The sequence below is a fragment of the Micromonospora sp. WMMA1363 genome, from assembly GCF_030345795.1.
GTDB lineage: Bacteria > Actinomycetota > Actinomycetes > Mycobacteriales > Micromonosporaceae > Micromonospora.
On record NZ_JAUALB010000001.1, the window covers coordinates 1,642,413 to 1,700,083 of the forward strand.

The 57,671-nt window shown below is 71.0% G+C and carries 47 protein-coding genes and 2 pseudogenes (2 of these 49 cut by a window edge); 24 read left to right on the forward strand and 25 right to left on the reverse strand.

The window, feature by feature from the left end; translation table 11 throughout:
* The 6 genes from QTQ03_RS07560 to QTQ03_RS07585 all read left to right on the forward strand — a co-directional run.
* On the forward strand, positions 1-2,770 hold the final stretch of the coding sequence (locus QTQ03_RS07560) for a type I polyketide synthase (RefSeq protein ID WP_289277366.1). The gene continues 4,355 nt to the left of window position 1, outside the view; only the last 2,770 of its 7,125 coding nucleotides appear in the window; the start codon falls outside the window, past its left edge; the stop codon is at positions 2,768-2,770.
* Between the two features lie 647 nt (positions 2,771-3,417).
* Positions 3,418-5,091 (forward strand): choline dehydrogenase, encoded by a 1,674-nt coding sequence (gene betA, locus QTQ03_RS07565; RefSeq protein WP_289277367.1) that lies wholly within the window; start codon positions 3,418-3,420, stop codon positions 5,089-5,091.
* Between the two features lie 64 nt (positions 5,092-5,155).
* Positions 5,156-6,625, forward strand: coding sequence for an aldehyde dehydrogenase family protein (locus QTQ03_RS07570; protein ID WP_289280728.1), 1,470 nt, complete (start codon positions 5,156-5,158; stop codon positions 6,623-6,625).
* A gap of 164 nt (positions 6,626-6,789) precedes the next feature.
* Positions 6,790-7,869 carry a quaternary amine ABC transporter ATP-binding protein gene (locus QTQ03_RS07575; protein ID WP_289277368.1) on the forward strand — a complete coding sequence of 360 codons (1,080 nt, stop codon included), beginning with the start codon at positions 6,790-6,792 and terminating at the stop codon, positions 7,867-7,869.
* Entirely contained in the window at positions 7,869-9,869 is a 2,001-nt protein-coding gene (locus QTQ03_RS07580) for an ABC transporter permease (RefSeq protein WP_289277369.1), read from the forward strand. Before QTQ03_RS07575 ends, QTQ03_RS07580 begins: the two co-directional genes overlap by 1 nt.
* 77 nt (positions 9,870-9,946) lie before the next feature.
* Positions 9,947-10,921 carry an ABC transporter substrate-binding protein gene (locus QTQ03_RS07585; RefSeq protein WP_289277370.1) on the forward strand — a complete coding sequence of 325 codons (975 nt, stop codon included), beginning with the start codon at positions 9,947-9,949 and terminating at the stop codon, positions 10,919-10,921.
* Between the two features lie 114 nt (positions 10,922-11,035).
* On the opposite strand, the gene QTQ03_RS07590 is transcribed toward QTQ03_RS07585, so the two are convergent.
* The 4 genes and pseudogenes from QTQ03_RS07590 to QTQ03_RS07605 all read right to left on the reverse strand — a co-directional run.
* Positions 11,036-13,267 (reverse strand): esterase-like activity of phytase family protein, encoded by a 2,232-nt coding sequence (locus tag QTQ03_RS07590; RefSeq protein ID WP_289277371.1) that lies wholly within the window; start codon positions 13,265-13,267, stop codon positions 11,036-11,038.
* A gap of 472 nt (positions 13,268-13,739) precedes the next feature.
* Entirely contained in the window at positions 13,740-15,293 is a 1,554-nt protein-coding gene (locus QTQ03_RS07595; RefSeq protein WP_289277372.1) for a class I adenylate-forming enzyme family protein, read from the reverse strand.
* A 217-nt stretch (positions 15,294-15,510) separates the two neighbouring features.
* Positions 15,511-15,702 carry a DUF397 domain-containing protein gene (locus QTQ03_RS07600; protein WP_289277373.1) on the reverse strand — a complete coding sequence of 64 codons (192 nt, stop codon included), beginning with the start codon at positions 15,700-15,702 and terminating at the stop codon, positions 15,511-15,513.
* A pseudogene (locus QTQ03_RS07605) lies at positions 15,693-15,878 on the reverse strand (Scr1 family TA system antitoxin-like transcriptional regulator); the annotation flags it as partial. The gene QTQ03_RS07600 and the pseudogene QTQ03_RS07605, both read right to left, overlap by 10 nt.
* On the opposite strand from QTQ03_RS07605, the gene QTQ03_RS07610 reads away from it, so the two are divergent.
* Together QTQ03_RS07610 and QTQ03_RS07615 are read left to right on the forward strand one after the other, a co-directional pair.
* Complete coding sequence (locus tag QTQ03_RS07610) at positions 15,865-16,146, forward strand: hypothetical protein (protein ID WP_289281029.1); 282 nt, start codon at positions 15,865-15,867, stop codon at positions 16,144-16,146. The pseudogene QTQ03_RS07605 and the gene QTQ03_RS07610 overlap by 14 nt on opposite strands.
* Positions 16,143-16,391, forward strand: a complete 249-nt coding sequence (locus QTQ03_RS07615; protein ID WP_289277374.1) for a flavin reductase — start codon at positions 16,143-16,145, stop codon at positions 16,389-16,391. Before QTQ03_RS07610 ends, QTQ03_RS07615 begins: the two co-directional genes overlap by 4 nt.
* A gap of 137 nt (positions 16,392-16,528) precedes the next feature.
* On the opposite strand, the gene QTQ03_RS07620 is transcribed toward QTQ03_RS07615, so the two are convergent.
* From QTQ03_RS07620 to QTQ03_RS07645, 6 genes are all read right to left on the reverse strand, one after another.
* Positions 16,529-17,254: a DUF7158 domain-containing protein gene (locus QTQ03_RS07620; protein ID WP_289277375.1), complete on the reverse strand. Its 726-nt coding sequence runs from the start codon at positions 17,252-17,254 to the stop codon at positions 16,529-16,531.
* Complete coding sequence (locus tag QTQ03_RS07625) at positions 17,251-21,447, reverse strand: glycoside hydrolase family 38 N-terminal domain-containing protein (RefSeq protein ID WP_289277376.1); 4,197 nt, start codon at positions 21,445-21,447, stop codon at positions 17,251-17,253. The genes QTQ03_RS07620 and QTQ03_RS07625 overlap by 4 nt, the downstream gene beginning before the upstream one ends.
* A 78-nt stretch (positions 21,448-21,525) precedes the next feature.
* On the reverse strand, positions 21,526-23,946 hold the full coding sequence (locus QTQ03_RS07630; protein ID WP_289277377.1) for an endo-beta-N-acetylglucosaminidase: 2,421 nt from the start codon (positions 23,944-23,946) through the stop codon (positions 21,526-21,528).
* Positions 23,947-24,007: 61 nt separating this feature from the next.
* Positions 24,008-24,829 (reverse strand): carbohydrate ABC transporter permease, encoded by an 822-nt coding sequence (locus tag QTQ03_RS07635; protein WP_502889845.1) that lies wholly within the window; start codon positions 24,827-24,829, stop codon positions 24,008-24,010.
* Between the two features lie 95 nt (positions 24,830-24,924).
* Positions 24,925-25,797: a carbohydrate ABC transporter permease gene (locus tag QTQ03_RS07640; protein WP_289277379.1), complete on the reverse strand. Its 873-nt coding sequence runs from the start codon at positions 25,795-25,797 to the stop codon at positions 24,925-24,927.
* A 169-nt stretch (positions 25,798-25,966) separates the two neighbouring features.
* Entirely contained in the window at positions 25,967-27,247 is a 1,281-nt protein-coding gene (locus QTQ03_RS07645; RefSeq protein ID WP_289277380.1) for an ABC transporter substrate-binding protein, read from the reverse strand.
* Between the two features lie 194 nt (positions 27,248-27,441).
* Between QTQ03_RS07645 and QTQ03_RS07650 the strand changes: the two genes are divergently transcribed.
* The 8 genes from QTQ03_RS07650 (at position 27,442) to QTQ03_RS07685 (ending at position 32,810) form a co-directional block, all read left to right on the forward strand.
* The gene (locus QTQ03_RS07650) at positions 27,442-28,473 is read left to right on the forward strand and encodes a LacI family DNA-binding transcriptional regulator (RefSeq protein ID WP_289277381.1); all 1,032 of its coding nucleotides are present in this window, start codon (positions 27,442-27,444) and stop codon (positions 28,471-28,473) included.
* Positions 28,474-28,517: 44 nt separating this feature from the next.
* Positions 28,518-29,780, forward strand: coding sequence for a glycoside hydrolase 5 family protein (locus QTQ03_RS07655; RefSeq protein ID WP_289277382.1), 1,263 nt, complete (start codon positions 28,518-28,520; stop codon positions 29,778-29,780).
* Positions 29,781-29,848: 68 nt separating this feature from the next.
* Complete coding sequence (locus QTQ03_RS07660; protein WP_289277383.1) at positions 29,849-29,992, forward strand: hypothetical protein; 144 nt, start codon at positions 29,849-29,851, stop codon at positions 29,990-29,992.
* A 151-nt stretch (positions 29,993-30,143) separates the two neighbouring features.
* Positions 30,144-30,941 carry an SAP domain-containing protein gene (locus tag QTQ03_RS07665; RefSeq protein ID WP_289277384.1) on the forward strand — a complete coding sequence of 266 codons (798 nt, stop codon included), beginning with the start codon at positions 30,144-30,146 and terminating at the stop codon, positions 30,939-30,941.
* Between the two features lie 23 nt (positions 30,942-30,964).
* Positions 30,965-31,936 carry a helicase-associated domain-containing protein gene (locus tag QTQ03_RS07670; protein ID WP_289277385.1) on the forward strand — a complete coding sequence of 324 codons (972 nt, stop codon included), beginning with the start codon at positions 30,965-30,967 and terminating at the stop codon, positions 31,934-31,936.
* A gap of 220 nt (positions 31,937-32,156) precedes the next feature.
* Entirely contained in the window at positions 32,157-32,348 is a 192-nt protein-coding gene (locus QTQ03_RS07675; RefSeq protein WP_289277386.1) for a hypothetical protein, read from the forward strand.
* On the forward strand, positions 32,339-32,491 hold the full coding sequence (locus QTQ03_RS07680; RefSeq protein ID WP_289277387.1) for a hypothetical protein: 153 nt from the start codon (positions 32,339-32,341) through the stop codon (positions 32,489-32,491). The genes QTQ03_RS07675 and QTQ03_RS07680 overlap by 10 nt, the downstream gene beginning before the upstream one ends.
* The gene (locus QTQ03_RS07685) at positions 32,484-32,810 is read left to right on the forward strand and encodes a hypothetical protein (RefSeq protein WP_289277388.1); all 327 of its coding nucleotides are present in this window, start codon (positions 32,484-32,486) and stop codon (positions 32,808-32,810) included. Before QTQ03_RS07680 ends, QTQ03_RS07685 begins: the two co-directional genes overlap by 8 nt.
* Before the next feature lie 71 nt (positions 32,811-32,881).
* On the opposite strand, the gene QTQ03_RS07690 is transcribed toward QTQ03_RS07685, so the two are convergent.
* The 3 genes from QTQ03_RS07690 to QTQ03_RS07700 form a co-directional block, all read right to left on the reverse strand.
* A complete protein-coding gene (locus QTQ03_RS07690; RefSeq protein ID WP_289277389.1) occupies positions 32,882-33,787 on the reverse strand; it encodes a carbohydrate ABC transporter permease in 906 nt (301 codons plus the stop codon).
* Complete coding sequence (locus QTQ03_RS07695; RefSeq protein WP_289280729.1) at positions 33,784-34,668, reverse strand: carbohydrate ABC transporter permease; 885 nt, start codon at positions 34,666-34,668, stop codon at positions 33,784-33,786. The genes QTQ03_RS07690 and QTQ03_RS07695 overlap by 4 nt, the downstream gene beginning before the upstream one ends.
* A 138-nt stretch (positions 34,669-34,806) precedes the next feature.
* Positions 34,807-36,066 carry an ABC transporter substrate-binding protein gene (locus tag QTQ03_RS07700; RefSeq protein WP_289277390.1) on the reverse strand — a complete coding sequence of 420 codons (1,260 nt, stop codon included), beginning with the start codon at positions 36,064-36,066 and terminating at the stop codon, positions 34,807-34,809.
* A 202-nt stretch (positions 36,067-36,268) separates the two neighbouring features.
* Between QTQ03_RS07700 and QTQ03_RS07705 the strand changes: the two genes are divergently transcribed.
* Positions 36,269-37,462, forward strand: a complete 1,194-nt coding sequence (locus QTQ03_RS07705) for an ROK family transcriptional regulator (RefSeq protein WP_289277391.1) — start codon at positions 36,269-36,271, stop codon at positions 37,460-37,462.
* 289 nt (positions 37,463-37,751) lie between these two features.
* A complete protein-coding gene (locus QTQ03_RS07710) occupies positions 37,752-37,889 on the forward strand; it encodes a hypothetical protein (RefSeq protein ID WP_289281030.1) in 138 nt (45 codons plus the stop codon).
* On the opposite strand, the pseudogene QTQ03_RS07715 reads toward QTQ03_RS07710, so the two are convergent.
* Positions 37,880-38,182: pseudogene (locus QTQ03_RS07715) on the reverse strand (hypothetical protein); the annotation flags it as partial. The gene QTQ03_RS07710 and the pseudogene QTQ03_RS07715 sit on opposite strands and share 10 nt — an antisense overlap.
* Between QTQ03_RS07715 and QTQ03_RS07720 the strand changes: the two are divergent.
* A complete protein-coding gene (locus tag QTQ03_RS07720) occupies positions 38,082-38,306 on the forward strand; it encodes a hypothetical protein (protein ID WP_289281031.1) in 225 nt (74 codons plus the stop codon). The pseudogene QTQ03_RS07715 and the gene QTQ03_RS07720 overlap by 101 nt on opposite strands.
* A gap of 36 nt (positions 38,307-38,342) precedes the next feature.
* Here the strand turns inward: QTQ03_RS07720 and QTQ03_RS07725 are convergent, their stop codons facing one another.
* Positions 38,343-39,278 (reverse strand): hypothetical protein, encoded by a 936-nt coding sequence (locus QTQ03_RS07725; protein WP_289277392.1) that lies wholly within the window; start codon positions 39,276-39,278, stop codon positions 38,343-38,345.
* Between the two features lie 285 nt (positions 39,279-39,563).
* Between QTQ03_RS07725 and QTQ03_RS07730 the strand changes: the two genes are divergently transcribed.
* From QTQ03_RS07730 to QTQ03_RS07740, 3 genes are all read left to right on the forward strand, one after another.
* Entirely contained in the window at positions 39,564-40,685 is a 1,122-nt protein-coding gene (locus tag QTQ03_RS07730; RefSeq protein WP_502889846.1) for an MGDG synthase family glycosyltransferase, read from the forward strand.
* A complete protein-coding gene (locus QTQ03_RS07735; RefSeq protein WP_289277393.1) occupies positions 40,648-41,565 on the forward strand; it encodes a DMT family transporter in 918 nt (305 codons plus the stop codon). The genes QTQ03_RS07730 and QTQ03_RS07735 overlap by 38 nt, the downstream gene beginning before the upstream one ends.
* A 222-nt stretch (positions 41,566-41,787) precedes the next feature.
* Positions 41,788-42,408, forward strand: coding sequence for a DedA family protein (locus QTQ03_RS07740; RefSeq protein WP_289277394.1), 621 nt, complete (start codon positions 41,788-41,790; stop codon positions 42,406-42,408).
* A 118-nt stretch (positions 42,409-42,526) separates the two neighbouring features.
* Here QTQ03_RS07740 and QTQ03_RS07745 read toward each other — a convergent pair whose 3' ends face one another.
* Together QTQ03_RS07745 and QTQ03_RS07750 are read right to left on the reverse strand one after the other, a co-directional pair.
* Positions 42,527-42,691: a hypothetical protein gene (locus QTQ03_RS07745; protein WP_289281032.1), complete on the reverse strand. Its 165-nt coding sequence runs from the start codon at positions 42,689-42,691 to the stop codon at positions 42,527-42,529.
* A gap of 289 nt (positions 42,692-42,980) precedes the next feature.
* Positions 42,981-44,312: an IS1380 family transposase gene (locus QTQ03_RS07750; protein WP_289277395.1), complete on the reverse strand. Its 1,332-nt coding sequence runs from the start codon at positions 44,310-44,312 to the stop codon at positions 42,981-42,983.
* Positions 44,313-44,475: 163 nt separating this feature from the next.
* Here QTQ03_RS07750 and QTQ03_RS07755 point away from each other — a divergent pair, with 163 nt between their 5' ends.
* The gene (locus tag QTQ03_RS07755; protein ID WP_289276634.1) at positions 44,476-45,762 is read left to right on the forward strand and encodes an ISAs1 family transposase; all 1,287 of its coding nucleotides are present in this window, start codon (positions 44,476-44,478) and stop codon (positions 45,760-45,762) included.
* Positions 45,763-45,995: 233 nt separating this feature from the next.
* Here QTQ03_RS07755 and QTQ03_RS07760 read toward each other — a convergent pair whose 3' ends face one another.
* The 3 genes from QTQ03_RS07760 to QTQ03_RS07770 form a co-directional block, all read right to left on the reverse strand.
* Positions 45,996-47,132, reverse strand: coding sequence for a hypothetical protein (locus QTQ03_RS07760; RefSeq protein WP_353890577.1), 1,137 nt, complete (start codon positions 47,130-47,132; stop codon positions 45,996-45,998).
* A gap of 158 nt (positions 47,133-47,290) precedes the next feature.
* Entirely contained in the window at positions 47,291-49,660 is a 2,370-nt protein-coding gene (locus QTQ03_RS07765) for a helix-turn-helix transcriptional regulator (protein ID WP_289277396.1), read from the reverse strand.
* A 195-nt stretch (positions 49,661-49,855) separates the two neighbouring features.
* A complete protein-coding gene (locus tag QTQ03_RS07770; RefSeq protein ID WP_289277397.1) occupies positions 49,856-51,781 on the reverse strand; it encodes an Hsp70 family protein in 1,926 nt (641 codons plus the stop codon).
* 196 nt (positions 51,782-51,977) lie between these two features.
* Here QTQ03_RS07770 and QTQ03_RS07775 point away from each other — a divergent pair, with 196 nt between their 5' ends.
* On the forward strand, positions 51,978-52,631 hold the full coding sequence (locus tag QTQ03_RS07775; protein WP_289277398.1) for a hypothetical protein: 654 nt from the start codon (positions 51,978-51,980) through the stop codon (positions 52,629-52,631).
* Positions 52,632-52,636: 5 nt separating this feature from the next.
* On the opposite strand, the gene QTQ03_RS07780 is transcribed toward QTQ03_RS07775, so the two are convergent.
* The 5 genes from QTQ03_RS07780 to QTQ03_RS07800 form a co-directional block, all read right to left on the reverse strand.
* Positions 52,637-54,133, reverse strand: coding sequence for a dynamin family protein (locus QTQ03_RS07780; RefSeq protein ID WP_289277399.1), 1,497 nt, complete (start codon positions 54,131-54,133; stop codon positions 52,637-52,639).
* Positions 54,130-55,941 carry a dynamin family protein gene (locus QTQ03_RS07785; protein ID WP_289277400.1) on the reverse strand — a complete coding sequence of 604 codons (1,812 nt, stop codon included), beginning with the start codon at positions 55,939-55,941 and terminating at the stop codon, positions 54,130-54,132. Before QTQ03_RS07785 ends, QTQ03_RS07780 begins: the two co-directional genes overlap by 4 nt.
* Positions 55,942-56,045: 104 nt before the next feature.
* Complete coding sequence (locus tag QTQ03_RS07790) at positions 56,046-56,603, reverse strand: Rieske (2Fe-2S) protein (RefSeq protein ID WP_289280730.1); 558 nt, start codon at positions 56,601-56,603, stop codon at positions 56,046-56,048.
* A 23-nt stretch (positions 56,604-56,626) separates the two neighbouring features.
* On the reverse strand, positions 56,627-57,223 hold the full coding sequence (locus tag QTQ03_RS07795) for a DUF6529 family protein (protein WP_289277401.1): 597 nt from the start codon (positions 57,221-57,223) through the stop codon (positions 56,627-56,629).
* On the reverse strand, positions 57,220-57,671 hold the 3' portion of the coding sequence (locus QTQ03_RS07800) for a hypothetical protein (RefSeq protein WP_289277402.1). Its footprint extends 193 nt past the window's final position; 452 of the gene's 645 nt are visible here — the last part of the coding sequence; the start codon falls outside the window, past its right edge; its stop codon occupies positions 57,220-57,222. The genes QTQ03_RS07795 and QTQ03_RS07800 overlap by 4 nt, the downstream gene beginning before the upstream one ends.

Below are 57,671 nucleotides of genomic sequence, written 5' to 3' on the forward strand. Positions count from 1 at the left end.
CGACGGGGTCCTGACGGCCCTGGTGCGGGAGAACCTCGGCGACGACGGCCACCAGGCGTTGCCGGTCGCCCGTCGCGGGCGGCCGGGTGCCGAGACGGCGGTCGCCGTCCTGGGGGCGCTGCACACCCTCGGTGTCACCGTGGACTGGGAAGCGTTCTTCTCGGGAACCGGCACCCAGGAGGTCACGCTGCCGACGTACGCGTTCCAGCGCAAGCGCTACTGGTTGCCCCCGACCGCCGTCACGGCGTCCACCTCGGCGGCCGCCGGCCGCGACCCGGTCGACACCGCCGGATCGGCCCGGCACTCCGCGACCGCCCCCGCCGAGCGGTCGACCGTCACCGCCCTGGCCGCCCACCTCGCCGGTCTCGACGAGGAGAAGCAACTCCTGTACCTGGTGGAGCAGGTGGGGATCCGGGTCGCCGCGGTGCTCGGTCACACCGACGCGAACGAGATCGACCCGGACGCCCCGCTGACGGACCTGGGTTTCGACTCCCTCACCGCCGTGGAGCTACGAAACCAGATCGGCGATTTCAGCGGCGTCAGCCTGCGCGCCACGCTGGTCTTCGAGCACCCTACCGTGGCGGTCCTCGCCGACCACCTGCTGACGAGGGTGCTCCGCGAGGCGCGCGCCGGCGACGGCGCGGACGGCGCCGACGATCCGGTGGACTTCGCCGCCGAGGCGACGTTGGCCGCGGACATCGTCTGCGCGGACGAGGTCGTTCCCGTGGCCGTCGAACCCCGCGAGGTCCTCCTCACCGGCGCGACCGGCTTCCTCGGCGCCTTCCTCCTCCGCGACCTGATGCGGACGACCCACGCCGTCGTCCACTGCCTGGTGCGGGCCGCCGACGAGAAGGAGGCGCTCGGCCGGCTGCGGGACAACCTGCGGTGGTACGAGTTCCTCGACGAGATCGACCCGAGCCGGCTGTCCGTCGTGGTCGGCGATCTCGCCGCGCCCCGGTTCGGGCTGTCCGAGGAGCGGTTCGACGATTTGGCCCGCCGGGTCGACGTCGTCTACCACGCGGCCGCGACCGTCAACGGTCTCTATCCCTACTCGGCGTTGAAAGCGGCGAACGTCTCCGGCACCGAGGAGGTGCTGCGGCTGGCCGCGCGGTTCCGCACCGTTCCGGTCCACCACGTGTCGTCCACGGGTGTGTTCGCCGCCGAAGCCGTGCCGGGCGTCGCGTTGAAGCCGACCGATCCACTCGGACCGGCTGAGGCGCTCTCCTCCGGCTACCGGCAGACGAAACTGGTGGCGGAACAGGTCATCGACGTCGCCCGGGGCCGGGGACTGCCCGTGTCGGTCTACCGGGTGGACGAGATCTCCGGCGACTCCGACCGGGGCCGCTGCCAGACCCACGACTTCGTGTGGCTGAGCATGAAGGGCATCGTGCAGGCCGGGGCCGTCCCGGCGGAGCCCGCCGGCATCTTCCATCTCGTACCGGTCGACTATGTCAGCGCGGCGATTCTCCGGCTGTCGGGGGACGCGGCCGCGGCCAACCGCAACCACCACATCGCCAACGGCGTCCACCTGTCGTTCGCCGACATGACCGCGTCGCTGCGCGCGTTCGGCTACCGTCTCGACGAGGTGGGCTGGGACTCCTGGGTCAAGCGGGTCCGATCCGACCGCGACAACGCGATGGTGCCGATGATCGACGGCTTCGAGTCGACCATCTACACCGGCCGGAACCACTACCTGAGGGTCGACACCTCCGAGACGCGGGCGTTGCTGGCGGGCACCGGTGTCGACTGCCCCCCGATGACCCGGGAACTGTTCGAGAAGTACGTCGACTTCTTCGTTCGGGTCGGCTACTTCCCGCCGCCCGGTGCTGACCGGGCGGACACCGCCGCGGCCGTGGGCCTCCGCGTCCGGGAGGCGACCACCGACGACCTGCCGCAGCTGACCCGGATCTGCTACGACGCCTTCAACGCCATGAACATGTCCCTGGGCCTGCCGCCGGAGTGGTCCTCGGAGCAGGCGGTGTCGGAGATGCTCCAGGGACGGCTCGCCTCGCCGAGTTGTCTGTGCCATGTGGCGGTCGACCAGTCCGGATCCGTGGTGGGATCCAACTTCCTGGTCCTCGGGGAGAGCGTGGGCGCCCTCGGCCCGCTGAGCGTGGCGACCGGCGCGCAGGGCGGCGGGGCGGGGCGGATGCTCATGGAGTCGCTCATCGCCGCCGGCCACCGTCTCGGCACGCCGTCCATGCGCGGCGTCCAGGTCACCAACAACCTGAGGGGGTACCGGCTGTACTCGTCGCTCGGCTTCGTGCCCCGCGAGCAACTCTCCGTCATGGTCGGATACGCCCCGCCGACGCCCGGGACCATGTCGGGATTCGAGGTCCGTCCGATGGCCGAGGCGGACGTGGCGGCCTGCCAGGAACTGTATCGGACCGTCAACGGCCATCCCCGGGACAGCGAGATCCACATGGCTGCGAAGCACGCGTTCTCCTGGTCAGCGCCGTACATCGTGGTGGACCGGGCCACGGGTGAGGTGGCCGGGTACACCACCGGTCTGTCCGACTTCGGCCACCTGACGGCCGTGTCGGAGGCGGCTGCGCGCGCCCTGTACGCCGGTGCCGGGGAACTGATGCGGCGAACCGACCCCCACGGGCCGGCGCCGCGGCTGCGGATCCCCGGCCGGCTGTTTCCGGATCTGCTGGGTTGGGCCGCGCGCACCCGGGGGCTCGCACTGCTCCGGCTGGAGACGCTGATCTCGCTCGGCGCCTACAGCACGCCGACGGCCGGCGTGTACTGCCCGGGCCTGTCCTACTGACCGGCGTCGTCGCGCCACCGCCCTCCACCGGGCCGGCCGGGATCTCACTTCGGCCGGCCCGGTGGAGGGCCGGCGCACGTCCAGTGGCGGGATGCTGGTGTCGCGCATCGCCGACCGCCACCAGGTGACGCAGACCACTCGGACGATGGGGCTGTGTTTCCCGCGGTCGTGGACCCCGGCGCAGATCCAGACAATGCCATCCTTCTGGTCATCCATCGGACTGACCGGCCACCGGGGCTCGCCCCACGAACACGAGCATCCTGCCCGAAATGCACGAATGAGGCGTTCAGTGCCCAGCATGGGAGATACAAGATCGTTATACGGTGTTACTCGAATCGCGATCAGCGATATGCGCAGGTCAGGCGCGTTGCCGGTCGGCAAGGCGCCGCTCGGATGTGACGTAAGGTTGCACCCCTGCACGTTCTAAGGTTGCACCCATACACGCGTAAGGTTGCGCCCCGCACGCATCCGGTTCGACCTGCGGACCGGGCAGCCGGGCACGTGGCACACCCCGGAGCCGGTGCGGACCTACCGGGTCGACGTGACCGACGGAGTGAGGCACGACATCTCCGAAAGTCGCGAACCGTTCCGCCGGGTTCGGCGAGGTCCGCGACGAGAAAGCGACGAGAAGGCGAGGCGAGGTCGAAGTGACATCCCAGCGTTACGATTTTGTCGTCGTCGGCGGCGGGTCCGCCGGCAGCGCGCTCGCCAGCCGGCTCTCCGCCGACCCGGCCAACCGCGTCCTCGTCCTGGAGGCGGGGCGTCCCGACTACCTCTGGGACGTCTTCGTCCACATGCCGGCGGCGCTGCCGTTCCCGATCGGGAGCCGGTTCTACGACTGGGGGTACTCCTCCGAGCCGGAGCCACACATGCACGGGCGGCGCATCTACCACGCCCGCGGCAAGGTGCTCGGCGGGTCGAGCAGCATCAACGGGATGATCTTCCAGCGCGGCAACCCGCTGGACTACGAGCGGTGGGCCGCCGATCCGGGCATGGAAACCTGGGACTTCGCCCACTGCCTGCCGTACTTCAACCGGATGGAGTCCTGTCTGGCGGCCGACCCGGACGACCCGTACCGCGGCCACGACGGCCCGCTCGTGCTGGAGCGCGGCCCCGCGACGAATCCGCTGTTCCGGGCCATGCTCGAGGCGGCACAGCAGGCCGGCTACCCGCTCACCGACGACGTCAACGGCGTACGGCAGGAGGGTTTCGCACCGTTCGACCGCAACGTCCACCGGGGACGGCGGCTCTCCGCCGCCCGGGCCTACCTCCACCCCGCGATGAAGCGACCCAACCTCGAGGTACGCACGCGCGCGTTGGTGACCCGCGTCCTCTTCGAGGGCAAACGCGCCGTCGGTGTCGAGTACACCCGCGGCCGGGGGGCGCCCCGCCGGGTGTACGCCGGCGAGGTGATCCTCAGCGGCGGCGCCATCAACTCGCCGCAACTGCTGCAACTGTCCGGCGTGGGCAACGCCGACGAGCTGGGCGCGTTGGGCATCGACACCGTCGAGCACCTGCCCGGGGTGGGCGAGAACCTGCAGGACCACCTGGAGGTCTACATCCAGTACGCCTGCACGCAGCCGGTGTCGATCCAGCCGTACATGAAGTGGCGTTACCGCCCGTGGATCGGCGCGCAGTGGCTGTTCCGGCGCAAGGGCCTCGGGGCCACCAACCACTTCGAGGCGGGTGGCTTCGTCCGGAGCAACGACACCGTCGACTACCCGAACCTCATGTTCCACTTCCTACCGATCGCGGTCCGCTACGACGGTTCCTCCCCGGCCGGCGACCACGGCTACCAGGTGCACGTCGGGCCCATGTACTCCGACGCCCGTGGATCGGTGAAAATCGTCAGCCGGGACCCTCGGGCGCATCCGGCGCTCCGCTTCAACTACCTCTCCACCGAGCAGGACCGACGGGAGTGGGTGGAGGCGGTTCGCGTCTCCCGCGACATCCTCAACCAGCCGGCGTTGGCCCCGTTCAACGGCGGCGAGATCTCCCCCGGGCCCGAGGTGCGGACCGACGAGGAGATCATCGACTGGGTGGCGCGGGAGGGCGAGACCGCGCTACACCCGTCCTGCACCGCGAAGATGGGGACCGATGACATGTCGGTGGTGAGTCCCACCGACATGCAGGTTCACGGCGTCACCGGGCTGCGGGTGGTGGACGCGTCGGTGATGCCCTACGTCACCAACGGCAACATCTACGCGCCGGTGATGATGGTGGCGGAGAAGGCGGCGGATCTCATTCTGGGGAACTCGCCGTTGCCACCGTCGCCGCTCGACTACCACCGGCACGAACACGGGCCGTCGGCGGTGGCGTGATGCGGACTCGCCGGAGCAGGGCTGTGCTACGGACCAACATGACGAGTACACCGTGGAGTTGTTCGTGAAGGAACTCTTTGTCGGGGGCGAGTGGCGCGAGCCGGCAGCCGGTGGCCACCGCGAGATCCGCTGCCCGGCCGACGGCAGCCTGGTGGCCACCGTCGCCGAGGCGACCCGGGACGACACGGTCGCGGCCATCGGCGCGGCGCGGCGGGCGTTCGACGAGGGGTCGTGGCCGAACGCCCCGGCGGGCGAGCGTGGCGCGGTGCTGCGCCGCGTCGCCGACCTCCTCGAGCGCGACAAACAGGAATTCGCCCGGGCGGAATCGCTCGACACCGGCAAGCGGCTGGTGGAGAGCGAATACGACATCGACGACGTGGCCGCCTGTTTCCGGTACTACGCGGGAATCGCCGACACGGACAGCGGACGCGTCGTCGACACCGGGCGCGCCGACGCGATCAGCCGCGTCGTGCACGAGCCGATCGGCGTGTGCGGGCTCATCACCCCCTGGAACTACCCGCTGCTGCAGACCTCGTGGAAGGTCGCCCCGGCACTCGCGGCCGGAAACACCTTCGTCCTCAAGCCCAGCGAGCTCACGCCCTCGACGGCGGTCCTGCTGATGCGGCTGCTGGACGAGGCGGGTCTTCCGGCCGGCGTCGCCAACCTGGTCCTCGGCGCCGGACCCGAGGTCGGGGCGCCGCTCGCCGAGCATCCCGACGTGGACATGGTCTCGTTCACCGGGGGCGTGCAGACCGGGCGCGGCCTGATGGCGGCGGCCTCGGCGACGGTGAAGCGGGTGGCACTCGAACTCGGCGGCAAGAATCCGAACGTCGTCTTCGCCGACGCCGACTTCGACACCGCCGTGGACTTCGCGCTCACCGCGGTGTTCCTGCACTCGGGGCAGGTCTGCTCGGCGGGCGCCCGGCTCGTGGTCGAGGCCGCCATCCACGACGCCTTCGTCGACGCGGTCGTCGACCGCGCCCGGCGGATCCGCCTCGGCGGCCCCTTCGACCCGGAGGCGGAGACCGGCCCGCTGATCTCGGCGGCCCACCGGTCCAAGGTGGAGTCGTACGTCGCCGCCGGGATCGCCGAGGGCGCGCAGCTGCGGTGCGGCGGCGCCCGCCCCGACGATCCGCGCCTGGCCGACGGCTTCTTCTACCTGCCGACGGTGCTCGACGGCTGCCGTCCCGGCATGTCCGTCGTACGCGAGGAGTCGTTCGGCCCGGTCCTCACGGTCGAGACCTTCACCGACGAGGACGAGGCGGTGCGCATCGCCAACGACACCGACTACGGCCTCGCCGGGGCGGTGTGGACCCGCGACGCGGGCCGCGCCCAGCGCGTCGCGCAGCGGCTGCGGCACGGCACGGTCTGGATCAACGACTACCACCCGTACGTGCCACAGGCGGAGTGGGGCGGTTTCCGACAGTCCGGAAACGGCCGGGAGTTGGGCCCGACGGGGCTGAGCGAGTACCGCGAGACAAAGCACATCTGGCAGAACATCAATCCCGGTCCGCAGCACTGGTTCCGCGGCTAGCGGCGCGCCGTCCGCGACCGCTGCCCAGGAAAGAGAGGCGAGTCAGCCGTGTCTGTCCCTACCGATTACCACCGCCGCCCCGGCGGGCTCATCCCGCGGACCGTACTGCTGTGGGGTGACGGCGTGTCGAGGGTGCGGAACAGCACACGGGCGGGAGTGGCGTCATGACCACCGAGGCCGCGGTCCGACCGCTCGAGGACGCAAACGACCAGCCGACACCGGTTGTCTCGGTGCGAAACCTGTGGAAGGTGTTCGGCCCGAACGCGGAGCAGGTACCGCGTTCCCCGGAACTCGCGGCGCTGTCCCGGCGCGAGTTGCGGGAGCGGGCGCGGTGCACCGCGGCGGTCCGCGACGTGTCGTTCGACGTCGCGCCCGGTGAGGTCTTCGTCGTGATGGGGCTGTCCGGCTCGGGCAAGTCCACGTTGGTGCGGTGCCTGACCCGACTGATGGAGCCGACCGCGGGGGAGGTCGTGTTCGAGGGCGAGGACATCCTGCGCGCCGACAAGAAGCGGCTGCGCCACCTGCGCCGGCACAAGTTCTCGATGGTCTTCCAGCACTTCGGCCTGCTGCCGTACCGCACGGTCGCCGACAACGTCGGGTACGGGCTGGAGATCCGTGGCATCGGCCGCGCCGAACGCACCCGCCGGGCGATGGAGGTCATCGAGCTGGTGGGCCTCGACGGCTATGAGCACACGTACCCGGACCAGCTCTCCGGTGGAATGCAGCAGCGGGTCGGACTGGCCAGGGCGCTGGCCGGCGACCCGGACGTCCTCTTCTTCGACGAACCGTTCTCCGCGCTGGACCCGCTGATCCGGCGCGACATGCAGAACGAGGTCATCCGGCTGCACCGTGAGGTCGGCAAGACGATGGTCTTCATCACGCACGACCTCTCCGAGGCGCTCAAGCTCGGCGACCGGATCCTCCTCATGCGCGACGGCAACGTGGTGCAGGCCGGGACCGGGGACGAACTGGTCGGGGCGCCGGCCGACGACTACGTACGAGACTTCGTCCGTGACGTGCCCCGCAGCGACGTCCTCACCCTGCGCTGGATCATGCGCGCACGCCGTGACACCGACCCGCTGGACGGACCGGAGCTGGGTCCGGACGTGATCGTGCGCGACGCGATCCGGGCCGTACTCGCCGCCGATCGGCCGGTGAAGGTCGTCGAGGACGGGCAGTTGCTGGGCATCGTCGGCGACGAGGAGATCCTCGACCTGGTCGCCGCCGCGGAGGCCGGCGTCTGATGGCCACGACGACGACGGCCGTCGCGCCGCCGCGGACCGGCCTGCGCCGACGGATCACCAAGCCGGTCGCGGTGGCGGGTGTCCTCGCGCTCTGGCTCGTCGCCTGGGCGCTGCTGCGCGGCCACGACACGCTGACCCTTCCCCGCGCCACGCTGACCCCGCTGCACCGCTGGCTCAACGACATGAACGACTCGGTGGGTGCCAGCCGGAACAGCAACCCGATCTTCCTCTACTTCTTCAACGAGATCCGCGTGGTCATGGACGGGCTGGTGACCTTCGTCCAGGGGCTCATCGCCCAACCGGCGTACGGGCGGCCCCTTCCCGTGCTGGGCTGGCTGGGCGTGATCGCCCTCGTCGCCTACGCCGCCTGGGCGTTGGCCAACTGGCGGGTGGCGCTGCTCGCCGCGGGTGGGTTCACCCTCTTCGGCCTGCAGGGGCTGTGGCAGGAAAGCATGGACACCCTGGCGCTCACCCTGGCGGCGGTCTTCGTGTCGCTGCTGTTCGGTATTCCGCTCGGTATCTGGGCCGGGCTGTCAGACCGATTCCACCGGCTGATCACCCCGGTCCTGGACCTCATGCAGACCATGCCGCCCTTCGTCTATCTGGCGCCGCTCACCTTGCTGTTCCTGATCGGGCCGGCCTCGGCGACGATCGCGACCCTGATCTACGCCATGCCGCCGGCGATCCGCATCACCGCGCACGGCATCCGCTCCGTGCCCGCGTCCCCGCTGGAAGCCACCGACTCGCTCGGGGCGACCCGGCTGCAGCGGCTGACGAAGGCGCTGCTGCCGCTGTCGAAGCGGACGATCGTGCTCGGCGTCAATCAGACGATCATGGCGGCGTTGTCGATGGTGACCATCGCGGCCCTCATCGACGCTCCCGGCCTCGGCAAGACGGTCATCAAGGCACTGCAAACCCTCGACGTCGGCACCGCGTTCAACGCGGGACTCGCGATCGTGGTGATGGCCATCGTCCTGGACCGGGTCACCACGGCGGCCAGCGTCCGCGCGGAGCAGGGTCACCGCGACGCGGTCGCCCGTCCGCGCCGGCGCCGGGCGCTCCTGGTCGGGTTCGGGGTGCTGGCGCTGGTCTGCTCGTACCTGTCCTACACCTACGTGTGGGCGGCCGAGTTCCCGGACGGCATCCAGCTCGGCGGATACCTGTCGCAGGGCGCCGACTCCGTCACCGCCTGGGCCCAGGACGACCTCTCGGTGGTCACCAGGGCGGTGAAGAACGGTGTGACCATCGCGCTGCTCAACCCGTTCCAGGCGCTGCTGGCGCAATCGCCGTGGTGGTTGATGGGCGGCGTCATCGTGGCCCTCGCCGCGCTGATCGGCAACGTCCGCGCCGCCGTCACCGCCACGATCTGCGTGGCGCTGCTGGTCGGCAGTGGGCTCTGGCAGGACAGCATGATCACTCTCGCCATGACGATCGTCGCGACGGCGCTGGTCCTGGCGCTGGGCGTCCTCGTCGGGGTGTGGATGGGGCGCAGCAGCCGCGCCGACCGTGTGATCCGACCCGTGCTGGACGCCGGCCAGACCATGCCGGCTTTCGTCTACCTGATTCCGTTCCTCGCCCTGTTCTCGGTGAGCCGCTTCACCGCGATCGTCGCGGGCGTCGTCTACGCCGCGCCGGTCGCTATCAAGATCGTCGCCGACGGGGTGCGCGGAATTCCGGCGTCGACCGCGGAGGCCGCCACCGCCGCGGGGTCGAGCAGCTGGCAGACAATCACGAAGGTGCAGCTGCCGATGGCGCGGCAGTCGTTGACGCTGGCCGCCAACCAGGGGCTCATCTACGTGCTGTCGATGGTGGTCGTCGGCGGTCTCGTCGGCGCGGGGGCGCTCGGCTACGACGTGGTGGCCGGGTTCTCGCAGGGGCAGCTCTACGGCAAGGGCCTCGCTGCGGGCGCCGCGATCGTCGTGCTCGGAATCATGCTCGACCGGATCGCGCGGGCCGCCGCACAGCGGTCGGGCCGCGCGCCCACCGCCACACAGACGTAGCCCACCGGCGCGCTTGGCCAGCCGGCCGGGCACGCGGACCAAGGATCGACCGACGATTGATACGGAGGACGACAGTGATGAGATCTATGACCAGCAGAAGGGCGCGCCTGGCGGGCGTCTCGCTGTCCACGGTGGCGGCGCTCGCGCTCACCGCGTGCGGCGGGGCCAAGGTCGGCACCACGGAGGCCTCCGGCTCGGGCGACTGCGGCACGTTCACCATCGCGATCAACCCCTGGGTCGGGTACGAGGCGAACGCCGCCGTCATCGCCCACGTCGCCGAGACGGAGCTCGGCTGCAACGTGGTCAAGAAGGACCTCAAGGAGGAGATCGCCTGGCAGGGCTTCGGCACCGGTCAGGTGGACGCGATCGTGGAGAACTGGGGCCACGACGACCTCAAGAAGAAGTACATCGAGGACCAGAAGACCGCGGTGGACGCCGGGTCGACCGGCGTGAAGGGGATCATCGGCTGGTACGTGCCGCCGTGGATGGCCGAGAAGTACCCCGACATCACGGACTGGAAGAACCTGAACAAGTACGCCTCCCTGTTCAAGACCACGGAGTCCGGCGGCAAGGGCCAGCTGCTCGATGGTGACCCGTCCTTCGTCACCAACGACGAGGCGCTGGTCAAGACCCTGGGCCTGGACTACAAGGTGGTCTACGCCGGCAGCGAACCGGCGTTGATCCAGGCGTTCCGCCAGGCCGAGGAGAAGAAGACGCCGGTGCTCGGCTACTTCTACGATCCGCAGTGGTTCCTCTCCGAGGTCGAGCTGGTGAAGGTGAACCTGCCCGAGTACACGGAGGGCTGCGACGCCGACCCGGAGAAGGTCGCCTGCGACTACCCCGAGTACGACCTGGACAAGATCGTCAGCAAGGAGTTCGCCGACGCCAACGGGCCGGCCTACCAGCTGGTGAAGAACTTCAGCTGGACCAACGAGGACCAGAACGTGGTGGCCAGCTACATCGCCAAGGACAACATGTCGCCGGAGGCGGCGGCGAAGAAGTGGGTCGACGCCAACAAGGACAAGGTGGACGCCTGGTTGGCCAAGAGCTGACCTTTCAAGTACCGCCGTTCGGGTGGTGCCTGCGATCGCAGGCACCACCCGAACGTCTTTGTTGCTGCGTCCCCGCTCGGGAGCCCCCTTACCGGGGCTTACCCTCGCCGGCCGCTAGCGCAGACCCGGAACGTCGATGACGATCAGCTCGGTGTCGTCCGCCCGGCCGGGAATCCGGCCGTCGTTACCGGGGAAGTTGTTGTCGTTGGCCACCAGCACCCGGTCACCGGTCAGTGGCAGCACCGACTCCACGGACTGCAGGGGAAAGGAGAAGAGCGGACCGACGCCGTACTCGCCGGGGCGGGCCGGCGTGGAGACGCCGTCCGGGTCGGCGATCCGCATCAGGTCCACGGCGGTCCGCCGGGGCAGCGTCCCGTCCGCCGCCGCGTCGTCGAGGTCGGTCACCACCAGGCGCTTCACCTGCGACTGCGGACCCATCGCGTTGTCCCGCTCGATGAGCAGCAGCCGCCGCCCGTCGAGCAGCGCCGCGTCGCCCACCACGAGGGACGGGTCGTCGACCCGGAACGACCAGGTGCGGCCGGTGTACCGGTTGGCGCGCACGTCGAACTCGTAGACGACGCGGCGACGCTGGTCGGGGTCGTCGGTCTTCGCCCCCTCGAGGATCGGGTAGAGCGTCCACCCGTCCCGGCTGACCGCCATCGCCTCGAAGCCGCGGCTGGCCGGGACGGTGGGCGTCTCGGCTGCGGCCAGGTCCGGCGACTGCGGCGACTTGGCCCCGTCGGGCAGCGGGATCGGCGCCTGCAGCACCTTGCCGGTCCGATCGGTGCGGACCAGGTACGGGCCGAACTCCTCACCGATCCACAGGTCGCCGCGCGCGTCCCGGGCGAGCGACTCGACGTCGAAGTCGGCGCCGGTCAGCGGCCGATCGGCGGTGTTCTCGTTGACGATCGGGAAGGGCACCTTCCGGTCCGGGTCCCGGAAGCTGCGGAAGCCGCGGACGCGCACCTCGCCGGTCCGGTAGCGCGGCTCGATGTCGTACGCCCGCAGCAGGAAGTCCGCCGAGTTGTGCTTGGCACCGTAGCCGTTGTCCGGCATCGCCAGCAGCCGCCTGCCGGAGCGGTCGCCGGCCTTCGCCGGGATGACCGCGGAGAAGCCGGGAATGGGCTGGCCCGGGAACGGCGGCGTGATGCCGTTCACCGGCGTGGGGTCGAGCTGGGTGCCGGAGACCGGTCCCGGCTGGTACGCGGTGGCGGACAGCAGCGCCCGGCCCTTGAGCTCGGGCTCCGGGCGCAGCGCGACGCTCAGCGCGTACATCCGGGTGGTCTGTGCCGGGTTGGCGTTGTCGTCGGAGACGAGGTAGAGCAGCTGCCGCCCGCCGGGCAGCCGGCGGCCGAGCGCCATGCCCTCGATGTTGTCCAGCAGCGGGTTCGGCTGCGGCTGCTTGGCGCTGGCGCCCGACGGCGGACAGTCCGCGACGTCCACCAGGAGCTGCTTGCCGAGCCAGGCCCGCGGGTCGGTCAGCGTGGCCAGCGACTCCACACCGGAGGCGTCCGGCACACCGGTGGCGGAGACCCGGTAGACGCGGACCGTGTTGCCGACGCCGGCGGTGTAGCCACGCTCCAGGGCGAGCAACTGGTCACCGCCCAGCGCGACCAGCTCCACCAGACCCAACCCCGGGTCGGTCCGGTACGCGTACTGGGCGGTCGGGGTGTAGGCGCGGCCCTCCCGGCCGTCGTACCGGAGGATGCGCTGCAGCCCGCGGCCCTGGCTGTCGCGGCCGTCGGCGGAGAGCGGACCCTCCATGCCGGCGTAGAGCACCCGGTGGTCGGGCGTGGCGGCGAGCGCCTCGAAGGTCTGGTTCGGCGCGGCCTGGCCGGCCGGGGCGACCCGGAACCGGGCCGGCACCTCCAGCGCGGCCGTCTGCCGCCCGTCGGAGAGCCGGAACCGCCGGATCGACGGCTCGGTCTCCGAGCTGGCCAGGATGGTGCCCCGGCGTTCGGCGACCAGTCCTTCGCCGTCGAAGTCGGCGCCGGTGTACGGCGTGCCGTCCGGACGCTTCAGCACGGTCATGCTGCGCACGTCGACGGAGACGCCACGCCGGTCCGTAACGAGGTCGAGGCCGTACACCCTGGCCGGTGTCGTGCGGATGTTGTCGACGAGCGCCAGCGCACGAGACCGACCGGTCAGCGCCAGCGCGGACAGGCCGGACACGGCGGTGCCCTGGTAGCTTGCCTTGTCGAGGCGGTCCGAGAAGCCGAGCAGGCTGGCGTCGGGCGCGCACGGCGCGCCGCGGTGTGGGCCGCCGGGGCGGGACCGGTCCGCGGCGACCGCCGGGCCGGCGGAGAGGAGCACGACCGCCGTCGCGGCGAACGCGGCGGCCTTCATGCGTGTCGAGGAAGTAGTCACGGGCCGATCGAAACGACCCCCGTCCACGTCCCCGCGACGGCGGACCGAACGGTCCGTGAAAAGAGCGTGACCAACCCGGCCGGACCGCCTCCGCCCGGACTCCGTTGCCGGCCGTGAGGGGGTGTCGGGCGTGGCGACATGCCGGGAGGGCGGAACCGCCGCCCGACGACCGCCCGGTGCGAGCGGGGTCCGGCGACGCTCGTCGGCTCGGGCTACCGGCGGCCGGACCGCTTGACGAGGAGCACGACCAGGCCCCCGACGAGCACGGCGGTCACGACGACACAGAGCAGCACGGCGATGTGCCACGGCTTCAGAGCACCCATGCCGTGCACCGTACCGTCTAGGTCAATCCCTCTCCACCGAGGACACTGCCGCCGCCCCGGACCGACGGCGGCGGGCCCGTTCGGCGGCGGGCGGCGGGCCCGCGGCCGCCCTGGCGGCGTGCGGCTGATCAGTCCGGGTCGTGACCCGCGGCTGCCATCCGCTGGAGCGCCAGCCGGTCGACCTTGCCGGCGGGGTTGAGCGGCAGGTCCGCGACGAAGACGATGTCCTCCGGCGTCTTGTAGCCGACTCGTTGGCGAGCGAAGTCGACCAACGCGCCGGCGGTCGGGGGCTCGGCGTCGTCGGGCACCACGACGTAGGCACGAACGTTCTCGCCGTGCGTCGGGTCGGCAACTCCGACCACCCCGGCGGCGACGACGGCAGGGTGGTGGAGCAACGCGTTCTCCACCTCCTGCGGATAGATGTTCGACCCGTCGTGAACGATGATCTCCTTCCGCCGACCGCGGAACCAGAGATAGCCGTCATCGTCGACCGTCATCAGGTCACCGCTGTCGAACCAGCCGTCGCGGACAGCGGAATCCGTGGCGGCCTCGTCATTCCAGTACCCGGCCATCCGGGCCGGCGTGCGGATCCAGAGCCGGCCGACCTCGTCGGGCGGTACCTCGTCGCCGGTGTCGTCGCGCAGCGACAGGGCCACACCGGGCAGTGGCCGACCTACCGATCCCCGCACGGCTGCTTTCGACGGCGGGCTGAGTGCCACCGCTCCCACCTCACTGCACCCGTAGCTCTCGTGGATGGTGTGGCCGGTCAGCGTCTCGAACTCGCTGCTGAGCTCATCCGGAACCGTGTCACCGCCGGCTTGGCACAACCGCAGCGACGCGAAGTCGGCGCGACTGGCCTGTGCGGCACGGACGACCGAGAAGAGATGGACCGGAATCATACTCAGGATGGTGGGACGTTCCCGGCGCAGCAACGACAGGAGGTCGTCGGGATCGTAGAAGCGCTCGGCGACGAGCGTGCGAACACCAGCGGCGAGCGCGACGAAGGAGAACAGGTAGCCGACGATGTGGGACAGGGAGGAAGCGGGCAGCATCACGTCGTCGGGTGTGAACTCGTACCCGTCGACACAGGAGGTGATCATCGCCGCGAGGGACGCACGGGTGTGTGTCACCCCCTTCGGCCGGCCGGTGCTGCCGGAGGTGAAGAAGATCGCCACCGGGGCGCTGGGATCGTCGGAGGGAAGCGACGACGATCGTGCCGGGCCGACGAGGTCCTCGAACCGCCGCGCGCCGGTGTCGTCCCCGCCGTACCTGATCGTCCCGAGTCGCAACGCGGCGGCCTGGCGACTGGCGCGGACATCGGCGTCCCGCTCGGCGTGGACCACCAACGCGGAAGCGCCGCTCGTGGTCAGCGCGAAGTCGATCTCGGGCGGGGTGTACCGGTAGTTGAGCGGCACCGACACCAGACCCGCCTTCGCGCAGGCGAGATAGTGAATGACCAGCGCGTCGCGGTTGGGCATCAGGGACGCTATCCGGTCGCCCGGCCGCAGGCCGAAGTCCACGAACCCGACCGCGAGTCGCGTCGTGACGTCCTCAAGCTGCCGCCACGTCCAGCGCGCCGTCGTCGACACCAGGGCGTCACCGTCGGGCTTGGCATCAAGCCCGACCCGCAGGATCTCGGACAAACACACCGACCGATCCACCGGGCTCCCGGACAGCAGCATGGAACATCCTCCCAGGTCGGACGGTCTGAGACCGGAATCCACGGGCGACCTCAGGCTACGGAATTCAGGGCCGCGTCGAGGACGAACGACGCAGGAGGATCCTCTCGCCGGTCGACGCGGCGCGGCACGCCTCGGGTGACTACCGGCTCGCCGGGCGCCCGGTACGGCGAAGCGCCCGCCCCGACGTGGGGACGGGCGCTGTCGCGTGTCCGCGCGGTCAGGTCCGGTCGGCGACCTGGGCGACGAAGACCCGCCAGGCGGCCGGGGCGAAGACCAGGGCCGGCCCGGTCGGGTCCTTCGAGTCCCGGACGCCCACCGCGCCGGGTAGGTTGTCGGCGACCTCCACGCAGTTGCCGCCGTTGCCGCCGCTCTTCGTGCTCTTGCGCCACCGCGCGCCGGTCATGTCCATGCTCGTGCCGCTTCTTTCACGAGATCCAGGGTCCGCCAACGCGGCAGGGCCTCCCCGCGAATGCGTTCCCACCGTCGCTCCAGCGTAACAACGTCCGATGTCTGGTCGAGGATCTGTGCCCGCGCGGGGCTGTCGACGTGCGCCACCCGTGAGCCGTCCGGCGTGTCGCCTGCCGTGCGACTGCGTTCCTGGCGCTGCAACCCTGCCCCGCCCCCGCTCCCCCGGCGTATCCGGGGCGCGAACCTGCCGGCCGCGCCCTCCGCGCCGACCCGGCAGCTCCCGACCGTCCGACCGGGGCGCGTCGGCGGCCTGCCCCCGGCGCTGCGACGGCGGACCGACGGCGGCCACGAGATCCGCCCGAACCGGTCGGTCGCACCCCGCGAGCGGCACCGGGCGGTCCGGCTCGACGCCGCGACGGGAACCCACCCGGTGTGGGCCCGGTGAGGCGACGCGCGGCCGAGCATGTGCCCGCACGGCCCACCTGGCGCTGCCGCGCGTGCGGCATCGCCTGGCCCTGCTCACCCGCGAAGCTACGCCTGCTGGCCGAGTACCGCGACGACTGGACGGCCCTGCTGGTCTATCTGGCCACAGTGCAGGCCGAGGCCGCCGAGCAGCTCGCCGAGCGGGACGGCGGAACGCCGCCCGGCAGCCTGACCGAACGCTTCACCGGCTGGGCCCGCGCCCGATAGCCGATCCACCGACGGGTGCTGGCGACCACCTACCCGACCATCGACGCAGCGGGAGGTGCCTGACGGTCGCCCACTGTCCCCACCGGTCGCGTCGCCGCCCGAGACGCCGCTCCCCGAGCTGGCCCACCCTGCCGGCGTCAGTGTCGGTGGTGGTTGTCGGGCTGCTGGGGGTCGCCGGGATGCTCGAGGCCCGGTACCAGACGAAGCCGGTGCGCGCGGGCGTGGTCGAGCCATCGGACGAACACGGCACGACGCGCGGCGGCGATGATCCGGTCGGTCGGGTCGGGGGCCGGGTCGACCGACTCACGGCGGTCCCGGAGCACCACCGTCCACTCACCGGCGGTGACGGTGTCCCCTGGCGTGGCCGCGCGCAGGGCGGCCGTGAGCGCGGCCGGCAGCGTGTCCGGAGCCGCGTCGAAGTCGCCGTCCGCGGCGGACAGCCGCCACACGACGCCGGGCGGCCGTGGCCGCTTCGCGGCACGGTAGGCAGCGATCTGCGCCGTCGGCACGGTGACGTCCGCGGTCAGATTCTCGTAGAGGGCGCGGACGGCGGCGCAGCCCTCGAACGCCGCGGCGGTGATGGATCCCAACTCGACGGCGGCCAGTTGATCGAGCCGGGCGGGCGGGGCGCCCGTGACGTCGAGGCCCCGGGCGGCGGCTTCCGCCGTGCACAGCCGTTCCGTCAGGACCACCTGCGCCACCCAGCGGGTGAGCTGCCGGTCCTCGGCGCTTCCGGGGGCCGGCAGCGCCCCGGACCGCGGCCCGCCGCGCAGGGCGGCGAGCCGGCGGTCGAGTTCGGTGCGAGCCAGTGGCCGCCCGTCGAGCCAGCCCAGCACCGGCTCGTCGTGGTGGACGGCGGTCACGGCGCCAGCACCAGCTCGATGGTCGGGGCGTACTGGCAGCGGCCGAACCACATCACCTTCACCAGCGCCCAGTACCTCCCCGGATCGGCGTCCCGCGGCGGGGCGATGTCGAAGACGACCGTGTCGGATCCGCCCGCGGGCAGCGCCACACCGCGGATCGGCTCGGCCACGGCGTCCCAGGTGCCCCACGGGGAGACGAGCTGGAGTTCGGCCCTGATCTCCCCACGGGTCCGGTTACCGAGACGCACCCCGACGGTTGCCCGCTCTCCGGGGGTGACGGTGACCGAGGTGGTGGTGACGTCCACCGTGAGACCGGTGTCGCGTCCCGCCGCGGCGGTCGTCCCCTGCGCCGCGTCCCAGTCCTCCGGGACGTCCCCGGGCACGGGCAGCAGGGTGGGCAGCTCGCCGACGGCGACGGTCGCCACGTCCTCGATCGTCTGCCCGGCGTGCTCCACCCGCGCGGCGACGAAGTACAGCCCGGGTTCCACCCCGGCTGGTGGGGTCACGGTGGCGCTGAAACGCAGCTGGCCGTCGGCGTCGAGCCGGTACGGGCGGTTGCCCGGCGCGACCGTCCAGCCCTCCGCGGCGACGACGCTGACGGTCCCCTCGACGGCCGTGTCCCGCAGCTGCGAGGCGAGCACCACGGAAACCTCGACCGGGTCGCCGTCGGTCCGCAGCAGCCCGGGCGAGACGCCGACGGACACCGGCAGGTAGCCCATCGGCGCCGGACCGCGGTTGTGCAGCCAGTACCGGGCGTGCACCGGTTGGGCGATCTCGGTCTCCGGTCCGAGTGGCGGCTCGCCGCGCCGGCCAGCCGCCGGTATGCCGACGACGGTGGCGACCTGCGACCCGGCCAACCCGATCGAGTCGGCGAGCACGTCGCCACGGCGCTCCAGCAGGTCGGCCTGGTACCTCTCGGTGAGGGCCAGCGCGCCGGTCAGCGTCGCGGAGCGGCCGAGTCCGGTCGACTCCAGCAGGCGGAGACTCACCCCGTCCCTCGGGTCCGACGGCGCGGCGGTGCCGTGCGCGATCGGGTTCCCGGCGGGCTTGAGCGTCCCGAGCAGCACCTCCCGGGCGGGTTCCACCGCCAGGTACGAGTGCGTCGCCGGCACCGGTCCAGGGTGGTTGTCGGCGATCCGGGCGTACAACGGGTGGTTGAACTCCTGGCCCCGCGCGGGCAGCGTGAGTGCCCGCCAGTCACCGTCGCCACTGGTCAGCGCGTAGCTGAACTCGTGGGTCCAGTGCTGCAACTGGAACGACGCGCCGTCGGGCAGGGTCCGTTTGGGCGGGTCGATCCACACCCCGGACGGCCATCCGGTGCACGAACGCATCAGCGACAGGTGCAACGCTCCGGTGGCGTCGACGGCGAATCCGGGCAGCCCGTAGGTGAGCACCGCGACGGTGCGATCGGTCAGCCGCTCCGACGCCGGAACCGGACCGGGGCAGCAGGCCTGGATCCGGGCGTCGGCGAGATCCTCGGTCAGCGCGGCCACGTCCACCACGACGAGCGCCGGTAGCGCCCGCAGGTCACGAAGATCAGCGTTGGGCTGCCACATCTCGTGCAGCGGCTTCTCCGCGGGAACCCAGACCCGACCGTGCCGGTCAAGCGCGTCGGCGTAGTCCACGCCCGCCCGGTCCACCAGGTCCCGGGTGGCGTCGTTGGTCTGCGGCCCGCCGACGAGGATGCGGAAATCGGGCAGGTTCGAGTCGACGTCGAGCCAGCCGTACCGCGCCCAGTCGGCGCTGGCGGTCGTCGCGGTGACGCCGACGCGGGCGAGCGCGACGACGAGGTCCCGGGCGTCGGCTGCCTGGTCGAGCGTGGGCGTCACCACCTCGGCGACACCGAGCGCACGCTCACCCAGCGGGGAACCGGTGGCGTCGGACAGCGACACCCGGGCCGTGGAACTGAGCCCGAACCACGTGTTGGCCGGGTTGTCCAGGGTCCAGGGAGCTTCCGCCGCGTCGACGTCGGGGAGCGCGAATCCACGGCCGACCACGGCGGCGGCAACCTCCGACACGGGAAGCGCGCCGGGCAGGTCGACCGGGAACCGCACCCGCACCAGCCGGTCGGCGCCGGCGTAGTCGACGATGCGGGTACGGCAGTCCACGCGGCGGACGCCGTGCCACAGGGTGACGGTCTGCTCGTAGCCGATCCCGTCGACGCTGCCGGAGACCACCAGGCGGGCACCGATCGGGCTCGTCTCGGCGCGGACCGTCGCCGCCGTCGCCGTACTGCCGACGACCGGTCCCTTCGGGATCAGGTGCCACGGGCCCTCCCCGAAGTCGGGGTGGGCCGGGTACTCCTCGTAGACCCGCAGCTCGTTGCCGAGCTGGCCGGCGCGGATCAGCTCGCGGCCCGACGTCTTGTCGTAGACGCTGTCGAGTGTTCCGCCACGGGCAGGGTCGGCGGTGACCCGGTAGTGGGCGTTCTCGATCGCGGTACCGTCGACGGGCGTCCAGGCCGGTTCCGCGCTGGATTCGCCCGGCAGCAGCCGCCAGGTCCGCCACCCCAGCGCGGGGACGTCGGCGGCGTGGAACCGCAGCGTTCCCCGGTCGACGACGGCCGGTACCTCGGCGCCGGTGTCGTCGATCACCCGTCCGCCCCGGTGGCCGTCGGGAAGTCCTACCGACACCAGGTCGGAACGTTCGAAGGAGAGCGTGTTCGTGACGACGACCGGTGTTCCCTCGCCGGTGGTGTCGACCGTCGCGACGAGGACGTCCAACGCCCGGTCGCGTACGGAGGCCGCGAGGTCGTACGCCTCGCGCCAGCCGGAGAGCAGGTCGATGTAGACCTGGTCGGACTCCGATCCGGTGATCGCGTCGTGGTGGGCGCCGTAGGCGAGCTGCCGCCAGACCTTGTCGAGTGCGGCGTCGGGATACCTGCCGAGCCCTTCCAGGGCGGCCAGCGTCGCCAACTTCTCCGCGTCGACGGCGGCGACCTCCCCGGCGCGCTGCGCCTGCTTCGTGTCGATGTAGGAGACGTCCTTGCCGGTGTAGATCGGGTTCATGTCCCGCGTCTGGGGGCTGGGGCGGCGCCCGGCCGCGGCCAGTTCCGCGCGGACGGCGTCGAGGAAGTCCCGGGGGGTGCCGCAGACGAACCGGGGCCAGACGTACTTCGCGGCCCACGAGCGGTGGATCTCGGTGACCCACTTGTTCGGCGGTGTGTAGTCGGTGCCGACCGGCAGGAGGAGGTTCTTCGTCGCGCCGACCGGCTTGAGGCGCTGGTACAGCTCGTAGACGGCCTGTTCGGCGCTGGGCAGGTCGGCTGAGGAGTCCATCCACCAGCCGGCCGAGTAGTGGTGCGGCATGAAGTGGGTGAGGACCCCCCGGCCCGACGGAGAGATCCATTCGAACTCGCTCGGGAACTGCATGACCGTCGCGTCGTTCTTGGCCTCGCGGAAGTTCTTCTGGATCGGCCCCCACTGGTGGAACGGGCCGCGGGCCCACGCCGACCCGGTCAGTCCGGCGTCCGCGAGATAACCCGGGAACTGCGGGTCGTGCCCGAACACGTCCAGCTGCCAGGCCGTCTGCGGATCCCCGCCGAGGATGTCACGCTGGTACCCGATGCCGTAGATGATGTTGCGGATGGTGGTCTCGGCGCCGGTGAGGTTGGTGTTGGGTTCGTTGTAGGTGCCACCGATCAGTTCGACCTGTCCGCGTTCCAGCAGCAGCCGAAGGTCCGCCCGGCGCTCGGGATGCAGGTCGAAGTACGGCTTCAGGTAGTCGATCTCGGCGAGGACGAACTTGTACACCGGATCGCGCAGGGCGAGGTCCAGGTGCGCGTCCACCAACGCGAACCCGTTGCGCTCCCACAGCGGCCTGGTGGTGGCGTCGCCGGAGAGCAACTCCCACGGCGAGGTGTAGGCGGCCTGCGTGTTCCACCACACCGGGTCGTAGTGGAAGTGCGAGACGAGGAACATCGTCCAGCCCGGCTCGGCGACCACGAGCGTGGCCTCGACGGTCACGTCGCCGGCCGTGACGGTCACCGGCACCCGCGTGCCGGGGGTCACCTCGTCGATGTCCAGGGGTACCTCGACGACGCCCGCGCCGGTCGCGTTGCCGGAGACACCCCGCCCGGTGACGGTGACGGGAGCGGGCGGGCCGTCGAGCGTCACCCGGAGCACCTGGCGCGGGCGGTCCTCGGTGCCGACGAACAGGTCGGTGGACTCGACGGCGGAAATCGTGACCGGCACGGGTCATCCTCTCTGTTGGTACGCCCACCGGCGCGGACGGACGGGTCGCGCCGGTGGGCGGGTGGGGAGGTGGGGAGGCTACGCGCCCCAGGCCTCGAACTCGTAGATGCGGGTGGCGGGGTCGTTGTCCTGGGTCGGTGTGGTGACGACCAGCCGGACGTACCGGGCATCGACGGTCACCGGGTGGGTCGTCACCGCGGCGGTGTTGCCGGTGACGGTGACGGCCGTCGTCCACGGGTCCGAGGCCGCCGAGCGTACGTCGATGGTGAAGTCGCGGGTGTTCCACGAGGTGGATTCGCCGCCCGCGGCGGCGTGCTCGACGACGAACCGGTTGAGCGAACGGACCGCGCCCAGGTCGACCTCCAGCCACCTGTCCGCGGTCAGCGTGCACCACTTGTCGCTGTTTCCGCCGGAGACGCTGCCGTTGACGGCCTTGGCGGGCCCTTCCGCGCCGTTGCACTGCCCGGACGCCGTCGCCGGCCGGCCGAGCGCGAGGTTGCTGTCGGTCGGTGGCGTGCCGGACCAGGTGACCGTCGTGGTCGCCGCGGTGGAGCGACCGTACTCGGTGGACACCGCCTCGACCTCGATGGTCGTGCTGGTCTCGGTGCCGACCCGGTCCAGCTGCGGCACGAAGTACGCGTCGTTCGGCGTGCCGCCCAGGTAGGTGCGGCCACCGTCGGGGTCGCGTCGGTACACGTCGTAGTGATGCACCGACCCGCTGCTCGAGGCGGTCCAGCCCAGGCGCAGCGTCTTGCGGGTCGCCGAGACGTCGGTGCTGCCCAGGACGGTCAGCCCGGTCGGCGGCCCGGCGGTGTCCACGCCCCCGTCGTACACGGCGAGCTGGCCGATCTTGATGTCGTAGGACGGGACGACGGCCGGCGCCGACGCCCGCAGCCCGATCTGGGCGATGGTCTTGCCGGCGTATGCGGACAGGTCGAGGACGCGGCGCTCCCAGCCGGTGCCGGACGTCGCCCCGAGGTCGAGGGTGGTGAAGGTGCTCGGGGCGTCGGTGAACGCCACCGCCGCGCTCAGGTGCGTCGCGCCGGCGGCCGGGGTCTTGACGACGACCGACAGCTTGGTGTCCGCGGCGACCGGCAGCTGGGTCTGGTACAGACGCACGGTGTTCGTCGCGTCCAGCGTTCCGGTGAGCCGCAGCGCCGAGCCGCCCTCGTAGGCGTCGGTGAAGTCGAGCGACGGCGTGAGTTCCGAGCCGGTCGAGGAGACGATCCACCGGTACGTCGGCAGCACGTCCTGCATCGACAGGTTGTTCCAGCCGCCGGTGCGCACCCGCGTGCCGGAAACGTGGTAGGAGTCGCCCTGGCCGGCGTTGACGCTGGTCACGAACGGCTTCTGGGTCACCGGCGTGGACTCGGCGACGTAAGTGGCCAGCCCCTTCCAGGACGAGGAGGTCGTGGTGTCCGACGGGTCGCCGTTCGCGCCGACCCAGTACCGCGAGTCGCGCGCCCGGAAGTCGGCCGGTCCGCTCGACGACGTCCAGGTCCACTCCGGGCGGTAGATGCCCAGGGAGGTGACGTGCGGCTGACCGGCCGGGAACATGGCGTCCCAGTCGACGCTGGTCTGGTAGCCGTTGGCCTCGGTGTCGATGCCGGAGTACAGCTCGTACTCGCTGCGCCCCAGCGAGCGGGCGTGGTCCCGCGACGACGCGAGGCCACTACCGGACCACCAGAAGTTGAGGAACATCGAGTCCGACACCCGCGTCGGGTCGGACAGGAACGAGTCGTTGGCGGTGGTGAGCGCGTTCTGCCAGGAGATGGTGCCGGCTTCGGTCATCGCGTCGTACCACATGAACTCGACGCCCTTGGTACGCCCGTACGTCATGAGGTTCCGGAGTTCGGTGGCGAGTGCGGCGTCGCCACCCGCCGTCTCCTGGTTGATGAACCAGCCCTCGAAGCCGTAGTACTGCGCCACCTGCGCAAGCTTGTCGGCGACCAGATAGGTCGAGCCCGACTTTCGCACGAAGTCACGCACCCAATCGATCTTGCCACCGTAGGCGGTCGGCGGGAAGAACACCGTGCCGTACACCTTGACGCCGTTGCGGTGCGCGGCGTCGATGACGGTCGGGTTCGGCGCGAGGATCAGACCCTCGCCGGCCGATCCGCCCCAGAACACGAGGGTGTCGATGTACTGCCAGTGGCCGAAGGCGTAGTAGTCCTCCTCGAGGGAGCCCTGTGACGGGTTGGCGGACGTCGGCGCGAACGACACCAGCGACGCCACCCGGCCCTCGCCGGCCCGCGCGTTCGGGTTGGCCTTCAGCGTGGGGTCGGCGACCCTGGGCCGCAGCGGAACCGTTGACCGGTTGAAGCGGGCGTCGGGGTCGGTCGCCGGGTCCCAGTCGAGGATGTCGTCCGGGAACCAGTACGAGGCGTACGGCTGGCTGCCGTCGGCCACGTCGGTGGCCGACGCGGTGGGAGCCGCCGTGAGGGTGCTGCCGGCCACGACCGTGGCGCCGACAAGCAGGGACAGGAGCAGGCGTCGCATCCAGGATCACCTCCGGTGGGGGTGGGGTGTGGGGGTGGATGGGTGGGGGTGGGAGCACCGCTCATCCCTTGATGGCGCCCTCCTCGACGCCGCGGAAGAAGAACCGTTGCAGCGTCGCGAAGACGACGACGATCGGGATGAACGCGATCATGGTGCCGGCGGCGATGACCCGCGGGTTCGAGACGAAGGAACCGCTGAGGTACTGCAGGCCGACGGTGAGGGTGTAGTTCTTCGGGTCGGTCAACACGATCAGCGGCCACAGGAAGTCGTCCCAGGCGCCGATGAAGGCGAAGATCGTGACCACGCTGAGCATCCCCCGGACGTTGGGCAGCCCGACATGGATCAGCCGTTGCCACGGCGTCGCGCCGTCGATCACCGCCGCCTCGTCCATCTCGGTGGGGATCGCCAGGAACGCCGCGCGCATCAGCAACACGTTCAGCATGCTGATGGCGCCGGGCAGGGCCACCCCGAGCAACGTGTCGGCCAGGCCCAGGCTGCGGACCGTCACGTACTGCGAGATGATCGTCACCTCGCCGGGCAGCACCAGCGTGCCGAGCACCAACGCGAGCAGCAGCGTCCGGCCCCGGAAGTGCAGTTTGGCGAGGACGAACCCGGCCAGGGTGGCACCGACGGCGTTGCCGAACACCACCAGGAACGCCACGACCAGCGAGTTCTTCGCGTACGACCAGACCGGGATCGTCTCGCTCACCCGCAGGTAGTTGTCGATCGTGGGATCGGACGGAAGGAACTGCGGGGTCGTGGTGTAGATGTCCTCGCCGGCGCCCTTGAGGGAGGTGGCCAGCTGCCACACGAACGGCCCGACGGTCACCACCAGTGCCAGGAGCAGCAACCCGTACCGGAGCAGCTTCTCACCCGGCCGCATCGTGCCGAAACCCGAACCCCCGCGGCGGGGTCTCGGCGGCCGGGACGGCGCCGCCGCCGGGACGTCGGCGCGACGGTTGACGAGCTGGGTCATGGCTAGGCCGCCTTCCGGTTCAGGCGCAGCAGGAGGAGCATCGGGCCGATCGTGATCACGAACAGCAGCAGGCTGAGCGCCGACGCGTAGCCGAGGTGCCCGGTGAAACCCCTGCTGTACATCTGGATGAGCATGACCACCGACATGTCCCGGCCGCCGGGCCCGCCGGTGCCGTTCGTGAGGACGAACAGCTCGGTGAAGACCCGCAGCGCGGAGACGGTGATCAGGACGCTGACCAGCAACATCGTGGTGCGGACGCCGGGCACCGTCACCGACCAGAACCGGCGGACCGGCCCGGCGCCGTCGACCGCCGCGGCCTCGTGCAGCTGACGCGGGACGTTCCCCAACGCCGACAGGTAGATGATCATGTAATAGCCCAGCCCCTTCCACACGGTGAGGCTGATCGCGCTGAGCAGGAGCAGCCACCGCCCGCTGAGGAACGGCAACGGTTCGGAGATCAGCCCGACCTGTTGGGCAAGGCCGTTGACCAGGCCCCTGTCCTCCAGCAGCCAGGTCCAGATCAGCGCCACGACCACCGCGGAGGCGATCACCGGGGTGTAGAAGGCGGTGCGGAAGAACGTGATGCCCGGCAGCTTCTTCTCCACCAGCACCGCGAGCAGCAGCGGCAGGAAGACCAGCAGGGGCAGGCAGACCAGCATGTAGACGATGCTGTTCACCAGCGCGTAGACCAGCTGCTCGTCGTCGAGCATGCGCTGGAAGTTGTCCAGCCCGGTGAAGTGGCCGCCACCCAGGGGCTTGGCGTTGGTGAAGGCCAGGATCACGGTGTTGGCCGCCGGCCAGAGGTTGAACACCAACAGCCAGACGACCGCGGGCAAAACCAACAGCCAGGGGGTGAACCAACGCTGATTCCTCATTGCGTCCCGCTCTGCTCGGTCTGGTGGGTGGCGTGGCGATGCGGTGCGCTCCGCGACGGAGCTGACGGCAGGTGGTGGCCGCCGCGCGGACGTCGCCGGTGCCCGGCCGGCCCGTTCCGGGCCGACCGAGCGCCGGCTGGTCAACGCCCGGCCGACGGGGCCCGGCCGGTCAGTCGTTGAGCAGCTCGTTGCACTTGCTGACCGCCTTGTCCAACGCCTCCCTCGAGGTGATGTCCCCGCTGATCGCCAGCGAGAACTGCTGCTTGACGAAGTCGTCCATCGCCGGGTCGACCACGACCGGCTGCAACATCCGCGCGTCGGCCAGCGACCGGAAGGCGATCACCTTCGCGTCACCGGCGTTGCTGCCGTCGCTCACGCTGAACTGCGGGTCCGTCGCCGAGGCGACCGTGCTCGGGAAGATGCCCGGCACGATCTCGGCGAACGCCGCCTGGTTCTCCGGGCTGGTGACCCAGCGGGCCAGCGCGATCGCCGTGGGCAGGTTCTCGCTCCGCTTCGACACCGACAGACCCTGTGCGTACAGCGGTGGGGTGCCGATCGACGGCGACGGAACGACCTTCGCGGCCAGCGACGGGTTGGCAACCTTGATGTCGCTGATCGAGTTGCCACCGCCCGTGGTCCAGGCGACCTGCTCCTTCTTGAACAGCTCCATGTTGCCGAGGTACGCGTCGGTGAGCACGTTGCGGGGTAGCAGCCCTTCGGCGAACGCCTCCCGGTACGTGTCGAGGACCGCCGCGGCCTCCGGGGTGTTGAAGACGAACGTCTTGCCGTCCGGCGAGAGGATCTCGACGCCCGCCTGGGTGAGGTCGCCGAGGCCGGGCTTCCGGCTCATCAGGTACACCTTGCCGCCGGACTTCTCCTTGACGATCCGGGCCTGGGCCACCAGCTCCTCCACCGTGGTCGGCGGCTTGGTCGCGTCCAGCCCGTACCGGCTCAGCAGCTCGGAGTTCCAGTAGTTGACGTCCGTGTTGAGGTACCACGGGTAGCCGTAGACACCGGTGTGGCCGGCGAACTCGTACGCGGCGACGCCGCCGGCGACGTACTCGTCGCGGAGCTTCCCGTCGGCCCCGGCGACGTCGAGCAGCAACCCCTGCTCCGCCAGGGGCAACGCGAAGTCCGGCGGAAGGTTCGTCACGTCGGGCAGCTGGCCGCTGGCCGCCTGGCTGAGCACCTTCTCCGAGTACCCGTCGCCCGGCTGGTCCAGCCACTCGACGGTCACGCCCGGGTGCTTCTCCTCGAAGCCGTCGATCACACCCTGCAGGTAGTCGGTGAACTTGGGCTTCAGGGCCCAGGTCTGCAGGGTCACGGTGCCCTTGATCTCGCCGGTGGTGGTGACCTGTTCGTCGCTGGAGTCCGTGCCGGACAGCCCGCATCCCGCGAGCACCGTCAGCACGGCCGAGGACAGGGCGAGTCCGGCCAAGCGTGTTCGCATCTCTACTCCCGCTCGTAGCTGTGGTCAGCCGGCAACGCGTGTCGGGTCGGGCGTGTCCGGTGCGCACAGGTGATGTGGTGGTGGTAAACCGGTCTAGTGCACGGACTATCCCCCTGGCTAGAATCGCGTGTCAAGAGTCGGCGGACCGATCGTCGCCTGTTTGGTCCCCCCACACGGACGGAGAACGACACCAGATGCAGCGACCGACCATCGCCGACATCGCCAAGCGGGCGGGGGTGTCCAAGGGCGCCGTCTCGTTCGCTCTCAACGGCCGGCCGGGCGTCAGCGCGGCCACCCGGGCGCGCATCCTCCAGGTCGCCGAGGAGATCAACTGGCGTCCACACAGCGCGGCCCGGGCCCTCGGCGGCGCCCGAGCGGACGCCGTCGGCCTGGTGATCGCGCGCCCCGCACGCACCCTCGGGGTGGAGCCCTTCTTCGCCCGTCTGCTCTCCGGGCTGCAGGCCGAGCTGTCCAGCCAGTCGATCGCGCTGCACCTGATGATCGTCGAAGACAGCCAGGCGGAGATCGACACCTACCGGCGTTGGGTGTCCGAACGCCGGGTCGACGGCCTCGTGCTGATCGACCTGAAGACACACGACCCGCGCATCGCCGTGGTGGAGCAGCTCGGGATTCCGGCGGTGGTGGTCGGTGGACCGGGCAGGCACGGCCGGGTGCCCTGCGTGTGGGCCGACGACCGGGCGGCGATGCTCGCCGCGGTGGAGTACCTCGCCGCCCTCGGGCATGCCCGGATCGCACACGTGGCGGGGTTGCCGGAGTTCCAGCACACCCAGCGGCGGGCCCGGGCGTTACGGGACGCCGCCGCCCGGATGACACTCCCCCGCGCCAGGTCGCTGCACACCGATTTCAGCGACGCCGAAGGCGCGGCGGCCACCCGCAAGCTGCTCTCCGGGGCCGACCGACCGACGGCGATCATCTACGACAGCGACCTGATGGCGGTGGCCGGGCTCGGCGTCGCGCTGGAGATGGGGGTCGCCGTTCCGGACGACTTGTCGATCATCTCGTTCGACGATTCGGTGTTGACCCAGCTCACCCACCCCTCGCTCACCACGCTGTCCCGCGACACCTACCTGTTCGGGGTGCAGGCGGCGCAGGCCCTGGTGGCGGTGTTGGCCGATCCCGCGGCGGCGAGGAACCACAAGACCGAGACACCCCGGCTGACGGTGCGGGAGAGCACGTCTCGAGCACCCGCCGGCGCGTGCGGGTGAGTAAAGCGGTTTAGATCTCGTACCGAGTACCGCACGGAGGACGCTTGACCATCGACCACTCGCCGAGCACCCGAAGGGTTCGCCTCGGCGCCAACTACGTGCCGTCCGACGGCTGGTTCTACAGTTGGCTCGACTATTCGGCCGACGCGGTACGCCGTGACTTCGAAGACCTGGCCGGCATCGGCCTGGACCACGTACGGGTCTTCCCGATCTGGCCGTGGATCCAGCCCAACCGGGCGTTGCTGCGCCAGCGACCGATCGACGACCTGCTCTCGTTGATCGACGTGGCGGCGGAGTTCGACCTCGACGTCGCGGTCGACCTGCTCCAGGGTCACCTGTCCAGCTTCGACTTCCTGCCGTCCTGGGTGCTCACCTGGCACCAGAGCAGCGTGTTCACCGACCGGACGGCGCGCGACGGCATCAGCCACTACGTCCGACGGGTCAGTGCCGAGATCGCGACACGTCCCAACGTCTTCGCCATCACCCTCGGCAACGAGGTCAACAACCTCTGGCCCGCCAACACCTCGACACCCGCCGCCTCCCGGCACTGGGCCACGGAGCTGCTCGAGGTGGTCCGGGCCGCAGCGCCCACCGTGCTGTGCCTGCACTCCGTGTACGACGACGCCTGGTACGCCCCCGACCACCCCTTCCAGCCCGCCGACGCGGTCGACCTCGGCGACCTGACCACCGTGCACTCCTGGGTGTTCAACGGCACGTCCCGCATCGACGGGCCACTCGGGCCGGCCAGCACCTCCCACGCCGACTACCTGGTCGAACTCGCCGCCGCGAGCGCACCCGACCCGCACCGCCCGGTGTGGCTACAGGAGGTCGGTGCGCCCCGACCGGACGTGCCACCCGAGCACGCCGCCGAGTTCGTCGCGCGCACCCTGGACACGGTCGCGCCGAACCCGGCACTGTGGGGTGTCACCTGGTGGTCGTCGCACGACATCGATCGCCGTCTCGCCGACTTTCCCGACCGGGAATACGATCTGGGCCTGTTCACCGTCGACCACCGGCCGAAGCCGGCCGCACTCGCCTTGGCCCAGTTCGCCCGCGGCGCCGCGGCCGAGACGGCCCCGGCTCGACCGGCGGTGGTGTGCCCGATCGAACCCCGCCGGGAGCCCGCGCGGCGCGCCGAGATCGCTCCAGGTAGCGAGTTCCACACGGAGTGGGTGAGGGTCCGTCAGACCGGTCCCACCGCGATCGTCACCCCGGACAGAGCCGCGGACGGCGACTACCTCGCCGCCCGCGACATCGGCCCCGTGCCCCCGACGGACGCCGCCCAGCCGGCGACAGTCCACGCCTGAGGAGCGCGATCCTGGAACGCAGCACCTCGTCGGGCACCCGGACGTGGCCGTTGGGGCGGGAGGTCCAGGTGGTCTACCTGGTCTACCTACCCGAGGCTCCGGCCACGACCGGCCGGATCGACCTCTCCTCGCAGCATGCCACCAAAGTCGGCGTGATGCTGGTGGTCGGCATCGTCCTCACGACCCTCGCCGGCGTGCTTGTGATGCGCTGAATGCTCATGCGGGCCGCCGCCCGCCCCGCCTCGGGGCCCTGGCCAACGGCCGGGCGCGTCGGAGCTTGGCGACGGCGGGGGGTCGCGGCACGGAATTCGGTTCGTGCGGTTGGATTCAGGGTGTTGCCCTGTCCTGGCTAGGAGCGCCCTGGTGAATCCGTATCAACAGCTTACTGACCTTGACCTGCCGACCCTGCAGGTGTTGGAGGCGGCTCTGGCGCTGGGTGGCGTCGTCACCGAGACTGATGTGTCGACATTGGTTGGCGCCGACGCAGCACCGTACCTGCGACGTGCCAGCGATGCGGGGCTGGCCGCGCGGCTGCGGAGCCGGTACGAGGTGAACGACGTCATGTGCGAGGTCTTCGCCCGTCCGCTGGGTGTGGGCCCGCCGGCTGGGCAGCTCGCCGCGGTGTTGAGCGTCGACGACCTGAAGGTCGTCTCGGGCAACCTGGGGCTGCCGACGAAGGGCCGCAAGGCGGACCTGTTGCGGGCAGTGACGGAGTTCTTCCTCGATAGGGACAACGTGCACGGGCTCGTCAAGCGGATGCCCGCCGCGACGCGGGCGCTGTTGGCGGAGGTTGAACGCGATGGTGGACGGATCCGGCACCACGGCGGCGGCGTCGCGCACCGCAGCCGGTATCCGAGCCGCTATCGCCGGGTACATCCGCTGGACTGGGCCGAGGAGCGCGGGGTGGTGTACCGCGTGACCTGGGAGGACCATCAGCTGGCGGGTCAGGTCGCGCTCGCCTTGCGAGGAGCGGACTACCGGGCCCCGTTCCAGCCACAGGAACCCCGGTCGCCTGGCGACAACCGAAACCCACGGCAGTGCACCGCGACGCCCAGGCGCAGGGCATCGCCGTGGTCGGGCTGTTGTCGGCGCTGCTGGACGGGGCTGGACGGGAGCCACTGGCAACGGTCAAGGCCGGCGGCGTCGGCGTGCGCGAACTGACTCGGACGGCGAGGACGCTGGGCGTGACGGTTTCGACCGTGCGGCTGCTGCTGGCGGTCGCCGAAGGGGCCGGGCTGGCCGAACTCGGCAACCGTGTCATCCCGACGGCCGGGTATGACCGCTGGCTCAAGCTCGGTCTCAACCATCGGCTGGCGGTGATCTTGAAGGCGTGGCGCGAACTGGGCTATCTGCCGTCGTCGCAGACCGGGCCGTGGGTGCCGGACCACGACGACGCCCGGTCGACACACGCCCGGCTGCTCGCGCTGCGGGCGTTGGGCAACCGGGCGGCGACGGACCCCGAGCAGGCGGCGCACTGGCTGTGGTGGCGGCAGCCGCTGGCCTTTGGCGGTGCCACCGTGGCGCACGGTCTGCTGGAGGAGGCCACGACTTTGGGAGCTCTCGGCGCGGGCGCGACCAGCCCAGCCGGACAGGCGCTGCTGGCCGGCGGGGACATCGTCAAGGCCATCGGTGACCTGGGTGAGGTCGCCCGCACCGCCCGGCTGCAGGCGGACCTGACCGCGGTCGTGGTCGGAACGCCGAGCCCGGAGCTGGCAGAGCTACTCGCTGCGACCGCCGTCGTGGAGTCCCGCGGCGTGGCGACGACCTGGCGCTTCAACCCCGCAGCGGTACGTGGCGCGTACGACGCAGGCTGGACCGAGCACCGCCTGACAAGGGCCCTGACGAAGATCGCCGAAGGGGGACTGCAGCAACCGCTGGTCTACCTGCTGTCCGACGTCGCCCGCCAGCACGGTTCGATCCGGGTCGCGCCCGTGGCCAGCACTCTGGTCAGCGACGACACCGCGTTGTTGGCGCAGATCTGCGCCGACAAGCGACTGGACAAGCTCGAGCTGCGTCTACTCGCCCCGACCGTGCTGGCCAGCCAGGCCACCACGGCTGACACGATGGCTGCCCTGCGCAAGGCCGGCTTCGCCCCACGCCAGCAGGCCGCCGACGGCCGCGACGTTGTCGAGCGCGTCCGCCGCCACCGCGCCTGACGTTCGGGAGCACGGTCCTGGGCGTTGCCCGTGGCAACCGCACTTGCCGGCGACCACGTCGCCTGGTCACACCACCGACCGGGATCACGGCATGACGCTCAGGCTCCGGTGTCGGTCGCACCGGCGGCATGGCCAGCGCGACGTCCGAGTCGGGGGAACAGGCGGCACGGATGGTGCCCGCACGATCTGACGCCCCTCTCCCGGACGATGGCGGACCCGGGTGGCGGCAGCCCTGGGGCCGGGTTTCCGGTGCCTCGGCGACCTGCAGGATCCGGAGGCGTTCCGGTCCTGGCTGGTGGCGATCACCATCCGGCAGGTACGCGACTGGGAACAACGCCGACGCACCGCCACGCACCGCCACGCACCGCCACCGCGCCCGCCGGCGAGCTACCGTTCCGGGCGGTGGCCCTGATCCGGGCGCACCTCACGCAGACCGTGGTGCTGTGCCGGGGTCAGCAGACCTCCGGCGTGAGCCCGCAGCTCAAGGCATTCACCGAGCGGATGCAGCAGACCCGGACCGCCGAACTGGCCGAACTGGCCGAACTGGATGGCTGAGCCGCGAGCCGTTCGGCACCGTCCTGGCCGCGGCGGCGCGCACCCACTCATCTGGGGCGCGCTGGTGGGTCTCGTGCTCAGCGGAGCCGCGCTCGGCCCCGACACCTCCTCCGGGCTGGTCCGGATCAAGCTCTGCGCGGTGCTGGTGGTCGGGCTCAACGGGCTGCTTCTCCGCCGCGCCGGCGACCGGATCACCGCCGGAGACGGGCACCCACGCTGGACCGCGATGGTCCCCGGCGCCGTCGGAACCGCAATCTCCCAGCTCGGCTGGTGGACCGCCACGTTGATCGGTTTCTGGAACGCCCATCCGGGCGGCTGATGCCCGTTGGCCCGCGCGGGCCGCAGGCCGACATCGGCCGGATGAGAGAGTGATCACCGGGCCGGGGCCGGTCAGCTCTTGACCGAGCCGGCCATGAGCCCGCCGATGAACCAACGGCCGAGCAGGACGTACACCAGCAGGGTCGGCAGTGACGCGATCAGGGCACCCGCCATGGCTGCGGCGTAGTCGGGTGACTGCGCCCCGGCGAGGGCGTTGAGTGCGATAGTGACCGGTCCGTTGCGGGTGTTCGACATGAAGATCGCGAAAAGGTAGTCGTTCCAGGCCGAGGTGAACTGCCAGATGACAGTCACCACGAAGCCCGGCGCGGAGAGCGGCAGGATCACCGAGACGAACGTCCGCAGCATCCCCGCGCCGTCGACCCGGCTCGCCTCCATGAGCTCGGCCGGCACCGTCGTCGCGTAGTAGTTGCGAAAGATCAGGGTGCAGATCGGGATGCCGTAGACGCAGTGCACGAAGACCAGCGTCGGGATGCCCGGTGGCAGCCCCATCTCCTGCACGACCTGCCGCAGCGGGATCATGACCGCCTGGTACGGGATGAACATGCCGAACAGGATCAGCGTGAACACCACGTCGGCGCCCGGGAAGCGCCACCGCGACAGGACGAACCCGTTGGCGGCGCCGAGGACCGAGGAGATCACCGCCACCGGAACGGCCAGCTCGAAGGTGCGGATGAACGACGGCCGTAGCGCCGACCAGGCCTTCTCCCAGGAGGCGAACGTCCAGTCCGTCGGCAGGTTCCACTGACCGTTGACGCCGATCTCCCGCCCGGACTTGAGGCTGGTGATCACGAGGACGTAGGCCGGCATGAGCACCACGATCAGGAAGACGAACAGCAGCGCGTACGTGACGGCCCGGCCCGCGGGCGAGCGCCGGTTGATCCCGCCGCGCGACGTGCGGCCCGGCCGGCCGGCACTCACCCGTGCGTCGGTCGTGGGCGTGACGGTGCTGGCGGTCATGAACGACGCTCCACCCGGTTGTTGTAGACGAGGTAGGGCACGATCACCACGGCCACGAGCAGCAACAGGATGACCGAGATCGCGGCGGCCTTGGCGTAGTCGCTGGTGAGGAGCGTCTGCCAGACGTACACGGCGGGCACCTCGGTGATCCACTGCGCGCCGGAGACCGACATGATCAGGTCGAACATCTTCATCGACATGTGACCCAGAATGATCGTCGCGGAGAGCGCGGTCGGCGTCAGCTGCGGGAAGACAACATGCCGGTACAGCTGGTAACTGGAAGCGCCGTCCACCGCTGCGGCCTCACGCAGCTCAGCCGGGATGCCCCGGAAGCCGGCCAGGAACAGCGCCATCACATACCCGGAGAGCTGCCAGATCGCCGGCAGGGCCATGGCGGCCATCCCCCAGTTCGGGTCGGTCCACCACGGATTCTCCAGGAACGTGAGACCGAGATCGTGGAAGATCCGGTTGAGGCCGCCGGCCTGGTCACCGGTGCCGGAGTTCAGTAGCCACCGCCACACCACGCCGGAGGCGACGAACGACACCGCCATGGGGAACAGGTAGGCCGCGCGGAAGAAGCCCTCGCCGCGCACGCCCCGCTCCAACAGGAACGCCCACAGCAGGCCCATGAGCAGCGCCCCGACCATGAACACGACGGTAAAGATCAGCAGGTTCCGCAACGAGTGCACGAACCGGCCGTTGATGTCCTCGGTGAACAGGTCGGTGAAGTTCCGCAGGCCGACGAAGCCCTTGCTGCCCAGGGCGTCGTGCTCGTCGCTCAGGGACAGCTTGACGGTCCAGCCGATCAGGCCGTAGACGAAGATGCCCAGCAGGATCAGCGAGGGTGAGAGCAGCAGCAGCCCTGGCGCCCAGCGTTGCATCCTGGCCCGACGGGCGGCCGCGCTGCGGCGCCGGCGGGCCTGCGGCGGGGCCGGCGGTGCGGTACTGGTGGTCAACGGTCCTCCATCAGGGACGCGCTGGGGTGGGCCGTGCGGCCCACCCCAGCGCAGCCGTTTGTGCTACTTGCCCGCGTACTGCTCGGCGGCGGCGACGAGCGCGTTCTGCAGGGCGGCGACGTCACCGTCGCTGGAGAACTTGCCCTGCGCGGAGGCGACCGCACCCTGCCAGCCCTGGGAGCAGGCCGAGCCGTGTGGGCAGGACGGAACCGGCGTTCCCTTGGCCCAGTCCTCGATCGCGCTCTGCTGATAGGCCGGGTAGTCCGCGGCCACCGCGTCGGTACGGGCCGGAATCGAGCCCTTCTTCGTGTTGAACGCCTTCTGCCCGGCCGTACTGCCGAGGGTCTTCAGCCAGCACTTGGCGCCCTCGGGGTTCTTGGAGTCCTTCGGCAGGACGAACGAGTCGGCGAGCCACTGGTAGGCGTCGCCGTTGCCGGGGAAGACCGAGTAGTTGTAGTCCGTGAAGCCCTTGGCGTCGAGGTCCGCGGCCGCCCAGTCACCCATCAGCTGGTACGCGGCCCTACCGTCCATGAGTAGCTTCTCGGCGTCGGTCCAGTCGAAGGTGTCGCGGTCGGTGTTGCTGTAGGACAGCAGCTTCTTGTAGTCGTTGATCGCGTCGGTGAGGTCCGCGCCGGCCCAGTCGGTCTGACCGGTCCAGAGCCCGCTGAACCTCTCCGGACCGAGCTTCGAGATGAGCACCGCCTCGAAGAGCATCTGCTGGGTCCAGTCCTTGCCCAGCGCGAGTGGCGTGGCGACGCCCTTGGCCTTGAGCGTGTCCAGCTGCGTGAAGAACTCCGGCAGCGTGGTGGCTGGTGCGGTGATGCCCGCGTTGGCCAGGACGGTCTTGTTTCCCCACAGAACGTTGGCCCGGTGGATGTTGGCCGGCACCGAGTAGATCTTGCCGTCGACGGTCAGGCTCTCCACGAGGCCCTTCGGGAACGCCTCGGTCAGACCCCACTCCTCGTACTGTGCGCTGAGGTCCTCGATCTGGCCGGCCCTGATGTAGTCGGACAGCTCCGCGCCGGCGTGCGCCTGGAAGGTGTCCGGCGGTTCGTTCTGCTGCAAACGGGAGGCGAGCACCTGCTTGGCGTTGGCGCCGGCACCGCCCGCGACCGCACCGTTGATGAACTCGTACTGCGAGCAGTCGGTCGTGAACTGGGCGACCAGACCGTCGAGGCCGGCCTTCTCGCCGCCATCAGCCCACCAGGTGAAGACCTCCACCTGCGGGCTGTCGCTGCCGCTGCCGTCGTCCGCGCCGCAGCCACCTGCCAGAAGGGCAAGCGCGAGGCCGGCGGCGGTGGCCATGCGAGTGCTGAAGCGCATGCGTCCTCCGTCAAACTCGGGGTGTTGGGGTATCGGTGTGTGACGGAACGTGTTCGAGCATGGTGGGGATCCCCTGCGACACTCGCTTCTCCACCCAGTTGTGTCAACTCCTGGCAATCAAAATGTGACCTGGGGGCGTCTACTTGGTCGGTTTTGCCGTCGATTGACAGAACCGGAGCGGGCACAGCAGGATCTCACCCTGATGACGCCAAAGATTCCTCCGCACACGCTGTGGCGTCCCGGTGTGTCCGCGACCGTTCGTCGCGTGGCCGAGACACTCCGGGCCCACGGTCCCCGGACCCGCGCCGAACTGGTCTCGCTCAGTGGGCTGTCCCGCGCCTCGGTCTCCACCGCGTTGGCCGAGCTCAGCGCAGCCGACCTCGTCACGGAGCGCACCGGCCCCTCGGACCGGTCGGCCGGGCGCACGCTCGGCGGACGACCGGCGTCGGTCGTGCGGCTCACCCGCGCCGCCGGCATCGCCGCCGGGGTGGACATCGGTCGCCGACACGTGCGGGTGGCCCTCGCCGACCTTGACCACGACGTGCTCGCCGAACGGCAGACCCACACCGACTTCGATGCCGACGACCGGCCCCACGAGGTGCTCGAACTCGCCGCCGGCCTGCTCACCGACGCGCTGTCCGACATCACCGCTGACCGGGACGAAGTCGTCGGTGTGGGGCTGGGCGTGCCCGCGCCGATCACGCACGACCAGCGCATCGGCGCCCGTCCGATGCTGCCCGGCTGGGCCGACCTGCGCCCGAGCGACGCGTTCGGCGACCTGATCCGACTGCCCGTCCGGGCGGAGAACGACGCCAATCTGGCCGCGCTCGGCGAGTACGTGTGGGGGGCCGGCCGGGGCTGCACCAACCTGGTCCACGTCAAGCTCGGCACCGGGGTGGGCGCCGGGATCGTGCTCGACGGCCGGCTGTACCGGGGCGCCGCCGGCACGGCAGGGGAACTGGGCCATGTCACGCTCGACGCCCGGGGCCCGGTGTGCCGCTGCGGCAACCGTGGCTGCCTCGAACTCGCCGTCGGTGGCCGGGCACTACTCGCCCACGCCCGACAGGCCAACGCCGGGCTGGCCGACCTCGCCGCCCTCATCGCCGCCGCCCGCGCCGGCGACCCGGGCTGCCGCCGCCTCATCACCGATGCCGGGGGCCAGCTCGGCTACGCGCTGGGCAACCTCGTCAACCTCATCAATCCACAGCGGGTCGTTCTCGGCGACGAGCTCGGCAGCGCGACCGACCTGCTGCGCGAGCCGTTGCAGCGGGGCCTCGCCGAGACCGCGATCGCGTCCGCCGCCGAGGCGGTCGAGGTGGTGCGGAGTGAGTTGGCGTCCCGGGCGGGGGCGCTCGGCGGCGTCGCGCTCGCACTCGGCGCCAACCCGCGCGGATGACCTCGGCCGGCCGCCGGACCGGGCGTCGGTTGCGGTGCCCGCGCTGGCCTGACTCGAGACGCGTTGGGTGGGGCCGTACACGCGGCCCCACCCAACGCGCTGCCACCCGGCCTCAGCTCGAGCCGGTGACGGTGAACGGCAGCGAGATCCGCCGCGCCGACGTCTCCCCCACCCGCGTGATGCTGGTCGAGCCAGTCGGAGCAGTGTCCGGAATGCCGACGGACCCGCCCGGGACGACGCCGTCAGCATTCGCGCGAGCGGTGACGGGGCGGGGCCGCCGCCGGCGACGGTGATCGTGTCGCCGCCGGCGGCCGTGGCGGACCCGGCCACCGCGGGCGTCGGCTGGGCACCACCGCCCGTCACCGTCACGGTGAAGGCCCCGGTGCTGCTCGACAGCGAATCCCACGCGGTGACCCGCACCCGGTAGGTGCCCTCCCGCGAGTAGGTGTGCCGGCCGCTCATCGCGCCAGACGGGTCAATCGTGACGTCGTCCGGGACCGTGCCGTCGCCCCACTGGACGCGGGCGTGGTAGCCCCCCGCGCCGGGAACGCCGCCGGTCACCGAACCGAGCCCCGCCGCGAACTCCGCGCCCGCGGTGGCCGTCTGGTCCCCCGGGGCGGTGACCACCAACGCGTCGACCGGCGTGCCGTCGTCGGCGACGGCGAACACGTGGATCCGGCCGGTCGAGCCGGGGTCACCGGTCTGCGTCGGCAGGTTCACCGAGACGAGCGTCTTGCCCGCCGGAATCTGGTACGGCGTGGTGGCGAACAGGAACGGCTGCGCACCGTCCCGGCTCGTGCCGTGCAGCCGGTACCCGGCCTTGGCGACGACGATGTTGCCGTAGGCCGGGGTGCCGTCGGCGTTGCCGCCCAGCGTCCAGTCACTCAGCTGAATCGGGATGCTGGCGGTGTGCCGTCACCGAACGTCGCCGTACCCGGTGGTGTTCTGGTTGCCCTGCGTCCCGGCGCCGATGAACGAGACGTTCCGGGCGTCGGCCGGGAGGTCGAACACGACCGTTCGGCCGTTGCCGGTCGCGTCGTCCGGCTGCCCCGGCGGAACCACCGGGAGCGTGAAGTGCAGCTCCGTGCCGGGCACCTGGTGCCGCTGGCCCTGGATCACCCCGGCGGCTTCGAGGGCGGCCCGCGAGTACGCCCAGTTCTTGGCGTCGCAGTTCGCCGTGCGCACGCCCTCGTCGCCGATGCAGACCGGTCACGGTGGCCAGCGGCACCGACACCGCGACCCCCGTGGTGGCGTGCACGTCGTTCGCGGTGCTGACCGCGACGGCACCGCCACCAAGCTCGACGTCGCCGCCGGCGAGCAGTTCGACCTCGGCCAGATCCGTCCGCTCGGCGCCGGTCGTCGTGGTCACCACCAATCGGAACTGCGCGAACTCACCCCGTCGGTGGATCTTGAACGGCCGGGTCTGGTTACGCCACCGGAACTCCTGGCCGCGGCGGTGGTCGAGGGTGGTCCAGGAGATCCCGTCGTTGGAACCCTGCAACCGCCAGTCGGTCGGGTCGCCCGCGCTCGCTCCCGAGGTCAGCGTGTAGTAGGTCGGCTTCTGCCTGCCGCCCCGGAACATCCAGCTGATCTGCGGCGTGCCGGAGGCGAAGGTCAGCTGGGTGGTCGACGAGTCGTCGAAGAGTTTGGCCGCGTCCTGCCCGCCGCCCGCGGTGGCGGTGCCGAGACCCGGGCAGTGCCGCCGGCAACAGGGTCGCGGCTGTCGCGGCGAACAGCCGGGTGGATCGGGGGCGGGGGCGGCGCGGATCGGCATGGCGGGGGTGCCTTTCGACTCGATCCGGTCGAGTGCCTCCACTCGCCCTCCCCACGGTTGCGAGCTGACATCGTTGTCATCCGGGTTCGCAACGACGAAGGCAGGAGCAAGTGGACTTCCGCTGATCGTTACGGCAGACCACGATGATGTCAATGGGTTGATCAGGGTGAATGGATCCATCGAACGCATGGCGGTGGCGCAGGCGGGTAACCGCGCCGGGTGAACCGCCGGGAGGAGGGGTACGCCCACAGCCGAATGCGGTCAGTCGCCGGCAGCCGGCTCGGGCCGCCGCGCGCCGCGGGCCCGCCGCGGGGCCACCACGGCGGGCTGGCGGGCCCGCAGGTTCGCCCTGGCCACGATCGCATCGTGATCGTGTCCGGGGACATCGGTGCGGGACACGACGCCGCCGCCGCCGAGCTTGCGGATCGACTGGCCGTTGGCGGCATCGGGGTGGAGCACCTCAACTTCTTCACCGCGCTGCCACGGCCCATGCACACCATCGTCCGCGAAGGCTACCGGGCGCTACTTCGCTGGCTGCCCTGCAGCTACGACGCGCTGTTCACGATCACCGACCGCTCACCACTGGCGGTCAGCGCGATCAGAGCCGCGCTGCGACTCGCCTCCCGGCGGATGCTGAGGCGGCTACCACCCGGCACCCGCCTCGTCGTCACGACGTTTCCGTTCGCCAACCAGATCCTCGGGCCGCTACGCCGCGCCGGGCGGCTCAGCACACCGGTCATCGCCTACGTCACCGACTTCGCGGTCCACCCGACCTGGATGGCACCCGGTGTCGACACCTACTGTGTCATCCACGAGGCCACGCAACAGCAGGCCGCCGCCTGCGGCGCACCCGATGTCCGAGTGGTCGGCCCGCTGGTATCCGCCCGGTACACTCGGCTGTCGACCGACGACAAGCGCACCGCGCGTGCCTTCTTCGGCTTGCCCGACGGGGAACGGTTGGCGTTGATCGTCGCTGGTTCCTGGGGTGTCGGCGACGTAACCCGTACCGCCACGGAGGTGCTCGCCACCGGCTGCGTCACGCCGATCATCGTATGCGGACGCAATGACAACCTACGCCGCCGGTTGCACGGCTTTCCTGGTCACGTCATGGGCTGGGTCGACGACATGCCCACCCTGATGCGGGCGGTCGACGTTGTCGTGGAGAACGCCGGGGGCCTCACCTGCCAACAGTCCCTGGCGTCCGGACTACCGACCGTCACCTACCGGCCGATCCCCGGCCATGGCAGAGCCAACGCCGAGGTGCTGGCCGGCGCGGGGCTGACCACCTACGTCGCCGCCGCCACCCGCCTGCGGCCGGTCCTCACCGCGCTCACCACCGCCGGCCCCGCACCCACGATCTTCGCCGGCGCCGACATGGCCGCCGTGGTCTCCGAGGCTGTGCTGTGTACGGATGCTCGAACTGCCGGCCGTCGCGGACGTCATCGATGACGACGCCGCGGGACGAGACCGCCGACCACGTGCTGGCCGCGCAATGATCCCTTTCGCGCTGGCCGCAGCGTTCTGCTTTGCGCTGTCCTCCGTGCTGCACCAGCGCGCCGCGAAGCACCAACCGCAGTACGGCGTCGCTGATCCGCGTCTGCTCCTGAGGCTGTTCAAGAGCCGCACGTGGTTGTCTGGCTGGGTGCCGGACACGGCCGGTGCGATTTTCCAGGTCCTCGCGCTGCGAATCGGAACGCTCGCGGTCGTCCAGCCCGTCATGGCCAGCGGCCTGTTCATGGCGGTGCTGATCGAAGCGGCCGTTGTCCGCAGACGCGTCGCGCCTCGGGACCTCATCGCTGTCGCGATAGGTATTGCCGGTTTGACCGCGTTCCTCCTCATTGCGGACATTCGCCCTGGCGTGTCCAGTCCTCGCCCCGCCGCCTGGACCGTCCCCGCCATCTGCGCGGCGGTGGTCATCTCGGCCTGCGTCCTGGCCGCCCACCGCCTCAGCGGCGCCGCGCGAGGCGCGCTGCTGGGCACCGCCGGCGGCATCGCCTACAGCCTCGCGGCGGCCCTGGTCAAGGATCTCACCGGGGGCCGCCACGGCACCCTCCTGGCCACCGTGGTCAGCTGGCCAGCCGCCGCGCTGGTGGTGGTCGTTGCCATCGGGCTGCTGCTGAACCAGACCGCGTTCCAGAACGGCCGCCTCGCCGCTCCGCTGACCGCTCTCACCCTCATGGACCCCGTGACCAGCACCATCCTCGGCATCACCGTCTTCGGGGAATCCCTCACGGTCACCCCCGTACGGATCATCGGACTCGTGCTGGCCGCCGCGACAGTCGCCGCCGCCGTGTGGCTCGCCGCCACGAGCTCCGCAGCCAGCCGATAGGTAGTCAGTCGACCAACCAGGCCGGTCGAGACGGCCAGACTGATCGACAGGCCCGCAGACGGGCGAGACGTCCGCTCACACCACGGCTCGGCCGGCCCGTCGTCCGCACCCAACGTGACAGGTCGGGTCCGCCTGCACTCGCCATCCCGCCGGCAGGTGGCGCTTGCCGCGGAATGGGCGTTCTTCGGCCGTGGGACAACCGCCGAGGGGGACAATCAGCCGGTGGACACGGTGTTCGCGGCACTGACCGGGCTGCCGCCGGCCCTTGTCCTGGCCTTGGTGTTCCTGCTGCCGGCCCTCGAGTCCTCGACCCTGCTCGGTCTGGTCATACCGGGTGAGACGGCAATTCTGATCGGCGGCCTCCTGGCACACACCGGCTCGCTGCCGCTCTGGGTGGTGGTCGTCGCCGGCACGGTCGGGGCCTGCCTCGGCGACCAGATCGGCTACGCGCTGGGCCGCCGGTACGGCCCGAAGGCGCTGCGCCACGTCCCGAGTCTGGTGCGGCGGCACGCCGACATCGAGCGGGCCCGACGCCTGATCGCTCGACGGGGGACGTGGGCGGTGGTGGCGGGCCGATGGGTGGCGGTCCTACGCGTCCTGGTTCCGATGGTTGCCGGCGCCGGCGGGATGCCATGGCCACCGTTCCTGCGAGCGAACCTGGCCGGCGGGCTGCCGTGGGCGGCAGCAGTGGCACTACTCGGCTACCTCGGCGCTGCCTCTTACCGCTACCTCGAACGGCAGCTGGGGATCGGTGAGTTGGTTCTGCTGGCAGTGATCGCCGCTGGCGTAGCCGTGAAGGCGTGGCGGCGCCGTCAGGTCCGGCTCGGCCACGCCGACCAGTGACCGGTCGGCCGAATGGCCGTGCGTCGGCGGCCCGGAGTGTTCACCTCGCGGGTCTCTTCGTCGAGCCGCGGCTGTTCCAGGTGCGCCAGCGCCTGAAAAGGTGCGGCTCAGGATCGGCCTACTGTTCGCGCCGCGCCCCGCGTTCGGCGCGCCTGCGCTCACGCTGCTCGCGGCTCCACTGCTGACGCCGCTCGAGGTCCCGCTTCCAGAGGTCGCGAGCCTGCCGCGAGCCGCCCTGGACGGCGTTCTCCACCATCGGCGGACCGGCGAGGTTCCGAAACACCCAGGCCATGATGCGCCCGCCCTCGCCCACGGCTGCGGAGATCCTCGCCGTGCCGGCAGAGCCCGAGGCGAACGATTGGTGGAGCCCCCCGGCGGGCAAACCGCCGGGGGCTCCACACCTGCACACGTGCGTTCAGACCCGGATCCACGGATAGCGGAGGCGTGATCGCTACGCATCGGTGATAGGCGATGGGTGGTGTGGTGTTTCGGTGGGTGGGCATGCCGGTTTCCCGGGTGGCGCCGGGTTCGCTGGTCTCCGTGGGCTGGGACATGGCCGATGGGCCGAGTGGTCAGGTCCAGATGGGTAGCCGGCGGAGCCGGGCCAGGACCTGAGCCAGTAACTGTTGCCTCGGGGGTAGCCGTAGGGTGACCTGCCGGGCGTGGCGGACCAGCCGGGCGGGCACGGTGATCAGCCGGTGGCGCAGGGTGCCGAGGTGGTTGCGGCCTCGTCCGTCGCCGTCGTCGAGGCCGGCCAGTTCCTGCAGCCAGGCGGACAGGTTGACGGCCAGCAGCGCCCCCCACATCCACACCGTGTTGGCCGCCCGGCTGCCGGAGGGCAGGTGCCGCAGCGCGGCGCCGTGCTTGGCATCCCGGATGCGATCTTCGATGTCGGTGCGCATCCGGTGCCAGGCCTCCACCGCGACCGTCTTCGCCGGGGTGGACACATCCAGGTTGGTGGCGATGAACGAGTACGCGTACACGTGCCCGACCAGGCCGTCCAGGGCGAGCGTGAGTTGAGCTTTGGGGATGGTGCGCCGGCGGCGGGCGCGTGGGTCGGCCGAGATATCGGTAGCGTGGACCTTGACCCGCCGCACCACGGTCATGGTGGCGGGTGGCCAGCCGGCCGGTGCGTAGTCGCACACGGCGACCTGGGCGCCTTTCATCCGTTCGGCTTTGCGCCATGCATCGTCGGGGATCGCGGCCGCGGCTCGCCAGACCGCGGGGTTGCGGGTCACTCCGAGGGAAAAGTCGCAGCCGGCCTCCACCGCGGCCTGCGCGATGTCCTTGGCGAAGTAGCCCACATCGCCGCGGACCTTCGGCCGGGCGGTGACCCCGGCCGCGTTGAGGGTGGCCACGCTGCGTTCGATCAGCGAGCCCGCTCCCGGGCGGGGGTCTTCATCACCGGCGAGGAGGTCCGCGGCGGTCACCACCCCGGCCTCCGCCCACGTGGCCACGTGCGGGCGCCCGGCCCGGGCGCCCTTGTAGCTGTAGGCGATCCCTTCCTTCTTGGCCCCGTACACCTCGACGTCGGTGCCGTCCAGGTCGATGGTGGCCCCACCGGTGCGCAGCACCGCCCGCCGGGCGGCCGGCAGCAAACCGACAACCCGGCAGGCGATCTCCCCGATGCCTTCCTCGATACCAGCCACCTGCGCCGGACCGAACCGAGACGCCAACTCCACCGCGGTGCTCGCCGCCGGCGTGGGCACCGCGGACAACGCCTCACCCGCCGTATCGGCGCGGCGGCGATCCAGACCCACCCAAAACTGCGCGCCGCACATCTGCGCCTGCGCCACCGCGACCAGGAACTCTCCGCCGGACAATCCTCGATCCCGCTGCTTGATTCGGCCCACGGCGTCGTCCAGCGCGGCGGTCACGCCCAGCCGGCCGACCAACTCGGCCACCGCCACCACACCCCACGGGCACGGCAAAGTCGGAGAGTGCTCGTGTGAGGACTTTGTGTTGTGGTCCAGAGTGGATTTGACGGGGCGGGCACGGCTCCGGTGATCTTGAGGTTGTCTACGCCTTCGGATCACCCTGTGGAGTACCGTGCCCGCGCCTGCATCATTGCTGATCAACGCTGTCCAAGACCAGCCGGACGAGCAGACACGACCGGTCCTGTTGGGCCGTAACAGGCAGGAAAGCCTGGTCGCGGCGCTGTCGGAGGTTTCTGATCCGCGGGACGCGCGAGGGATCCGGCATCGGTTGCCGACGGTGGTCGGGTTGGCCCTGGCGGCGGTGCTGGCCGGCAATACGTCGGTGTACGCGATCGGGCAGTGGATCGCCGGGTGTTCACAGAAGACCCTGAAGGTGTTCGGCGCCCGGGTGGCTCCGGCGACCGGCCGGTATGTCGGTCCGGATGAGAAGACGGTGCGCGGGTTGTGCGCCCGGCTCGACGGTGACGTGCTGGACGCGGTGATGGGTCGGTGGCTGCAGCGGCGTGCCCTGGCGGCGCAGCGGGCGAAGGCGCGGACCGGGGTACGGCCCCCGCGAGGTCGTAAGGCCCGTCGCCGGGCCAAGGCCGCTGGCCAGCGCCGCTGGCGGGCCAGTACACGCGGTCGGCACCGGCCGCGGCTGATCCAGGTCGCGGTGGACGGCAAGACCAGCCGCGGTGCGAAGAGCGCCGGCAACCCGGCGCCGCACCTGCTCGCCGCGTTGTCATGCGTGGGGGTGGTACTCGCCCAGCGCCAGGTCGACGGCAAAAGCAATGAGATCACCGCGTTCGTACCGCTGTTGACGCCCCTCGAGCTGGCCGGCCAGGTGGTGACGGCCGACGCGATGCAGACGCAGCGTAAGCATGCCCGATGGCTGCGCCAGGTCAAGGACGCGCACTTCATCTTCCCGGTGCTGGACAACCAGCCCACCCTGTTCGACCGGCTCGACGCTCTGGACTGGGCCGGGGTGCCGGTCACCGCGTGGAGCGTGGACGACGACCGGGGCCGGCACGAGCGACGCACCATCCAGGTCATACCCGCTCCGCCCGAGGTGAACTTCCCGCACGTCGCGCAGGTGTTCCTGATCGAACGGACCGTCACCGTCAAAGGCAAGACCAGCTACCAGGCGATGCTGTATGTCACCAGCCTCACCGCCGAGCAGGCCGACCCCGCTGACCTGCTCGCGTACGTGCGCCAACACTGGGGAATCGAGGTTCTGCACTGGGTGAGGGATGTGACCCTCGGCGAGGACGCCTCCCGGGTCCGGACCGGTAACACGCCACGCGTCATGGCAACCCTACGAAACGTAGTGGTCAGCCTGCTCAGAATCCACGACACCACCAACATCGCCGCCGCGCTGCGATACAACGCCCGCACGAACCGCCGGATCCTCAAACTCCTGGACCTTCTACCAGCCTAAACACCCCACCCGCCGACTTTGCCGTGCCCGTGCCACCACACCCGAGACCGGCGTCAGCGACGCGTCCGGTGCGCCAACACGGACACGACCTGCCAAACCAGGTATCTTCTTCACCGAACGGGTGTCCTTCCCACAGCGGCGGATTGGTGTCTCGACAACCCCAATCGTCCCTGCTGGCAAGGCATCCGTTCATCTATGCCACGCGGTGGCATATCCCTATCCGCGGATCCGGGTCAGAGGGCCACCTGCTCGTCGACGCCCAGCACAGGCCCACCCTGCGGGTCGAGCCCGGGGAAGTCGACCGGGTCGAATCCCGCACCGAGTCCACCGTTGTCAACGTTGGCATCGATGTCGACGTCACCGCCGATGCTGGTGTTCACGCTGTCGTCATTGTTGATCGAGTTGTCCGAGCTATCGTTGTTCGAGTTGTTGACCGAGTTGTCGACATCGTTCTCGGTGATGACATCGTTCTCGGTGTTGACATTGTTCTCGGACGTGTTCTCGACGGACTGGTCGTTGTTGGAGTCGTTGATCGAGTTGTCCCGCGACAGGTCAGAGTCGCTGACCGAGTTGTCGATCGAGTTGGACGACTGGTCCTGGACACCCGATCCGAAGTTCAGGTTCGCGAGGTCGTTGCGCTCACCAAAGTCGACATTGCCGTCGCCGACCGTGTTCCCCTCACCGACCACGTTGCCGTCACCGAAGGTGTTGTCACCATCGCCGACAACCCCGCTGTTTTCGCCGGTGTTGACGTTGTCCACGCCGCCTTCGGCAAGGACGGCACCGTCGCCGGTGTTGGCCTGACCGTCATTGTCACCGCCGATGGCCTGGGCGCCGGCACCCGTGGCCGCGTTGACGTCGCCCTCACCCGTGTTGACGACGTTGCCGTCACCCGTGGTGGCGACGCTCTCGATGTCAACGTCACCGTCCACGTCACCGTCCACATCCACGTCCACCGAGTTGTCGATGTTCGTCGACTGGTCGACGAAACTCGTCGACTGGTCGACGTTCTGGTGCACGACGGTGACCAACTCGGTGACGGTCTGCACGATCTGCTCCAGCGGCGGCTGCCCGCCGCCCGCCGCCTCCCCGCCACCGCCCGACTCCTGCTCCCCGCCACCGCCCGGCTCCTGCTTCCCGCCGCCGAACGCGAACTGCGCAACCGCGTCCTTGGTCTCCGGCGGCAGCGTCGACTCCTGAGCGACGACCGCGGCGACCTGGGCCACGTTGACGCCCGAGAGGTCGGCGTCGGTGATGCCCTCCGCGGCGAGCACACCCTCCGGGTCGGCCGCGAAGTTCTGCGCGGCTTCACGGTCATTGAAGATCTTGGCGAAGAAATCCCGGAAAAGCTCAGTCACGTCGATGCTCATCGTCTTGCTCCTTGGTCTAGCCGGGCCGCCTTCGGCCCGGCGTGTCCCTACCCTGCCGCTGGAGTCCCAGCGAAGACATCGGGGAAACCCCCACTGACGCGCCCCCGCAATAGGGGTTGATGCCAGCCAGTTGGCCAACCGGGTAACGCGGTCGCGGCTCAGCCGACGACGACCCCCGGGTGTTCCCGCAGCGCGGCGAGGAATTCGGCACGGTTGGACACGCCCAACTTGGTCCGCATCCGCGCCGCATGGTGCTCAACCGTCTTCGGCGACAGATACAGCTGAGACCCGATCTCCCGATGCGTGCGCCCCTCGAGCACCAGGCGGCCGACCTCCATCTCCCGATCGGACAGCACTCCAGCTTGCCCACTCTCCTCGCCCCCACCGAGCTCCGCAGTGGACAGCTCCCGCGCGCGTTCCAGCAGCCGACGTGCCGCCGCCGCGTCCGTTGTGCGGATCGCCGCCTGGCCCACCAACCGCGAGGCCTCCCAGGGCAGGTAGTTCGCCGCCAGGTCCTGCGCGACCAAGCAGACCGTGTCGACGTCCACCGTGCCCGCCAGCACGTCGGCCCAGGCCGCCGCGGCGGCTCCCTGCGCGCGCTGGCGCGGTCCAGCGAGGGCGACTGCCGTGGTCAGATCGCAGGCAACCGCGGCGGCCGCCGTCGCGTCCTCGAGGGTGACGGCGACCTGCAACCGGATCCAGCCCACCGCGACAACCCACGCCGGCGGATGTCCGGCGCGTGCAACGAGATCGTCGAATGCGTCAAGCACCGGCTCGGCCCGAACCAGGCGGCGTAGCCGCGCCGCCGCCACCACGAGTTCCTCCAGGACCTCGACCGCGAACAGATCAACCGCGCGTCGGGCCAGCTGCGTCTCCACTGCGGTCCAGGCCTCGCGCGTCCGGGCCACGTCACCACTACGGCGGGCCACCCCGGCTGCGAGTGCGGCGGTGAGCAGCCGGTCCCGGGCCGGCTGGTTTGACGTGGTGGCCAGCTGCGCCACCGCGGTGTCGTAGCGGCCGGCACGCATCCGGGTGAACGCCAGCAACAACTGGTGCCGCTGGACGGTCGCCGGTCCGCCGACATCCGCGGCCAAACCGGCGACGAGCAGCTGCTCCGCGGTGGACACATCCCCGGTCAACCCGGCGATGAGGGCGCCGAGCGCGTGCGGCGAGTCGGGCAGCACCACCTCGGGTGGTGTGCGCTGGGCGGCCTCGGCGGACTCGATCAGCAGGGTCAACGCGGCGTCCGGCTCGCCGAGGCTCGCCGCGGCCTCGGCCAGCCGCGCCAGGGCCTCCGGCGTCCGCCCACCCGGCTCGGCTCGGGACCGCCGCGCGGCATCGCGGGCCCGGTCAAGATGCCCGGTCGCTGCCCAGGCGACGGCGGCCAGGGCCGGGGCGGGACGTTCGGCGGTTGTCAGTGCCTCTGCCGCGCGGTCCCACCGCCCCTGCTGAGCGGCGACTGCCGCGCCCACGATGGACAGGCGCGTCGGCTCGCCGCTGACCCCGGTCAGATCCACCGGCATACCGAGCTGCGTGGCCGCCTCGGCCCGGCCCACGCCGACGGCCGCCGGTTCCGCGCCCGCCTCGGCAGCAGCGTCGTACCAGGACACCGCGGCGCCGGGGTTGCGGAATCGCAACCGATCAGCGGCCTGTGCGTAGGCGACCGCCGCCACGGGCGTCAGAGCACGGGCGTGCCGCAGCTGGACCGCGGCGAGCAAAGGGTCAGCGCCCGAGTCCAGGAGCGCCGTGGCCACGCGGTCGTGCAGCTGTCGCCGCGCCGCCAGTGGCAGGTCGGTCAGGATCGCCTCGGCGACGGCCGGCACCAACGAATCCGAACCGGGGGCGATCATGCCGAGTTCCTGCAGGACACCGGTGGTATCGGCGACCACCTGGACGGCGACCCCGGCCGCCGTGGCGAGCACGGAGTCCGGCACGTCCAGCAGTAGGGCGAGCACCTGCGCCACGGCCGCGCCCTCGGCAGGCAGGCCGGCGAGGCGGCGCTGTATCCGGGCCCGCAACGCGGCAGGCACCGGCCACACAGACCGCGCGGCGGCCAGGGAGGCGGCTACCGCGGCCATCCCGTGGGAGGCGGCGAGTACCTCCTCGACCGTGACGTCGCCGGGCTCGACCCCGCCCGCCTCAGCGACAACCGTGCTGATACCGGCGGCGTCCAGCGGTCCGAGCTGGTCGACCGTGCCGGCCGCCGCGACGACCTCGTCCAAGTCGGCCAGCTCCACGGCGTGGATGATCGGCCGTCGCGCGAGAAGCATCGCCTGGCCGGCGCGGGCGGCCGCGGCCAGGGCCCGCCACGTGGCCGGTTCCCCGTGGTGTGCGTCGTCGACGATCACCACGGCATCCTCCGCCCGGGCCTCGACCAGTACCCGGTCGAGGTCCTCGCCGCTACTCGGCAGCGTCACCCAGCGCACGGAACGCTCGAGCGCGACCGCGAGATCGCGCATCCGCCGGGTCCGGCCGGCACCGTCGACACCCACGACCACGGTCGTGGCAGAGGCGCCCGGGGTGGCCATCCATCCTCCTACTCGTCGGGACGGCAGGTATCGGCGACCGACGCAGACGCCGGCCTGGACCGTTGGGAACGGGCGGACGATCAGCGCGGCGGCCGGCCGACCCGCGACTGGTGCCCGGCGGGCGCCCGTCGCGATCGGGAAACGCCCGCGGGAGACGACCGCCTGCGGCCACCGCAACCGGCAGTCGCCCATCGGTCAGCCCTCGGTGATCGGCACGCAGTTACCCGTCTCGTACCCGCCGTTGGTGTCCTGGACCAACCCGTGCCAGTCGCTCGCGATCCGCACACACACCCGGTCCGGCAGCGTCTGCCCGGCCGGTGCGTACGCCGCGATCGCCTCCCACTTGCCGTCGCCCCACCTGGCGACGGACGGGAGCTTGTCCTCGACGAACCACACTCCGTGCGCGGCGGCGTGGGAACCCATGAGAGCCGGGTCCGGGCTGGTGCCGTCACTGCCGAACAGGTGCAGGTGGAAGCCGCCGTCGACGTCGAGGACCGTGCCCTTCGGGACACCGACGTCGCCCCGGATAGTAAGCGTGGAACCGTCGAAGACCGCAGCGGTCAGGCATGCCCACCGCTTGTTGGCCGTGATCGCCTCGGGGCACTGCGTGTCGGACGGGGGCACCGCCTCGCTGGATGCCGTCGGCACCGACGCCGCCGCGGTCTGGGCCACCGGATCTGCATCGTCACGGCCGAACATCGCGTATCCGGCACCAGCAAGCGCCAGCACCAAGACGAGGGCCGAAGCGCCGACGGCCAGCGGGCGCGACCGGCCCGGTTTGGCCGACGGCTGCTTCGTGCTCGGCGTGCGGTCGGAGCCCGCCTGGTCGGTGTGACCACCCCCGCCGCCGACGGTGGCCACCCCGCGAACCGATTGCGCGGCTGCGGCTCCGCCCCCGAGCGTCGGCATGGGCGCCGTCACCGAGCTGCCGGCCGGCCGCCCCGCCGGGGCCGGGGCCGGGGCCGGGGCCGGGGCCGGGGCCGGAACGCTCGCCTCGGAAACGCCCACTGGCGCCTTCCGGAGCGTCGCCGCCGGCGCCGGGCTGCCCGCTTTCCGGGCCGCGTCGCCCGCAGCGAGCCAGGCCGCGCCGAGCGCGACCGCGTGCTTCGGGTGGGTGTCCACCGCCAGCGGGCGGCCCAGCTCGGCGCCGACCAGCTGTGCCACCAGCGGCATCCGGGACGAGCCGCCGACCAGCAGGACCGAGTGCAGGTCCTCCGGCTTGACCCCGGCCGAGGCCAGCGCCCGGCGCATCGCCTCGATCGAGTCGTGGAGCGCCGGGCGCACCATCGCCTCCAGCTCCGCACGGGTCAGCCGGATCTCGGTGGACAGGTTCGGCAGCAACACCGGGATAGACACGTCGGTGTCAGCAGACAGCGCCTCCTTGGCCTCGACGCACTCGCCACGCAACCGCGCCACGGCCGCGATCGCGGCCGGATCGTCGTCGTCCAGCTCCGCGACCTTCCCGCCGATCACGGCCGCCACGTGTGCGAACACAGCCGCATCGAAGTCGATGCCGCCGAGCCGCTCGATCCCCTCGGGCTGCCCGAGGATCTCGAACCCGTCCCCGGTACGCCTCAGCACCGCCGCGTCGAACGTGCCGCCGCCCAGATCGTAGACGGCCACGACGGCCCCCGGCTCGACCCGCTCCTGCTGGGCGTACGAGACGGCCGCGGCGACCGGCTCGGTGGTGTACTCGACCGGCTGCTCGATGCCGGCCAGCCGCACCGCCTGGCGCAGCATGTCGGTCTTGTACGGTCCCCAGTTCGCCGGGTACGACAGGCAGACCCTGGCCGGCGCCTCGCCCTCGCGTTGGATCACTCCGTCGACGACCGAGCGGAGTAGCCGGGCCATCAACGCCTCGGCCGAGTACGGCACCCCGCCCAACAGCAGCGGTGTGGTGTCGCCGAACCTCCGCTTGAACTCCCGCGCTACTCGGCGTGGCTCGGTCAGCCCGCGCCTGCTGGCGGTCTCCCCGACCAGGAAGGTCTCGTCGTCACGCAGCAACACCACCGACGGGATCGCGGCGGCGCGCGTGCCCAGCGAAGCGATCTCCGCCCGCCCATCCCGCCACGTCGCCGCGGCGGTGTAGGTGGTTCCCAGGTCAATTCCCAACACGTACATCTCAACTCCAGCGCTTGCGCTTCGCGGTTCCAACAGCCACGCTCGGGTCTCGCGGCCTGACATCGCCGGTGCCTCGCGGGCTCCGTCCACAGCTCGTGCGACGCGGCCGGCTACCTCCGCCATCCACGACGATTAGGGGATGGGTCGGGGATCTCCCCGCTGTGGCATCGGCGGCACGATCCCTACAGTGGGCGGCATGGACTCGGGCAGACTTCTCGACGCGCTCGGTGACCTCGCCGGCAGCGAGGACGCCCGGCAGAAGTACGCCGCCGACCCGGACGGCTTCCTCGGCGGCTACGGGCACTCGGGGTTGCCCACCGACCTCGTCGCCGAGGCCGTCTCCAACTACGCTGACGTGGCGGGTCCGGCTCTCGCGGAACACATCGCCCCGATGATCATGGTCTACCGTGGTTTCGGCGACCCGGACGCCACCGGCGATCCCGATGCCGGTCTGGACGTTCTGGCTACCGCACCGACCGCCGACGGCGGCGGCGACCCGGCGAACCTGGACGGCGATCTCGCTGCCGGATCCGGCGACCGGGCCGCGGGAGGGGAGGCCGCCACCGGCGGCGACCCGTTGCCCGAGTCGGCGACCGGTCCCGGCGACCTGCTCGACCTGGACTTCGGCTTCGGTGCGGAGGCGGAGGCGGAGGCGGAGGCCGAACCTGAGTTCGGTCTGGACGCCGACCCGGCGGGCACCGGGTCGGCGGGGTCGGCGGCGATGGACACGGAGCCGCTCGGCGACCCCGATGAGACCGGCCTCCCGCAGCACGACCCGGCCGGCGTCCACGACGACCAGCCGCCGGACGAGCGGTGGCCGGATGACGCGTTCGGCCTGGACAGCCTCTGACCCCTTCATTCGCCCCGGCCGCTTCTGGTCAGAAGAGCGAGTATCCCCTCGCAGGATCGGACCGCGACCCGGCCGGCGATCGCCATCTCGTGGCTGGTCATCGGGTTCTCGGTCCGCACCTGCCAACGCTCCAGCGCGGCGTGGACCGCCGACGTCAGTTCCTGCCTCGACGCGTCCGGCTCCAGACCCACCCGCAGGTGCGGCGCGGCGCCCCGGCCCCCGATGAGACGCTCCAGGTCGTCGACGACGGCGGGCTTGCCAGTGACCCAGCCGGCTCGCACCGACGTCAGCACCCGCAGCTCGCTGAAGGGATGCGCGCCGGCCAGGATCGCCTCCACCTCGGCCGCGACCGCCTCGCTACCCGGCACCGGACGGGTCCGGGTGAGGGCGTCGACGGCCAGCAGCGCCGACCGGCTCTTCAGCACGTCGCGCCGCTCGAAGAACAGTGCGCCGAGCACCGCCCTGAGCTCGGCGAGGCCGCTTCGCTCCGACAACTCGCGGGCCATCTCGGCGGCGGTCCCCACGACCTTCTGCCGCACCATCGCCGCGGCCAGTCGGACGCCGAACAGACCGAACCGTTCCAACAGCAGGTCTCGCTCGATCGAGGTCAGGCCCAGCTCAGGCATCGACTCTCGGAACCGGTCGGCGGACAGCAGCAGCACCTCGGCGTCCTTGGGCGCCAGCTCCGCGACACGCCGCAGCTGGGCCATCTCGGTCTCGGTGAGCGTAGCCGCGGTCTCCGCGAGCAGACCGGCCACGGGCACGACCGTCTGCACCATCCGCCGCATTCTCGGATCCATCGCCATGCGCGACGCGATGCGGCGTGCCGACGCCATCGAGTCGATCCGGCCGACACCGATCTCGTCGGCGCGGGACAGGACGCCGATCGCGTTGACCGGATTGGGCCGCGACACCTCACCGTCGTGGAACGCCTTCAGGAACTCCACGTCGGAGGCGTGAACGTGCCGCATGAGATAGAGCACCGCGTCGGCCGGCGTCGCCTCCTCGTCGGCGGCGAGCAGGTCCCAGGACCGCCGGGACACCCGCTCGGTCAGGGAGCCGATGCCGGGCGTGTCGATCAGGGTGGCGGTCCGCAGGGCCTGCGACGGCCAGGTCACGGTCAGTTGGTCGACGTCGTCCGGCGACCGGCCGCCGAGGTCGACCTCGATCGCGCCGTCGTCGCGCGTGAACCGCAGTTGCACCGGAGGCTGGTCGCCGACGTGCGCGGTGACCCGGTAGGTGTGGCCATCGGCGTACCACGTCACGATGCGGGTGCACTCACCCTCGTCGGTGGGCGCCAGCCGCTCCCCCACCAGCGCGTTGAGCAGTGTGGACTTACCGGCCTTCACCCGGCCGGCGATGGCCACGCGCAGCGGCTCGTCGAGACGGTCACGGATCGCGACCAGCTGCGGCTCGTCCGCGGTCCCGCGATAGACGCCGATCGCGTGGCTCAGTGCGGCCCGGGTCCGGTCCAGCAGGTCCATCGGCGTCGGCGTGGTCATGCCGCACCCTCCGCGATCGCACCGGCCATCTGCCGCACCTTCGCCAGCCGAGCCAGCTCCGCGTCCAGGTCGCGCAGGCGCGCCGCCCGGTTCGCCTTGGTGGTCTTCGCCCCGTCGGTGGCGGATTTCAACGCCTCGGCGGTGGACTTGTTGAGCTCCTCGGCCAGGGCGGCGTAATGGTCGCGTAGCTGCCGCTGAATCCGGCGCAGCGTGTCCCGGGAGTCCTTGCCGACGACGAAGTTGACCTCGTCGCAGTAACGCCGGACCGAGTTCTTCGCCTGGCTGCGCCGGTTCTGCAGCTGGCGCTTCTTCTCGTCGCGCAGGCCCTTGTGCCCCATGATGAGCCCGATGCCGAGCCCGATCGGTCCCAACCCCAGGCCCAGCAGGCTGCCGAGCATCGTGAACATCAGCCCGCCGGTGTACGCGTTCTTCAACGCCACCATGGCCTGCTTTCCGACCGTCATCTTGGTCAGGTCGAGGTCCTTGTGCTCGCCGGCCCGGGCCGCCACCCGGCTCGGGTCGTAGACGGCGAGCTGGTCGAGCGCCGCGCCGGAAGCCTCCCGGAAGTGCTCGGCCACCTCCCGGCTGAGTTCCTCGGCCCGGTCGCGCAGCAGCGTGTAGTTCGCCAGTACCTCGGCGGAGGTCCGCGACTGCAACCACGTCTCGACCGTGTCCCAGGAGTCGGCCGGGTCGATGTCGGCGATCACGTCGTCCGAGTCCTCGACCACCTTCCGGATCCGGCTACGCAGGTCGTGGTCAACATCGGCGGTCAGGTCGGCGATACCGTCGTTGAGGGTCTGGCTCCACCGGGCTGCGGCACCACGCAGGGCCTCGGTCCGGGCACGGGTGGCGGCGAGGTCGTCCACGATTCGCTGCGCGGCGTCCGGGTCAGCCAGCGCCGCCCGTTCGGCCTGGAACTGGGCACTGATCTGGTCCATGGCACTCACGACGTCCGCCGCGCACTCGGTGGCAAGCCGCTTCGCCGCCGGTGCGCCGACGCGGTCGGAGACGAACGCGACCAACTCGCCGAAGCCGGATTCGCGGTTGAGGTCCCGGTCTCCGACGGCTACGGCGCGAGAACGCAGCGCCGAGGACACCGCCATCACCGGGAATTCGCCGCCCACATGTCCCTGGTTGAGGTCACGGACCTTGCGCCAGGCCGGGTAGAAGTCGGTCTTGGTGATCACGCAGGCGACGGTGGGACACATCTCCCGCACCCGGTGCAGGAACTCGACCTCGTTGCGGGTCAGCTCCTGCGACGCGTCGGTGACGAAGACGACCGCGTTGGCCATCGAGGTCGCGGCCAGGCTGGCCGTCGCGTGGGTGGAGTTGAGGCCACCCACGCCTGGCGTGTCGACCAGGACCAGGCCACCGGCGAGCAGCTTGCGGGGCAGGCTCACCTCTACCGCGGCCAACGGCTCGGGCCCGTGCCCGGCGTCGCTCTCCACCACGTGCGCGCGGATGTCCTCCAGCGCGATCGGATCCCGTGTTGGCGGCTCACCCGCGCGCAGCAACACCGCGGCCGCCTGCTCGCCATAGCGCACCTGGGTGGGCACCGCCGTGGCCAGATCGTCGTTCACCGGGCAGAGATTGGTGCCGACCAGCGCGTTCACCAGGGAACTCTTGCCCTTCTTGAACTCGCCGACCACCACCACGTGCACGTCGGTCGCGTGCAGCCGGCGCCGGGCATGCCGCAGTCGGGCGGCGAGGTCGGCGCGTTGGTAAGCCTCACAGGCGCGCAGTGCAAGATCCACCAGCTGCGCCGTCTTCTCGATCACGCCGGTCGTTTCCGTCTCAGATGCGGTCATCGTCGTGCTCTCCTAGCGCCGCCGCTCCTGCCGCGACGGCGAACGACCCGGTAGCGGGGCCGCCCGGATCAGGGATCTGCGCGGCCCCACGACGCCAGACCCGCTCAGGCGAGGCGGATGTTGCCGTCCTCGACGACCAGGTCAAGCGGGTCGAGGCTGCGCCGTGCCGGCCCGCGGGCCACCGAACCGTCGGCCACCGAGAACCTGCTGCCATGGCAGGGACAGTTGATCGTTCCGCTGGACACCTCGGCCACGCTGCAGCCTTGGTGCGTACAGATCGCCGAGAACCCCCGGAACGTGCCCGCCTGTGGCTGCGTGATGACCAGCTTGGCGTCGGCGAGAATCGCACCGCCGCCGACCGGGATGTCAGCTGTCCGCGCCAGGACCTGCCCGCCACCGGCGTCATTTCCGGTTCCCGTGCCGTCATCGCCACCACCGGTGTTTCCACCACCGTCGCCCGCGCCACCGCCAGCCGGTGCGGAACTGTCGTACGTGGCGCAACCGCTCAGGATGATCGCCCCGGTGGCACCTACCCCGGCCAGCAGCCGTCGCCGCGACGAACACGCCACCGGCCGCACGACGTCGCCCACGTCGGACAGGGCAGGACGGTTGGCCCCGCCCGCGTCCAGGCCACCACGGCGGTGCGCCACGCCACCGGACATCCCGGCGGCCTTCCTCAACTCGGTCACAGCTTGACTCCAAACGTGGTGAAGTACCAGAACGACGACGTGAGCCACAGGCCGATCAGGGCGGTGAACACGGCACCGCCCAGCACCGGCAGGACCCAGCCGCGCAGGCCAGATTTCGGCAGAGCGAGCATCTTGACGGTGAAGGCGCCGAAGAAGAAACAGCCGAGCAGTCCGTGCACGACCACTCGGGTGTCGTAGGTGGCGAACCCGAGCGCGTACAGGCAGTGCATCGCCACCGGGACCGCGAGCAGGAAGGCAAGTCGCCCCGACCACCGATGCACGGGCGCGGACCAAGCCGGTGCCGACGAGCCGAACGTGCCCCACATCGACAGCGCGGACAGCAGTTGGATCACCGCGAGCACAGCCGCGCCCGTGGCGAGCCACACCTTCACCGTCAGTGGACTGGAGAACCCGGCCACGTTCACCGCGACGCCCGTCGGCTCGTGCAGGCTGCCGTAGACCCCGAGGGTCACCGCGACCGCGGAACCGATCAGGAACGGGACGCCGAGCAGAGCCAGCTGACTCGCGCCGGTGGCTCGGCCGGCGTCCCCGTCGCCAGCCTTCGTCACCGTCTCGCCGGCGGGATTGGTCACGACAGCTCCTTGGGACGGGTAGGGGTGAGGGCGGTGCCACTGACGGTGACCGTGCCGGTATCGGTGTCCAGGGGCGGCGCGGGTCGGGCGGCGCCGTCCACGGTGACCAGGCCGACCTGGGTGCCGTCGGCGAGTACGATCCAGCCGCCCTCGACCTGCGCGCCGCGCGCCGTCGCGGTGGCCCGGTAGAGCCCGGACGGTGCCGTGACCGTCTTCACGGTGAATGGCAGGGTCTTGTTGTCGACCTTGATTTGGCCGGTGGCCCGCCCCTCGCCGAACGTGCCACTGATCGTCCCACCGTCGCGGCCTGCCAGGGTGAGTCGCCCGCCCGCGGCGGTGCCCTGGAGCCATGCCTCGACCGCGACACCGTCGCACAGATAGGCCACCGCCACGCCGTCCTGCACGGAGATGGCGAGTGTGCCGGACGCCACGTGTCCCGCCCACACCG

What these genes read in the sequence shown, in the direction of transcription:
- QTQ03_RS07575 (WP_289277368.1), top strand. Translation starts at nt 6,790, where the DNA reads ATGACCACCGAGGCCGCGGTCCGACCGCTCGAGGACGCAAACGACCAG.
- QTQ03_RS07580 (WP_289277369.1), top strand. Translation starts at nt 7,869, where the DNA reads ATGGCCACGACGACGACGGCCGTCGCGCCGCCGCGGACCGGCCTGCGC.
- QTQ03_RS07585 (WP_289277370.1), top strand. Translation starts at nt 9,947, where the DNA reads ATGAGATCTATGACCAGCAGAAGGGCGCGCCTGGCGGGCGTCTCGCTG.
- QTQ03_RS07590 (WP_289277371.1), bottom strand. Translation starts at nt 13,267, where the DNA reads ATGAAGGCCGCCGCGTTCGCCGCGACGGCGGTCGTGCTCCTCTCCGCC.
- QTQ03_RS07595 (WP_289277372.1), bottom strand. Translation starts at nt 15,293, where the DNA reads ATGCTGCTGTCCGGGAGCCCGGTGGATCGGTCGGTGTGTTTGTCCGAG.
- QTQ03_RS07600 (WP_289277373.1), bottom strand. Translation starts at nt 15,702, where the DNA reads ATGGACATGACCGGCGCGCGGTGGCGCAAGAGCACGAAGAGCGGCGGC.
- QTQ03_RS07630 (WP_289277377.1), bottom strand. Translation starts at nt 23,946, where the DNA reads ATGCGACGCCTGCTCCTGTCCCTGCTTGTCGGCGCCACGGTCGTGGCC.
- QTQ03_RS07635 (WP_502889845.1), bottom strand. Translation starts at nt 24,829, where the DNA reads ATGCGGCCGGGTGAGAAGCTGCTCCGGTACGGGTTGCTGCTCCTGGCA.
- QTQ03_RS07640 (WP_289277379.1), bottom strand. Translation starts at nt 25,797, where the DNA reads ATGAGGAATCAGCGTTGGTTCACCCCCTGGCTGTTGGTTTTGCCCGCG.
- QTQ03_RS07645 (WP_289277380.1), bottom strand. Translation starts at nt 27,247, where the DNA reads ATGCGAACACGCTTGGCCGGACTCGCCCTGTCCTCGGCCGTGCTGACG.
- QTQ03_RS07650 (WP_289277381.1), top strand. Translation starts at nt 27,442, where the DNA reads ATGCAGCGACCGACCATCGCCGACATCGCCAAGCGGGCGGGGGTGTCC.
- QTQ03_RS07685 (WP_289277388.1), top strand. Translation starts at nt 32,484, where the DNA reads ATGGCTGAGCCGCGAGCCGTTCGGCACCGTCCTGGCCGCGGCGGCGCG.
- QTQ03_RS07690 (WP_289277389.1), bottom strand. Translation starts at nt 33,787, where the DNA reads ATGACCGCCAGCACCGTCACGCCCACGACCGACGCACGGGTGAGTGCC.
- QTQ03_RS07695 (WP_289280729.1), bottom strand. Translation starts at nt 34,668, where the DNA reads ATGCAACGCTGGGCGCCAGGGCTGCTGCTGCTCTCACCCTCGCTGATC.
- QTQ03_RS07700 (WP_289277390.1), bottom strand. Translation starts at nt 36,066, where the DNA reads ATGCGCTTCAGCACTCGCATGGCCACCGCCGCCGGCCTCGCGCTTGCC.
- QTQ03_RS07705 (WP_289277391.1), top strand. Translation starts at nt 36,269, where the DNA reads ATGACGCCAAAGATTCCTCCGCACACGCTGTGGCGTCCCGGTGTGTCC.
- QTQ03_RS07735 (WP_289277393.1), top strand. Translation starts at nt 40,648, where the DNA reads ATGCTCGAACTGCCGGCCGTCGCGGACGTCATCGATGACGACGCCGCG.
- QTQ03_RS07760 (WP_353890577.1), bottom strand. Translation starts at nt 47,132, where the DNA reads ATGAGCATCGACGTGACTGAGCTTTTCCGGGATTTCTTCGCCAAGATC.
- QTQ03_RS07765 (WP_289277396.1), bottom strand. Translation starts at nt 49,660, where the DNA reads ATGGCCACCCCGGGCGCCTCTGCCACGACCGTGGTCGTGGGTGTCGAC.
- QTQ03_RS07770 (WP_289277397.1), bottom strand. Translation starts at nt 51,781, where the DNA reads ATGTACGTGTTGGGAATTGACCTGGGAACCACCTACACCGCCGCGGCG.
- QTQ03_RS07775 (WP_289277398.1), top strand. Translation starts at nt 51,978, where the DNA reads ATGGACTCGGGCAGACTTCTCGACGCGCTCGGTGACCTCGCCGGCAGC.
- QTQ03_RS07780 (WP_289277399.1), bottom strand. Translation starts at nt 54,133, where the DNA reads ATGACCACGCCGACGCCGATGGACCTGCTGGACCGGACCCGGGCCGCA.
- QTQ03_RS07785 (WP_289277400.1), bottom strand. Translation starts at nt 55,941, where the DNA reads ATGACCGCATCTGAGACGGAAACGACCGGCGTGATCGAGAAGACGGCG.
- QTQ03_RS07790 (WP_289280730.1), bottom strand. Translation starts at nt 56,603, where the DNA reads ATGTCCGGTGGCGTGGCGCACCGCCGTGGTGGCCTGGACGCGGGCGGG.